41 protein-coding genes, 1 pseudogene and 2 riboswitches are annotated in these 49,911 nt (G+C 73.9%); of the genes and pseudogenes, 19 read left to right on the forward strand and 23 right to left on the reverse strand.

Annotated features, from left to right (window positions below; all coding sequences use genetic code 11):
- Positions 1–142: 142 nt before the first annotated feature.
- Genes meaB through ACZ4W5_RS30030 form a run of 3 tightly spaced genes read right to left on the reverse strand, consistent with a single transcriptional unit; the run spans position 143 to position 5,242 of the window.
- The gene (gene meaB, locus ACZ4W5_RS30020; protein ID WP_465658044.1) at positions 143–1,135 is read right to left on the reverse strand and encodes a methylmalonyl Co-A mutase-associated GTPase MeaB; all 993 of its coding nucleotides are present in this window, start codon (positions 1,133–1,135) and stop codon (positions 143–145) included.
- Positions 1,136–1,148: 13 nt separating this feature from the next.
- Positions 1,149–3,377, reverse strand: coding sequence for a methylmalonyl-CoA mutase (scpA, locus tag ACZ4W5_RS30025; protein WP_465658046.1), 2,229 nt, complete (start codon positions 3,375–3,377; stop codon positions 1,149–1,151).
- Positions 3,374–5,242 carry a methylmalonyl-CoA mutase family protein gene (locus tag ACZ4W5_RS30030; protein WP_465658048.1) on the reverse strand — a complete coding sequence of 623 codons (1,869 nt, stop codon included), beginning with the start codon at positions 5,240–5,242 and terminating at the stop codon, positions 3,374–3,376. The genes scpA and ACZ4W5_RS30030 overlap by 4 nt, the downstream gene beginning before the upstream one ends.
- A 458-nt stretch (positions 5,243–5,700) precedes the next feature.
- Here ACZ4W5_RS30030 and ACZ4W5_RS30035 point away from each other — a divergent pair, with 458 nt between their 5' ends.
- Positions 5,701–6,777, forward strand: coding sequence for a C40 family peptidase (locus ACZ4W5_RS30035; RefSeq protein ID WP_360238654.1), 1,077 nt, complete (start codon positions 5,701–5,703; stop codon positions 6,775–6,777).
- A gap of 74 nt (positions 6,778–6,851) precedes the next feature.
- On the opposite strand, the gene ACZ4W5_RS30040 is transcribed toward ACZ4W5_RS30035, so the two are convergent.
- The 4 genes from ACZ4W5_RS30040 to ACZ4W5_RS30055 form a co-directional block, all read right to left on the reverse strand.
- Entirely contained in the window at positions 6,852–7,760 is a 909-nt protein-coding gene (locus ACZ4W5_RS30040) for a M56 family metallopeptidase (RefSeq protein ID WP_465658050.1), read from the reverse strand.
- A complete protein-coding gene (locus tag ACZ4W5_RS30045; RefSeq protein ID WP_465658093.1) occupies positions 7,757–8,092 on the reverse strand; it encodes a BlaI/MecI/CopY family transcriptional regulator in 336 nt (111 codons plus the stop codon). The genes ACZ4W5_RS30040 and ACZ4W5_RS30045 overlap by 4 nt, the downstream gene beginning before the upstream one ends.
- A 162-nt stretch (positions 8,093–8,254) precedes the next feature.
- Positions 8,255–10,996 carry an FtsX-like permease family protein gene (locus ACZ4W5_RS30050; protein WP_465658052.1) on the reverse strand — a complete coding sequence of 914 codons (2,742 nt, stop codon included), beginning with the start codon at positions 10,994–10,996 and terminating at the stop codon, positions 8,255–8,257.
- Positions 10,993–11,772 carry an ABC transporter ATP-binding protein gene (locus ACZ4W5_RS30055; RefSeq protein ID WP_465658054.1) on the reverse strand — a complete coding sequence of 260 codons (780 nt, stop codon included), beginning with the start codon at positions 11,770–11,772 and terminating at the stop codon, positions 10,993–10,995. Before ACZ4W5_RS30055 ends, ACZ4W5_RS30050 begins: the two co-directional genes overlap by 4 nt.
- A 168-nt stretch (positions 11,773–11,940) precedes the next feature.
- Positions 11,941–12,117: riboswitch (M-box (ykoK) riboswitch) on the forward strand.
- A 366-nt stretch (positions 12,118–12,483) separates the two neighbouring features.
- Between ACZ4W5_RS30055 and ACZ4W5_RS30060 the strand changes: the two genes are divergently transcribed.
- The 3 genes from ACZ4W5_RS30060 to ACZ4W5_RS30070 all read left to right on the forward strand — a co-directional run bounded on the left by ACZ4W5_RS30060 (position 12,484) and on the right by ACZ4W5_RS30070 (position 15,832).
- A complete protein-coding gene (locus ACZ4W5_RS30060; RefSeq protein WP_465658056.1) occupies positions 12,484–14,172 on the forward strand; it encodes an NRAMP family divalent metal transporter in 1,689 nt (562 codons plus the stop codon).
- 190 nt (positions 14,173–14,362) lie between these two features.
- A complete protein-coding gene (locus tag ACZ4W5_RS30065) occupies positions 14,363–15,097 on the forward strand; it encodes an MgtC/SapB family protein (protein ID WP_360238666.1) in 735 nt (244 codons plus the stop codon).
- A 57-nt stretch (positions 15,098–15,154) separates the two neighbouring features.
- Complete coding sequence (locus ACZ4W5_RS30070) at positions 15,155–15,832, forward strand: YoaK family protein (protein ID WP_465658058.1); 678 nt, start codon at positions 15,155–15,157, stop codon at positions 15,830–15,832.
- Between the two features lie 60 nt (positions 15,833–15,892).
- Here ACZ4W5_RS30070 and ACZ4W5_RS30075 read toward each other — a convergent pair whose 3' ends face one another.
- Positions 15,893–16,549: an Rv1733c family protein gene (locus ACZ4W5_RS30075; protein ID WP_465658060.1), complete on the reverse strand. Its 657-nt coding sequence runs from the start codon at positions 16,547–16,549 to the stop codon at positions 15,893–15,895.
- A gap of 463 nt (positions 16,550–17,012) precedes the next feature.
- Between ACZ4W5_RS30075 and ACZ4W5_RS30080 the strand changes: the two genes are divergently transcribed.
- The 3 genes from ACZ4W5_RS30080 (at position 17,013) to ACZ4W5_RS30090 (ending at position 20,528) form a co-directional block, all read left to right on the forward strand.
- Positions 17,013–17,537, forward strand: coding sequence for a PadR family transcriptional regulator (locus tag ACZ4W5_RS30080; protein ID WP_465658061.1), 525 nt, complete (start codon positions 17,013–17,015; stop codon positions 17,535–17,537).
- Positions 17,538–17,610: 73 nt separating this feature from the next.
- Entirely contained in the window at positions 17,611–18,297 is a 687-nt protein-coding gene (locus ACZ4W5_RS30085; protein WP_360238674.1) for an ABC transporter ATP-binding protein, read from the forward strand.
- Complete coding sequence (locus tag ACZ4W5_RS30090) at positions 18,294–20,528, forward strand: ABC transporter permease (protein ID WP_465658063.1); 2,235 nt, start codon at positions 18,294–18,296, stop codon at positions 20,526–20,528. The genes ACZ4W5_RS30085 and ACZ4W5_RS30090 overlap by 4 nt, the downstream gene beginning before the upstream one ends.
- 237 nt (positions 20,529–20,765) lie before the next feature.
- Here the strand turns inward: ACZ4W5_RS30090 and ACZ4W5_RS30095 are convergent.
- Together ACZ4W5_RS30095 and ACZ4W5_RS30100 are read right to left on the reverse strand one after the other, a co-directional pair.
- Positions 20,766–21,116, reverse strand: a pseudogene (locus ACZ4W5_RS30095) (nucleotide triphosphate diphosphatase NUDT15); the annotation flags it as partial.
- A gap of 24 nt (positions 21,117–21,140) precedes the next feature.
- Entirely contained in the window at positions 21,141–22,625 is a 1,485-nt protein-coding gene (locus ACZ4W5_RS30100; protein WP_360238700.1) for an SDR family NAD(P)-dependent oxidoreductase, read from the reverse strand.
- A 303-nt stretch (positions 22,626–22,928) separates the two neighbouring features.
- Here ACZ4W5_RS30100 and ACZ4W5_RS30105 point away from each other — a divergent pair, with 303 nt between their 5' ends.
- A complete protein-coding gene (locus ACZ4W5_RS30105) occupies positions 22,929–24,368 on the forward strand; it encodes a GuaB1 family IMP dehydrogenase-related protein (protein WP_360238680.1) in 1,440 nt (479 codons plus the stop codon).
- A gap of 13 nt (positions 24,369–24,381) precedes the next feature.
- Here the strand turns inward: ACZ4W5_RS30105 and ACZ4W5_RS30110 are convergent, their stop codons facing one another.
- A complete protein-coding gene (locus tag ACZ4W5_RS30110; RefSeq protein ID WP_465658065.1) occupies positions 24,382–25,146 on the reverse strand; it encodes a DUF5995 family protein in 765 nt (254 codons plus the stop codon).
- A gap of 271 nt (positions 25,147–25,417) precedes the next feature.
- Here ACZ4W5_RS30110 and ACZ4W5_RS30115 point away from each other — a divergent pair, with 271 nt between their 5' ends.
- On the forward strand, positions 25,418–26,260 hold the full coding sequence (locus tag ACZ4W5_RS30115) for a poly-gamma-glutamate hydrolase family protein (RefSeq protein WP_465658066.1): 843 nt from the start codon (positions 25,418–25,420) through the stop codon (positions 26,258–26,260).
- A gap of 137 nt (positions 26,261–26,397) precedes the next feature.
- Here the strand turns inward: ACZ4W5_RS30115 and ACZ4W5_RS30120 are convergent, their stop codons facing one another.
- Both ACZ4W5_RS30120 and ACZ4W5_RS30125 read right to left on the reverse strand, forming a co-directional pair.
- On the reverse strand, positions 26,398–26,784 hold the full coding sequence (locus ACZ4W5_RS30120; protein ID WP_465658068.1) for a DUF3224 domain-containing protein: 387 nt from the start codon (positions 26,782–26,784) through the stop codon (positions 26,398–26,400).
- A gap of 158 nt (positions 26,785–26,942) precedes the next feature.
- Positions 26,943–28,031, reverse strand: coding sequence for a PP2C family protein-serine/threonine phosphatase (locus tag ACZ4W5_RS30125; protein ID WP_360238688.1), 1,089 nt, complete (start codon positions 28,029–28,031; stop codon positions 26,943–26,945).
- 177 nt (positions 28,032–28,208) lie between these two features.
- Between ACZ4W5_RS30125 and ACZ4W5_RS30130 the strand changes: the two genes are divergently transcribed.
- The 3 genes from ACZ4W5_RS30130 to ACZ4W5_RS30140 all read left to right on the forward strand — a co-directional run bounded on the left by ACZ4W5_RS30130 (position 28,209) and on the right by ACZ4W5_RS30140 (position 31,166).
- Positions 28,209–29,156, forward strand: a complete 948-nt coding sequence (locus tag ACZ4W5_RS30130; protein ID WP_465658070.1) for an RluA family pseudouridine synthase — start codon at positions 28,209–28,211, stop codon at positions 29,154–29,156.
- A 163-nt stretch (positions 29,157–29,319) separates the two neighbouring features.
- Positions 29,320–30,102 (forward strand): SDR family NAD(P)-dependent oxidoreductase, encoded by a 783-nt coding sequence (locus tag ACZ4W5_RS30135; protein WP_465658071.1) that lies wholly within the window; start codon positions 29,320–29,322, stop codon positions 30,100–30,102.
- The gene (locus ACZ4W5_RS30140; RefSeq protein WP_465658073.1) at positions 30,099–31,166 is read left to right on the forward strand and encodes an S-adenosylmethionine:tRNA ribosyltransferase-isomerase; all 1,068 of its coding nucleotides are present in this window, start codon (positions 30,099–30,101) and stop codon (positions 31,164–31,166) included. The genes ACZ4W5_RS30135 and ACZ4W5_RS30140 overlap by 4 nt, the downstream gene beginning before the upstream one ends.
- A gap of 93 nt (positions 31,167–31,259) precedes the next feature.
- Here ACZ4W5_RS30140 and ACZ4W5_RS30145 read toward each other — a convergent pair whose 3' ends face one another.
- The 3 genes from ACZ4W5_RS30145 to ACZ4W5_RS30155 form a co-directional block, all read right to left on the reverse strand.
- The gene (locus ACZ4W5_RS30145) at positions 31,260–31,664 is read right to left on the reverse strand and encodes a nuclear transport factor 2 family protein (protein ID WP_360238696.1); all 405 of its coding nucleotides are present in this window, start codon (positions 31,662–31,664) and stop codon (positions 31,260–31,262) included.
- Positions 31,665–31,787: 123 nt separating this feature from the next.
- Positions 31,788–35,471: a SpoIIE family protein phosphatase gene (locus tag ACZ4W5_RS30150; protein ID WP_465658074.1), complete on the reverse strand. Its 3,684-nt coding sequence runs from the start codon at positions 35,469–35,471 to the stop codon at positions 31,788–31,790.
- 1,002 nt (positions 35,472–36,473) lie between these two features.
- Positions 36,474–37,973 (reverse strand): MFS transporter, encoded by a 1,500-nt coding sequence (locus ACZ4W5_RS30155; protein WP_465658075.1) that lies wholly within the window; start codon positions 37,971–37,973, stop codon positions 36,474–36,476.
- Positions 37,974–38,094: 121 nt separating this feature from the next.
- On the opposite strand from ACZ4W5_RS30155, the gene ACZ4W5_RS30160 reads away from it, so the two are divergent.
- Positions 38,095–38,640 (forward strand): winged helix-turn-helix transcriptional regulator, encoded by a 546-nt coding sequence (locus ACZ4W5_RS30160; protein ID WP_360239901.1) that lies wholly within the window; start codon positions 38,095–38,097, stop codon positions 38,638–38,640.
- Between the two features lie 77 nt (positions 38,641–38,717).
- On the opposite strand, the gene ACZ4W5_RS30165 is transcribed toward ACZ4W5_RS30160, so the two are convergent.
- The 5 genes from ACZ4W5_RS30165 to ACZ4W5_RS30185 all read right to left on the reverse strand — a co-directional run bounded on the left by ACZ4W5_RS30165 (position 38,718) and on the right by ACZ4W5_RS30185 (position 43,922).
- Entirely contained in the window at positions 38,718–39,944 is a 1,227-nt protein-coding gene (locus tag ACZ4W5_RS30165; protein WP_465658077.1) for an alpha/beta hydrolase family protein, read from the reverse strand.
- Between the two features lie 106 nt (positions 39,945–40,050).
- Complete coding sequence (locus tag ACZ4W5_RS30170; protein ID WP_465658079.1) at positions 40,051–41,235, reverse strand: thiolase family protein; 1,185 nt, start codon at positions 41,233–41,235, stop codon at positions 40,051–40,053.
- A 76-nt stretch (positions 41,236–41,311) separates the two neighbouring features.
- Positions 41,312–42,109, reverse strand: a complete 798-nt coding sequence (locus ACZ4W5_RS30175; RefSeq protein ID WP_465658081.1) for a hypothetical protein — start codon at positions 42,107–42,109, stop codon at positions 41,312–41,314.
- Positions 42,110–42,345: 236 nt separating this feature from the next.
- The gene (locus ACZ4W5_RS30180) at positions 42,346–43,401 is read right to left on the reverse strand and encodes a serine hydrolase domain-containing protein (RefSeq protein WP_465658083.1); all 1,056 of its coding nucleotides are present in this window, start codon (positions 43,399–43,401) and stop codon (positions 42,346–42,348) included.
- A gap of 104 nt (positions 43,402–43,505) precedes the next feature.
- Positions 43,506–43,922, reverse strand: coding sequence for an HIT family protein (locus ACZ4W5_RS30185; RefSeq protein ID WP_465658085.1), 417 nt, complete (start codon positions 43,920–43,922; stop codon positions 43,506–43,508).
- Between the two features lie 178 nt (positions 43,923–44,100).
- Here ACZ4W5_RS30185 and ACZ4W5_RS30190 point away from each other — a divergent pair, with 178 nt between their 5' ends.
- Positions 44,101–44,289, forward strand: coding sequence for a YegP family protein (locus tag ACZ4W5_RS30190; RefSeq protein ID WP_360239883.1), 189 nt, complete (start codon positions 44,101–44,103; stop codon positions 44,287–44,289).
- Between the two features lie 169 nt (positions 44,290–44,458).
- On the opposite strand, the gene ACZ4W5_RS30195 is transcribed toward ACZ4W5_RS30190, so the two are convergent.
- Positions 44,459–45,154 carry an MSMEG_1061 family FMN-dependent PPOX-type flavoprotein gene (locus ACZ4W5_RS30195; RefSeq protein ID WP_465658087.1) on the reverse strand — a complete coding sequence of 232 codons (696 nt, stop codon included), beginning with the start codon at positions 45,152–45,154 and terminating at the stop codon, positions 44,459–44,461.
- 145 nt (positions 45,155–45,299) lie between these two features.
- On the opposite strand from ACZ4W5_RS30195, the gene ACZ4W5_RS30200 reads away from it, so the two are divergent.
- Positions 45,300–45,614, forward strand: coding sequence for an antibiotic biosynthesis monooxygenase family protein (locus ACZ4W5_RS30200; protein WP_360239877.1), 315 nt, complete (start codon positions 45,300–45,302; stop codon positions 45,612–45,614).
- 84 nt (positions 45,615–45,698) lie between these two features.
- Here the strand turns inward: ACZ4W5_RS30200 and ACZ4W5_RS30205 are convergent, their stop codons facing one another.
- Positions 45,699–45,944 (reverse strand): SCO4226 family nickel-binding protein, encoded by a 246-nt coding sequence (locus ACZ4W5_RS30205; protein WP_465658089.1) that lies wholly within the window; start codon positions 45,942–45,944, stop codon positions 45,699–45,701.
- 284 nt (positions 45,945–46,228) lie between these two features.
- A riboswitch (FMN riboswitch) is annotated at positions 46,229–46,356 on the forward strand.
- Positions 46,357–46,573: 217 nt separating this feature from the next.
- On the opposite strand from ACZ4W5_RS30205, the gene ACZ4W5_RS30210 reads away from it, so the two are divergent.
- Genes ACZ4W5_RS30210 through ribH form a run of 4 tightly spaced genes read left to right on the forward strand, consistent with a single transcriptional unit; the run spans position 46,574 to position 49,797 of the window.
- Positions 46,574–47,287, forward strand: a complete 714-nt coding sequence (locus ACZ4W5_RS30210) for a riboflavin synthase (RefSeq protein ID WP_402486369.1) — start codon at positions 46,574–46,576, stop codon at positions 47,285–47,287.
- The gene (locus tag ACZ4W5_RS30215; protein WP_360239868.1) at positions 47,284–47,931 is read left to right on the forward strand and encodes a nicotinamide mononucleotide transporter family protein; all 648 of its coding nucleotides are present in this window, start codon (positions 47,284–47,286) and stop codon (positions 47,929–47,931) included. Before ACZ4W5_RS30210 ends, ACZ4W5_RS30215 begins: the two co-directional genes overlap by 4 nt.
- Positions 47,928–49,283, forward strand: coding sequence for a bifunctional 3,4-dihydroxy-2-butanone-4-phosphate synthase/GTP cyclohydrolase II (locus ACZ4W5_RS30220; RefSeq protein WP_465658091.1), 1,356 nt, complete (start codon positions 47,928–47,930; stop codon positions 49,281–49,283). The genes ACZ4W5_RS30215 and ACZ4W5_RS30220 overlap by 4 nt, the downstream gene beginning before the upstream one ends.
- A 40-nt stretch (positions 49,284–49,323) precedes the next feature.
- Positions 49,324–49,797, forward strand: coding sequence for a 6,7-dimethyl-8-ribityllumazine synthase (gene ribH, locus ACZ4W5_RS30225; RefSeq protein WP_360239862.1), 474 nt, complete (start codon positions 49,324–49,326; stop codon positions 49,795–49,797).
- Positions 49,798–49,911: the final 114 nt, after the last annotated feature.

A 49,911-nucleotide genomic window follows, 5' to 3' on the forward strand; every position in this document is an offset into this window, starting at 1 on the left:
GGGGTGTGGTGGGAGCACTTGGCAAGCACAAAAGCCCTGTCCCCCCCCCGTGGGTGGGCCACGGCGCTCGAACTTCACGCTGCCGGGGTGGTGTGACTGTCAGGCGGCTTCCAGGGTCTCCTTCATGACCGCGATGAATCCCTCAGGCGGTACCGAAGAAGCTGTCCAGGATCCGTTGCGCGGCCAGCCCCGCCGGCAGCGTACCGGCCCGCACCTGGGCCTCCAGTTCCGGGGTGAGCCGCCGTACCTCCGGGTGTTCGTGCAGCCGGGCGTACAGCTGGTCGTGGACCATCGACCACGTCCACTCGACCTGCTGCTCCCGCCGCTTGGCCGCCAGCCCGCCCGTGGCGTCCAGCACCTTCCGGTGCTGCTGCAACCGCTCCCACAGCACGTCGAGCCCGGCCCCGTCGAGCCCGCTGCAGGTCAGCACCGGCGGCGTCCATGCCGCGTCCGGGGGCTGCAACAGCCGCAGGGCGCCCGCGAGTTCACGGGCGGCGGCGCGGGCATCGCGCTCGTGCGGGCCGTCCGCCTTGTTGACGGCGATGACGTCCGCCAGCTCCAGCACGCCCTTCTTGATGCCCTGGAGCTGGTCGCCGGTACGGGCCAGGCTGAGCAGCAGGAAGGTGTCCACCATCCCGGCGACGGTCGTCTCGGACTGGCCAACGCCGACGGTCTCGATCAGGACGACGTCGTAGCCCGCCGCCTCCATCACCACCATCGACTCCCGGGTGGCCTTGGCGACGCCCCCCAGCGTCCCCGAGGTCGGGGACGGCCGGACGAAGGCGTTCGGGTCGACGGCCAGCCGCTCCATCCGGGTCTTGTCGCCCAGGATGGAGCCGCCGGTCCGCGTGGAGGTCGGGTCGACGGCGAGCACCGCGACCCGGTGGCCCAGGCCCGTGAGCATCGTCCCGAAGGAGTCGATGAAGGTCGACTTGCCGACACCGGGCACCCCGGTGATGCCCACCCGCACCGCCCCGCCCGCGTGCGGCAGCAGCCGCTGGAGCAGCTGCTGCGCGAGCGCGCGGTGGTCGGGCCGGGTGGACTCGACGAGGGTGACGGCGCGCGCGATCCAGGCGCGCGAGCCGTCCAGGACGCCCGTCACGTAGCTGTCGAGGTCGATCGTCCTCGGTGGCATGACGATCAGACCGTCACAGCTCGTGGCCGAGCTCGGCGGCCAGGGCGGTCAGCAGGTCGAAGGCCGCGTCCGGGATCACCGTGCCGGGGCCGAACACGGCCGCCGCGCCCGCCTGGTACAGGGCCTCGAAGTCCTGCGGCGGGATGACGCCGCCGACCACGATGGTGATGTCCTCCCGCCCGGCCGCGGCGAGTTCGGCGCGCAGCGCGGGCACCAGGGTGAGGTGTCCGGCGGCCAGCGACGAGACGCCGACGATGTGGACGTCCGCCTCGACGGCCTGGCGGGCGACCTCGGCCGGGGTCTGGAACAGCGGGCCCACGTCGACGGTGAAGCCGAGGTCGGCGAAGGCGGTGGCGATCACCTTCTGGCCGCGGTCGTGGCCGTCCTGGCCCATCTTGGCGACCAGGATGCGCGGGCGACGGCCCTCGGCCTGCTCGAACCGCTCGACCAGGTCGCGGGTGCGCTGGAGGGAGGCCGACGGGCCCGCTTCGTCTCGGTACACACCGGAAATGGTACGGATCTGGCCGGAGTGGCGGCCGTACACCTTCTCCAGGGCGTCGGAGATCTCGCCGACCGTGGCCTTCGCCCGGGCCGCGTTGACGGCCAGGTGCAGCAGGTTGCCGTCCAGTGACCCGCCGCGCTGCGGACCGGCCTCGGCGGCCGCCGTCAGGGCGCGCAGCGCGTCCTGGCAGACCGCCTCGTCGCGCTCCTCGCGCAGCCGGCGCAGCTTCTCGATCTGCCGGGCCCGCACCGCCGAGTTGTCGACCTTGAGCACGTCGATCTGCTCGTCGTTCTCGACCCGGTACTTGTTGACGCCGATCACCGGCTGGCGGCCGGAGTCGATCCGCGCCTGGGTGCGGGCGGCGGCCTCCTCGACGCGCATCTTGGGGATGCCCGCGTCGATGGCCTTGGCCATGCCGCCGGCCGCCTCGACCTCCTGGATGTGCTGCCAGGCCCGGGCGGCGAGGTCCTGGGTCAGCTTCTCGACGTATGCGGAGCCGCCCCACGGGTCGATGACCCGGCAGGTGCCCGACTCCTGCTGGAGCAGCAGCTGGGTGTTGCGGGCGATCCGGGCGGAGAAGTCCGTCGGGAGCGCGAGCGCCTCGTCGAGGGCGTTGGTGTGCAGCGACTGGGTGTGGCCCTGGGTGGCGGCCATCGCCTCGACGCAGGTGCGCGTCACGTTGTTGAACACGTCCTGGGCGGTCAGCGACCAGCCCGAGGTCTGCGAATGGGTGCGCAGCGAAAGGGACTTGGGATTCTTCGGGTCGAACTGCTTGACCAGCTTGGCCCACAGCAGCCGGGCCGCGCGCAGCTTGGCGACCTCCATGAAGAAGTTCATGCCGATCGCCCAGAAGAACGACAGCCGCGGCGCGAAGGCGTCCACGTCCAGGCCCACGTCCAGGCCCGCGCGCAGGTACTCGACCCCGTCGGCCAGGGTGTAGGCGAGTTCCAGGTCGGCGGTGGCCCCGGCCTCCTGGATGTGGTAGCCGGAGATGGAGATCGAGTTGTACCGGGGCATCTTCTGCGAGGTGTACGCGAAGATGTCCGAGATGATCCGCATCGACGGCTGCGGCGGGTAGATGTAGGTGTTGCGGACCATGAACTCCTTGAGGATGTCGTTCTGGATGGTCCCCGCGAGCTTCTCGGGCGGCACCCCCTGCTCCTCGGCCGCGACGATGTACAGCGCGAGCACCGGGAGCACCGCGCCGTTCATGGTCATCGACACCGACATCTTGTCGAGCGGGATGCCGTCGAACAGCTGGCGCATGTCGTAGATCGAGTCGATGGCGACGCCCGCCATGCCGACGTCGCCGGTGACGCGCGGGTGGTCGCTGTCGTAGCCGCGGTGGGTCGGCAGGTCGAAGGCGACCGAGAGGCCCTTCTGGCCGGCCGCGAGGTTGCGGCGGTAGAAGGCGTTGGACTCCTCGGCGGTGGAGAAGCCCGCGTACTGGCGGACCGTCCACGGCTGGTTGACGTACATGGTCGGGTACGGCCCGCGCAGGTACGGGGCGATGCCGGGGTACGTCTCCAGGAAGTCCAGGCCCTCGAGGTCGGCCGCGGTGTACAGCGGCTTGACGCCGATGCCCTCCGGGGTGTCCCAGACCAGCTCGTCGACGTCCTTGCCGGTGGACCGGCGCCAGGCGGCCTGCCACTGGGCGTCGGTGACGTCTCCGGCGGAGGGCCCGGTGGAGGGCCCGGCGGAGGAGTCGTCCAGCCCGATTCCGGTGAAGTCGGGGATCATCGCGCCACTCCAATGAGGTCCAGCAGGGAGGTGAGGACGGCGATCGCGTCCCCGCCCGCGTAGATGAACTCGTCCACTCCGGCGGGTACTTCGGCCGGGCGGCCGGCCAGCAGCACGCGCTGGGCGCCCGCCTCCTTCAAGGCTACGGCGACGGCCGCGGCGTGCTCGCCGTACAGGGCGTCGCTGGAGCACAGGCAGGCGACGGTCGCACCGGACGCCCGGAAGGCCGCGGCGAACGCGGCCGGGTCGACGCCCTCGGTGGCGGTGGTCGCGATGCCGCCGGCCTGGAACAGGTTGGCGGCGAAGGTGGTGCGCCCGGTGTGCGCGGCGGCCGTGCCGATCGAGGCCAGGAAGAGGGCCGGACGGGCGCCGGTGGCCGCCAGGTGGGCGTCCGAGCGGTCCCGCAGCGCCTCGTACGCCTCGGCGCGGCGCACCCGCGGCAGGCCGCCGGTGTGCCCGGCCGGGGCGGGCTCGCGGACCAGCGGCTGCTCGTCCAGGTGCGGGAACTCGCTGACGCCGGTGACCGGTTCGCGCCGCTTGGCGAGCTTCGCGGACCGCTCCGCCCAGGTCGCGGCGATCCGGTCGCCGACCAACCCGGACGCCAGCGCGGCCTGCTGGCCGCCGGCCCGCTCGATCTCCTGGAACCAGGCCCAGGCGGCCCGGGCGAGCTCCTCGCCGAGCTGCTCGACGTACCAGGAGCCGCCGGCCGGGTCGATCACCCGGGACAGGTGGGACTCCTCCAGCAGGATCGACTGGGTGTTGCGGGCGATCCGGCGGGCGAAGGCGTCGGGGAGGCCGAGGGCGCTGTCGAAGGGCAGCACGGTGACGGCGTCGGCGCCGCCGACCCCGGCGGCCAGGCAGGCCACGGTGGTGCGCAGCATGTTCACCCACGGGTCGCGGGCGGTCATCATCACCCGGGACGTGACGGCGTGCTGGCGCTGCGCCGAGGCCTCGGCGGAGCCGCCGGACACCTCGGCGACGCGGGCCCAGAGGCGGCGCGCGGCGCGGAACTTGGCGATGGTCAGGAACTGGTCGGCGTCGGCGGCGTAGCGGAACTCCAGCTGGCCGAGCGCGGCGTCGACGGACAGGCCGGCGGCGGTCAGCGCGCGCAGGTAGGCGACGCCGGTGGCGAGCGCGCAGCCCAGCTCCTGGGCGGGGGAGGCGCCGGCCTCGTGGTACGGCAGGGCGTCCACGGTCAGGGCCCGGACGTTCGGGTAGCCCTCGGCGCAGCGGGCGGCGAGCGCGGCGGCCTCCGCGAGCAGGGCCTCGGTGCGGTCGGCGGAGCCGGTGCGGGCCTGGAGGCCGAGCGGGTCGGCGCCGAGGTTGCCGGCGGCGGAGGCGGGGGAGACCTCGCGCTCGTCGTACAGCGCGAACAGCCGCTCGGCGGCCTCGGTGAAGTCCGGTCCCGCGTCGAGGGCGACGGCGGCGAGGTCCAGGTACACCCCGTCGAGCGCCTCGGGCAGGGCGGCGACGGGCAGGCCCGCGTCGCCGAGCTCCAGCCAGAGCGAGCCGACGCCGTGCTCCAGGTCGGCCAGTACGGCCTCGTTGGCGCGCCGGCGGTCCGGGTCGGCGTGCCGCTGGCGTACGTCCCACCCGGCGACGGCGGAGCCCTGCGGCCGGCCGCCCCGGATGAACGGGGGGAAGCCGGGGTAGCCGGGCTCGACCGAGGTGTCCTCGGCGGTGTACAGCGGGCGGGCGCGCAGCCCGTCCTGGAGCGCGGTGGTGAGCGCCTGCTCGGCGGCGGCGCCGTCCTCCGGCTGGGCACCGGACTTGCGCAGCACGCCCTCGACGAGCTGCTGCCACTGCTCACGGTGCGCGGCCGGGAACTCGGCGGCGAGGGGGAGCCTTTCGGGCGGGACCTTCATGTCCGCAGGTTAGCGCCCGTCAGCGGAGCGGAAGGAGGGTCGTTAAGTGTGACCTTGTTCTCGATTTGGCGCGCTTTCGGCCCGTGGCCAGCACTCCGTCCGGCGGGGAGTGTCACGAGGCGGGGGTCGGGGCCCGGCGGAGGGTCGGTCGGCCGCCCGGAAGTGCCCTGGATCAGGGGGATTGCGGAACCCCGCCCCTCATCTACTAAGTTACTTCGAAGAAGGCGGGTGGGGACGGCATCCCCCGTACGGCCCCGCCCGTCCTTCGCCGTCCCCTGTGCGTCTGCGCACCCCTACCCGGGCGTGCCGCCGGGGCCTCGGTCGAATTCCCGGATGGTCGGATGAACGTGCGAATGCCCCTCGGACGTTCCTCCAGTGTCACCGCATGTCACCGCACCTGCCCGCACCTCCCCGCACCTCCCCCCCCCCCGCCCGTCCCCCGAAGGAGTGCCATCTCGATGGGAAAGCGCCGTAAGCCCAGCCCCCCGAGCCGGGCCCGCATGGCGGTCCTCACCACGGCGATGGCCGGTGGTGCGGTGCTCGCCGCCGGCACCGCCCACGCCGAGCCGGCCCCGAACCTGGCCTCCGTCAAGGAGCAGGTGGACAAGCTCAACGAGGAGGCCGAGCAGTCCGTCGAGCAGTACAACGGCTTCCAGGAGAAGCAGCAGAAGCTCCAGGGCGAGGCCAACCGGATCCAGGAGAAGGTCGCCCGTGGCCAGGAGGCGATGAACGAGCTGCGCACCCGGCTCGGCGCGGTCGCCGCCGACCAGTACCGCAACGGCGGCATCGACCCCTCCGTCCAGCTGATGTTCGACTCCGACCCGGCCGGCTACCTGGAGCGCGCCTCGGCGCAGAACCAGGCGGCCGGCACCCAGACGGCCCTGCTCAAGCAGGCCCAGGGCGAGCAGCGCAAGCTCGACCAGGACCGCGCCGAGGCCACCGCCACCCTCGCCCAGCTCGACTCGGTCGGCACCGAGCTGGCCGCGAAGAAGCAGCAGATCCAGACCAAGCTCGCCCAGGCCCAGGCCACCCTCAACAAGCTGAGCGCCGAGGACCGCGCCAAGGTCAACGCCCAGCAGGCTGCCGACAAGGCCAAGGCCGAGGCCCAGCAGGCGGCCGCCGCCGACCGGGCCTCCCGCTCGGACGCGCGCCCGGACCTGAACACGCCGGCCCCGCCGGCGGCCGCCAGCGGCCGGGCCGCGGCGATCGTCCAGTTCGCCTACGCCCAGCTCGGCAAGCCGTACCAGTGGAGCGCCACCGGCCCCAACAGCTTCGACTGCTCCGGCCTCACCGGCGCCGCCTACCGCGCGGCGAACGTCAAGCTCTCCCGGATGTCCCAGGACCAGTGGAACGACGGCCCGCGGGTCGCCCGCTCCGACCTCCAGCCCGGTGACCTGGTCTTCTTCTACCCGGACATCCACCACGTCGGGATCTACATCGGCGACGGCAAGATGATCCACTCCCCGCGCACCGGCAAGAACGTCGAGGTCCTGCCGATCTCCGCGATGCCCTACATGGGCGCCGTCCGGCCGTAGTCACGGGGCCCGTAGTCACGGAGCCCAGAGCCCAGAGCCCAGATCCTGAGCCCGGCGGCTGCGCGCCGCCCGTCCTACGGGTGCGGTGCGCAGGCCAGCAGGTACGGCAGCGCCGGAAGCGCCAACACCCCGAGCCGCCAGGCCAGTTGGCGCCGCCGGCCGCTGCCCGGCCGGGCCAGGCGGCGGACCCTGGCCAGCACTCCGGTGGAGGCGACTCCCAGAGCGGTGCCGGGAGTTGTCCCGGGGGTTGTCCCGGAGGCCGCCAACGCGCAGAGCGCCGAGGCCAGTTCGCTCCGGGACACCTCGGCCAGCGCCGCGTCGTCGGCCGCCATCTCCAGCAGCAGTGCCACCTCCGAGCGTCCCAGCCGGGCCAGCGGCAGGGGGCCCAGCAGCAGCGCGAAGGTGTCGACGGGCAGGCGGAGGAGGTGGTGGCGGCCGCGGATGTGCCCGTGCTCGTGGGCGACGGCCGCGGCCAGCTGCCGCTCGTCCAGCAGCCGCAGCGCCCCGCGGGACAGCACCACCCGGGAGCGCCGGCCGGGCAGGCAGTAGACCGTCGGGTGGGCGTGCTCCAGCACCAGGGCGCCCCAGCGCCGGTCCCGTACGGCGACCACGTCCAGCACGGCCCGGTGCCGCCGCCGGGCCCGCCCGGTCCGGACGCCGACGGCGGCCGCCGGCCCGGTCAGCAGGGCCCCGGTGGCGGCGAGCAGCCACCAGTCGTGGGTGTGCGGCAGGACCGGCCCGGCCGGTTCGAGGTGCGGGAACAGGCCGATCAGCCCGGCCGGCTCGTGCGTGGCGGGCTCGAACGTGTGGTGCACCGCGAGCACCAGGGCGACGGTGAAGGAGGCCATCAGCGCCAGCCACAGCGCGACGCCGAGCAGCGGGCGGGTCTGGAGCCGGGCCTGGAGCCGGGCCGAGCCGGCCAGTCGACGGGGGAGCAGCACGCCGGTCGCGGCCAGGTAGAGGCCGAGCAGGGCGAGCGTCACTCGGCGTCCCGGGCCTTCACCTGTTCGAGGGCGGCGAGCAGTGCGGACGCCTCGTCCCCGCTGATCCGGTCGACGAACTGCAGCAGGGCGCCGGCCCGGTCCGTGGTGGTCTCCAGCGCCTGGTGCATCAGCTGGGCGGTGTACGCCTCCCGGGTGCAGGTCGGCTCGTACACCCAGGCGCGGCCGACCTTGTCCCGGCTCAGCCAGCCCTTGGTGTGCAGGATGTCGGCGACGGTGGTCACGGTGGTGTACGCGACCGGGCGCTGCTGCTGGAGGTCGTCGACCACCTCGCGCACCGTGGCCGGACGGCCCCAGGCCCACAACCGGTCCATGATCTCGGCCTCGAGATCGCCGAAACCCCGTAGCACCGCCCTCGTCTCCCTCGCCGCACCGACCGCCGGCGCCCTTCGCCCGCTGGAACGCGGCCCATGCTACGTAACGCACCGGGCGCCCGCCCCCGGGTGAGGGGAGCGGGCGCCCACGGACTGGACGGCTCAGGACAGCCGCCGCCCCAGCGGCACCCTGGAGCGGGTGAACAGCGCCGCGAGTAGCCCGGCCACCACCGGCAGCACCAGGACCACCAGCAGCAGTTCCCCCCAGGGCGCGGTGAGCAGCATCGGCTTCGAACCGAACCCGCTGGCCCGGGACTTCAACAGCCCCACCGCCGGGACGAAGCCGTTCGCCGCCCCGAGCAGCGCCCCGAGCAGCGCGATCAGTGCGCACTGCAGGCCCGCCATGGTCCGGCGGATCCGCGGCGGTGCGCCGACCGCGGCCAGGGTGGCCTGGTCCTGCCGGGAGTCGGCGGCCGCGAGCCCGGTGGCGATCCCGGCCGCGCCGAGTACGACCAGTCCGGCGAAGCCGCTGAGCGCGAGGGTGAGCGCGTCGCTCTTGGGCTGGTAGCCGCGCTCGACGTCCAGCTCGGCGTAGTGGTCCAGCCGGGCGGCGGCGGCCGCGGCCCGCTGCTGGGCCTTGCGGTCGGGCGGGGTGGCCGGTCGCCAGACGGCGCCCTGGGGTGCCGAGGCGAGGCCGAGCCTGCTCAGCGCCGTGGTCGGCAGCAGGCCCTGGGCGTAGCGGGCGGCGTCCGGGTCGTCGACCAGCACCGCGTCCACCGGGACTTCCTGGAGGTCGGGCTTGGGGACCTGCCCGGGCTGCAGTGGGGCGCCGCCGCCCCCGCGCAGCAGCAGCACGGCCTTGCCGTCGGCGCCGATCAGCGACCGGTCGAAGACCAGCAGCTTCCCGGCGGCCAGCGCCTGCTCGGCCGCCTGGTCCCGGACGTCGAACAGGTTGTGCAGCACGGTGGCGTCCCCGGTGGCGAGGTGCGGGATCGCCGCGAGCCGGCGCAGCTCCACCGGGCCCTTGAGGGTGACGGTGCTGGAGCAGTTGTCGCAGAACTTGTAGAGGGCCTGGCCGACTTCGGCGCGCGGGCCGAGCCCGGAGAGCTGCTTCTCCACCTCGGCCAGCAGCTGGGCGGACTCCGGGCCCTCCCGGTGGCTGATCAGCTGGACGGCGCCGTACGGGGCCTCCGGCCGGTAGTCGCGCCGGTTCTCGGCGTCCGTGCTCGTGCTGTACACCCCGATGGCGACGGCTCCGGCCACGGCGGCCATCACCGCGGCGACGGCCGGTGCGGTGCGCGAGCGGTTGCGGGCGGAGTCGCGCAGCGCCAGCCGGGGGCCGAGCGGCAGCCGCCCCGCGAGCCGGCCGAACAGGGCGACCAGGACGGGTGTGCAGGCGAGCAGCCCGAGTTCGGCGCAGACCGAGCCGACCAGCACGGTGAGGGTGCGGGCGTCGTAGGTGCTGACCACGGGCGAGCCGTGCTGGACGGCGCCCGCGCCGTACATCGCGATCGCGCCGCCGCCGAGGAGCAGCGCCACGCCGAGCACGGTGACCAGGCGGTTGGGTGACCGGACGGTGTCCCGTCCGGTGAGGCCGGCGGTGACGCTGCGCCGGGCGGCCTGCCAGGCCGGCAGTGCGGCCGCGAGCAGGGCGGTGACCACGCCGATCCCGGCGATGGCCAGCAGGTCCACCGGGGGGAGGGCGAAGTGGCCGAAGCGGGCGCCGCCGACCTCCTCGATCACCGACCGCAGCGCGGCGACCAGTCCGGTGCCGACCGCCACACCGAGGGCCGCCCCGGCCAGGCCGAGCACCAGGCCGCCGCCGAGCACCACCGCGCCGATGTGGGTGCGCCGGCCGCCCGCGGCGCCGAGCAGCGCGAGCTGGCGGCGGGAGCGGCGGGCGCCGACCGCGAAGGCGGGGCCGGCGAGCAGGGCGACCTCCAGCAGCCCCATGCCGGTGACGGTGGCGACCACGACCTTGGTGCTGTTGCCGCCGGCGGGGTCGCGGTAGACGGTGGAGTCCCGGTAGTAGGGGACGGCGCCGTGCGGCGGTGGGTCGAGCGCGACGGCGCGTGCGGTGAGGGTGTAGCCGTGGGCGTTGAACGACTGGACGGTGGCCCAGTCCAGGGTCGCCCCGCCCGGAAGGTGCACCAGCCAGGAGCTGTGGTTGGTGCGGCCCTGCCCGGGGGCGGGCTGTCCGGGTTCCGCCGCGGCGGCCAGCTGGTCGAGCAACTCGCCGGGCCGGGCGATGAGTTCGACCCGGTTGAGGTCGTCCGGGTACTCCACCAGGCCGGTGATGCGGAAGGTGGTCCGCTCCAGTCCCTGGACGGTGGTGTCGCTGCCGAGCCGGAGCCCGGAGTGGTCCAGGAAGGCCTGGGTGACGGCGAGTTCGTGCGGTGCGCCGGGTGCGCGGCCCTTGACCAGGTCGACCCGGCCGCGCCAGACCGGGTCGCCCAGGTCGGCCTCGGCGGTGAGGGTGCGGACCAGGCCCTCGGGTGAGCTCGCGCCGGTCTCCGGGCCGGTCCGGACCGGGGTGAGCGCGCTGCCGGGCGGCAGCAGCGAGCCGACCAGGGCGGTCGGGTCGGTGCTCGCGCCCTTGAGCTGCTCGGGCGTGGGCTGTTGCCCGGGCCGCGGCTGGACGGCGAACGCGCCGTCCTCGGCGATCGGGGCCTGTTCGACGGTCTGGCCCGGGCTGACCGCGGTGACCAGCGCGTCGGCGCCGCCCACCACCCGCTCGACCCGCTCGGCGGGGGACAGTTGGCCGCTGCGGTGGACCACGTCGGCGCCGGTGACGCCGAGCACGGGCAGCGCGATCATGGCCACGATCAGGGCGCTGCGCCCCTTGGCCCGCAGGGCGTCGCGCCGGGCGATCCGCAGCGCGAGCTTCCACGCTCCGAACCTCATCGGGCCACCTCGCCGAAGGAGTCGAAGGAGTGGGAGCGGTGGACGGCGGCCTGGCAGCTGCCGGAGCGGCGTCCGACGCTCTCCGAGGCGACCGCACCGTCCCGCAGGTGGACCACCCGGTCGGCCCAACTGGCGTGCGAGGCCTCGTGGGTGACCATCATGGCGGCCGCCCCGGCGTCGCAGCGGGCGCGCAGCACGGCGAGCACGGCGTCGCCGGTGGCGGAGTCGAGCGCCCCCGTGGGTTCGTCGGCGAGGACGAGGCGGCGTTCGCCGATCAGGGCGCGGGCGATGGCGACGCGCTGCTGCTGACCGCCGGACATGTCGTCGGGGAAGCGGTCGGCCAGCTCGCCGATGCCCAGTTCCTCCAGGGCGGCGAGGGCCTCCCGGCGGGCGGTGCGTCCGGAGACGCCGTCGAGTTCGCGCGGCAGCGCGATGTTCTCGGCGGCGGTGAGCGCCGGGATCAGGTTGTAGTCCTGGAAGACGTAGCCGACGGAGCGCCGCCGCAGGTCGGCGAGCTTGCCCCGGCTGAGGCCGCCGAGGGTCACGCCCTCGACCAGCACCTCGCCGCCGCTGGGCAGGTCCAGCCCGCCGGCCAGGGTGAGCAGGGTCGACTTGCCTGAGCCGGAGGGCCCCATCACGGCGACGAACTCGCCGGCGTGGACGGTCAGGTCGACCTCGCGCAGGGCGTGCACCTCGGCGGCGCCGCGACCGTGCACCCGGGAGACCCCGGCCAGCTGCAGGACGGGCGCGGGTCGGCTCGGATCGATGTGGGACATGGTTCCCCCTCGTGAGCTGTTCAGCTGCATATGTCGGTGAACTATATATGCCGGTGGGGGATGAGCAAGTCGCCACGGGTTTGGTCAAGGTTCTACAAAGCTGTCGAAGATCAGCCGAAAAGGTGACTCGGGGTCGCCGTGCCGGGTCTATGCTTTGGGAGGTTTGAAAAGGCACCTCGTTCGGTGAGGCGTCTTCACGGACACAGGCCACTGACCCGACGACGTCGAGAGACGCCCAGGTTCAGGACAGGTCTTCCCGAGTTAAGGGTTGACCCCAAGTGGCTTCCGGCCGATCCGGCTGGACACGCCGTGGAGTGCCAAAGCTCTGACGAGTTGGGGTGTACCGGTCGTCGAAGACCGGTGTGCTCCTTGCCGTGTCGTGATGCGGCGCACAGACGGTGCGCCCCCGACCGGGAGGAGGCGAGAGACATGGACTGCGATAGTCCGGGCCACAGTAGCCCCTACCTCCGCATGCTCTCGAACACCTCCGGCACGCGGTAACAACCTTCCCTGCGCGTTCACCCGACGCTTCGTCCTGCGCTCAACCGTGCCCGGACGCAGGTCGACTGACGCATCGTCAGCATCATCGTGCCCGCACGGCCGCCGCCGCTCAGCGTCGCCGTACGGCCGTGGATGCCGTGCGCCCGCAGGGAGGCTTGCCGCTGCGTGCCCCCTGACGCCCCCTCAAGGTAGGGGGAGGGAGGCCCCGCCATGACCAACGTGATGCTGGACCCGAAGGTCCCCACCGCCGCCACAGTCCCCACCGCCCCCGCAGCGCCCGTCGCGCCCGCCAAGTCCGCCGTGCTGGACGACGCCCACGTCGGCGACATCAAGGGCGCGCTCGGCACCATCCGGCTCGACGACACCACCCCCCGCCACGGACTCTCCGCCCGGCTCAAGACCCTGCTGGCGATCGTCGGCCCCGGCCTGATCGTGATGGTCGGCGACAACGACGCCGGCGCCTTCTCCACCTACGGCCAGGCCGGCCAGAACTACGGCACCCAGCTGCTGTGGACGCTGCTCCTGCTCGTCCCGGTGCTGTACGTCAACCAGGAGATGGTGCTGCGCCTGGGCGCGGTCACCGGCGTCGGCCACGCCCGGCTGATCCTGGAGCGGTTCGGCAGGTTCTGGGGCGCGTTCAGCGTCATCGACCTCTTCCTGCTCAACGCCCTCACCCTGGTCACCGAGTTCATCGGCGTCACCATGGCGGCCGGGTACCTGGGCCTGCCCAAGGTCCTCTCCGTCGTCCTGGCGGCGGCGATCATCATCGCCTCGGCCTTCACCGGCTCCTTCCGGCGCTTCGAGCGGGTCGCCATCACGCTCTGCGTCGGCTCGCTGCTGCTGGTCCCGATCTACTTCATGGTCCACCCGAAGACCTCGCAGATGGCCCACGACTTCGTGACGCCGCAGATGCCCGGCGGCGCCGGCCAGCTCGCGGCCGTCATGATGGTCATCATCTCGATCGTCGGCACCACCGTCGCCCCCTGGCAGCTGTTCTTCCAGCAGTCGTACGTCATCGACAAGCGGATCACCCCGCGTTTCATGAAGTACGAGAAGGTCGACCTGTGGATCGGCATCGCGATCGTGATCATCGGCGCCGCCGCACTGATCGGCCTCACGGCGGCGGCCTTCGCCGGCACCGACGGCTTCGGCCAGTTCTCCGACACGGCCGCCGTCGCCAAGGGCATCGAGGACAAGGCCGGCCACCTGGCGGGCGTGCTGTTCGCGATCGCCCTGCTGGACGCCTCGATCATCGGCGCCTTCGCCGTCTCGCTCTCCACCGCCTACGCCATCGGCGACGTCTTCGGCATCAAGCACTCCCTGCACCGCGGGGTCAAGGGCGCCAAGGGTTTCTACGCCGTCTACGCCGGACTGGTGGCCGTCGCCGCGACGATCACCCTGCTGTCCAACGGCTACACCCAGGGCCTGATCACCCAGTTCGTCCAGGTGCTGGCCGGGGTGCTGCTGCCCTCCGCCACCGTCTTCCTGCTGCTGCTCTGCAACGACCGGGCCGTGCTCGGCCCCTGGGCCAACGGGCCCCGGACCAACGCCTTCACCTCCACGGTGGTCGGCGTCCTGGTGATGCTCTCGTTGATCCTGACCGCCTCGGTGGTCTGGCCGGGCATCAGCTCGGACGCGATCCTGTGGATCATGGGCAGCTGCGGCATGGTCGGGGTCCTGGTCGCGGGCTACTTCTTCACCGCCGGCCGTACCGGCACCAAGGAGGACCCCGTCGACCGCACCGGCCGCGAGGACTGGCGGATGCCCCCGCTGGAGACGCTGAGCCAGCCGGTGATGTCCACCGCCCGCAAGGTCGGCATGGGCGCCCTGCGCGCCTACCTGCTGATCGCGATGGTCATGGTCATCATCAAGGTCGTCCAGACCGCGCTCAACCACTGAGCCGCCGAGCGGAGCCCGTACGGACGGGTGGCGGGCAGCGGCTCGCCACCCGTCCGTACCTTCTGGCTCCGTTCCCCCGGCCCGGGGTCCCCGTGATCCCCGTGCTTCCCGTGATCCCCACGATCCCTGTGGTCCCCTTGCTTCCCCTGCTGTCCGTGTTCCCCGTGAATCCCTTGGAGGAGGTGCCGTCGTGCACACCCTGACCACCGTCGAGTTCCTGGTCCGGCTCGCCACCGGCGTCGCCTGCGGCGCGCTGATCGGCATCGAGCGCCAGTGGCGGGCCCGGATGGCCGGCCTGCGGACCAACGCCCTGGTCGCCGCCGGCGCCACCCTGTTCGTCCTGTACAGCGAGGCGGTCGGCGACACCGGCAGCCCCACCCGGGTCGCCTCCTACGTGGTCTCCGGCATCGGCTTCCTCGGCGGTGGCGTGATCCTGCGCGATGGGGCCGGCGTACGCGGCCTCAACACCGCTGCCACGCTGTGGTGTTCGGCCGCGGTCGGGGTGCTGGCCGCCTCCGGCAAGCTGGAGCTCGCCGCCCTCGGCACCTTCGCGGTGCTCGCCGTCCACCTGGTGCTGCGCCCGGCCGGCCGGCTGCTCGACCGCTCCCCGCAGTCCGGCAGCGACCCGGACTCCACCGTCCGGGCCACCGTCCACGTGGAGTGCGACCGCAAGTCCGAGACCCACATCCGCGCCCTGCTGCTCCAGGCCCTGACCGCCTCGGGCCTCGCCCCGACCGGCCTGCGTGCCCGCCGCACCGAGGAGGGCGACGCCACCAGCCTGCGGGCCACCGTGGCGATCGGCGGGCAGGTGGCCCCCGCGCTGGAGCAGGTCGTCAGCCGGCTCTCGCTGGAGCCCGGCGTCCGGGACCTGCACTGGCACCTGGACGACGAGTCGGACGACCCGGGCAGCCCTGCGCTCGCCTGAGCACGCCGAGGTAGTAGAACGGACGGACCGTCACGCGTACCCCCCGGAGGCCGTCCGATGCTGAAAGCCGACCCCGAGCACGGGCCGTTGGTGCCGATGCTGCTGGTGCTGACGCTGGTCACCGGGGTGGTGGACGCGGTCAGCTACCTGGAGCTCGGACACGTCTTCGTCGCCAACATGACCGGCAACGTGGTCTTCCTCGGCTTCGCCCTGGCCGGTGCCCCCGGCCTGTCCGCCACCGCCTCGCTGGCCGCCCTGGCCGCCTTCGTGCTCGGCGCCCTGGCCGGCGGCCACCTGGCCCGGCACCTGCCCGGCCACCGGGGGCACCTGCTGACCGCCGCCGTCGCCGCCCAGGCGATGCTCGTCGCCGCGAGCACCGCCCTCGCGGCCGTGCTCGGCCACGGCTCCGACCCCGCCCGCTACACCCTGATCGGGCTGCTCGCCCTCGCCATGGGCGGCCAGAACGCGGTGGTCCGCGCGCTCAAGGTCCCCGACCTCACCACCACCGTGCTCACCATGACCATCACCGCCCTCGCCGCGGACCGCACCGGACTGCGGCGGCTCGCCTCGACGGTGTGGATGTTCGCCGGGGCCCTCCTCGGTGCCGTACTGGTCCTGCACGCCGCCGTCCCGGTCGCCCTGGGCCTGGCGCTCGCCCTTCTGGTCGCGGTCGCCGTCCTCACCCACCACGCCGCCAAGCCCGTCCCGGCCCCGGCCTGGACGGCGCGCCGCTGACGGCTCCGGACCTTGCTCGGCCCCCCTGAACGGACGGTGACGTGAGCGGACCGGCCCCGTTCACTCCTCCTGGCGGTGCCCGGCGCGGCCGCTCCAGAGCGGCTCCAGCCGGGCCCACTCGGCGGTCCAGCCGGCCTCGGCCCGGCGGTTGAGCGCGCTCAGGCGCAGCCGCAGCGCGAAGGCGATCAGGGCGGACAGCGCGAGCAGCGCGCCGGCGCCGGTGCAGGCCGCCGAGACGGCGAGGGCGGCGCGGTCGAGCGGGGGGTTGGCGGGGTTGCCGGCCGGGTCGACCCAGACCTGGACGACGCCGCCGACGGTGGGTGAGCCGGAGGCCTCGACGGTGCCGGTGTGCGGGGTGCTCCCGGGGTAGGTCCAGGCGGCCTCGACCTCGACCTGGTTGCCGTAGCCGCCGGAGAACCGGCTGGTGGGGGCCGAACCGCGGTTGGGTCCGGCGGTCACCACGGCGTCGATCCGGTGCAGCCGGGTCCGGTTGGTGTCGGCCTGCGGGGCGGTGGCGCGGAAGAGCAGCAGCGCGCCGCCGACGGAGAGGGCGGCGGCCAGCAGCCCGCCGACGACGGTGAGCAGCCAGGCGCGGGCGCGGGACCGGTCGAGCGGGCGGGCCAACGGTTCGTGCCGGGCACCGAAGGCCCGCCGCAGCTGACGGCCGGTTCGCCGCGGGAGCGACGCCGATCGGGCCGGGCGGGGTGTGCTGGACACGCTGAGGTCTCCTCAAGGACGCGGGCGCGTACGGGGTTTCGTTACCCAATCTCCACCCGACCGCCCCCCTCGCACAAGACCGGGGTGTGCGCGCGGTGCCGGTCCACCCGGTTCGACCCGATTCGCCCTGGCCGAGCCCTGGCCGAGCCCGCGCGAAGCCCTGGCCAAGCCTGGGTCAAGCCCCGGACCACCAGGCCCGCCGGGCCCGGTCCACCCGGGACGTTCGGCCCTCGGCAGCGGCCGCCGGGCCGGGCAGGCTGGACTCCGGCCGCGCCCTCCGTGCCTGGGTGCGGCCCGGGTCCGGCGACCGTGGGGGTACCGGGCCGTGCCGCGGCGGAGCAGGGGGCGGCCGTGGGGGCCGCCTTCTGCCCGCCCCTGTCGAGGAGTTGACGTTCCACCAGGTCAGCGGCTTGTTCTCGGCGGATATACACTCGGTGTATATCCCTGGTGTATGGTCCTCCGCATGAGTGTTCCTTTGACCCTCCTCGGGCTGCTGGAGCGGGAGCCGAGCCACGGCTACGACCTCAAGCGCGACTACGACTCCCTCTTCGGCCGGGGCAAGCCCCTCCCGTACGGCCAGGTCTACGCGACCCTCGGCCGACTGGCCCGCGACGGCAAGGTGATGGCCGGTGAGGCCGAGCCGGGCGACGGGCCCGAGCGCAAGCGCTACGTCATCACCGAGACCGGGGCGACCGAGTTCGAAACCTGGCTCCAGGAGCCGGTCGCCCCCGAACCCACCCTGCAGTCCGTGCTGTTCACCAAGGTGGTGCTGGCCCTGCTGCTCGGCCGTGACGCCGAGCTGTACCTGGACACCCAGCGCGCCGCCCACCTGCGCCGGATGCGCGAACTCACCGACCTGCGCCGCACCGGCGCCCTGGTGGACGCCCTCCTCGCCGACCACGGCCTGTTCCACCTGGAGGCCGACCTGCGCTGGATCGACCTCACCGCCGCCCGGCTGGACGCGCTCGCCGCGGAGGTGCGCGCATGAGTGAACGGAGTGAGCGAATCGTCAAGAGGTGCGAGTTGCGCGAAGCGCCCGCCGAGCGAAGCGAGGCGGGCGCATGAGTGCCGTCATCGAGGCCCGCGACCTCGCCCTCGCCTTCGGCGAGACGCCCGCCCTGCGCGGGGCGAGCCTGTCCGTCCGGGCCGGCGAGGTGCTCGCCGTCATGGGCCCCAGCGGCTCGGGCAAGTCGACGTTACTCCACTGCCTGGCCGGCATCCTGGTGCCCGACGCCGGCGAGGTGCTGTTCGACGGGCAGCGCCTGGACCGGATGAGCGAGGCCCAGCGCAGCGCCCTGCGCCGCGACAAGTTCGGCTTCGTCTTCCAGTTCGGCCAGCTGGTACCGGAGTTGACGGCCGAGGAGAACGTGGCCCTGCCGCTGCTGCTGAACGGCGTCCGCCGGGGCTCCGCGCTGGCCCAGGCCCGCCCCTGGTTCGCCCGGCTCGGCCTGGACGGCCTGGAGCAGCGCCGCTCCGGCGAGCTCTCCGGCGGCCAGGCCCAACGCGTCGCGCTGGCAAGGGGGTTGGTGGCCCGGCCACGGGTGCTGTTCGCCGACGAGCCGACCGGCGCGCTGGACTCGCTGACCGGCGAGCAGGTGATGGAGCTGATGGTCGCCTCGGCCCGCGAGCAGGGCACCACCGTCATCCTGGTCACCCACGAACCGCGGGTCGCCGCCTACGCCGACCGCGAGGCGATCGTCCGCGACGGCCAGGCCCGTACGCTCTCCACCGGATCGGTGGCCCCGTGATCCGCTTCTCGCTCCGCCTGGCCGTCAGCGGCGGCCGGGAGGCCGTGGCCCGGTTGCTGATGATCGCTGCGGCGGTGGCGATCGGGGTCGGGCTGCTGCTGTCGGTGCTCTCCAGCATCAACGCGATCGACCGCAGCAACGCCCGGCAGACCTGGATGAACACGGGTGCCAAGGGCGCGACCGCGGTAGCCCCGGCGGACCCGCTCTGGTGGCACGCTCGGATGGACTACTACCAGGGGAACAGCGTCTTCCAGGCCGAACTCGCCCCGACCGGTCCCCACCCGCCGGTGGTGCCCGGCCTGAGCCGGCTTCCCGCGCCAGGCGAGTACTACGCCTCCCCGGCGCTCGCGAAGCTGCTGCGCGAGACCCCGGCCGTCGAACTGGGCGACCGCTTCCCGGGCCGCCAGGTCGGCACCCTCGGTGAGGAAGCGCTGCCCTCCCCGGACACCCTCGCGGTGGTCATCGGCCGCACCGCCGACGAGGTCCGGGCGCTGCCCCGGGCCACCACCGTCACCAGCATCGCCACCACGCTGCCCACCGACTGCGAGTACGACTGCTACGGCGCCGGCGTGCACGGGGACGCGCTCGTCCTGGTGCTCACCGTGGTGGCCGCCGCGCTGATCTTCCCGGTGCTGATCTTCATCGGCACCGCCACCCGGCTGTCCGCCGCCACCCGCGAGCAGCGCTACGCCGCGATGCGGCTGGTGGGGGCCACACCGGGCCAGGTGTCGGTGATCTCGGCGGTGGAGTCCGCGGTCGCGGCGGTGGCCGGTACGGTCCTCGGCTTCGGCCTGTACTTCGCGTTGAGGCCGCTGGCGGCCGACGTGCCGTTCACCGGTGACCGGTTCTTCGCCACCGATCTCTCGCTGAGCCTGCCGCAGGCCGTCGGTGCGGCGCTGGGCGTGCCGCTGGCGGCCGCGCTCGCCGCCCGGTTCGCGCTGCGCCGGGTCACCGTCTCGCCGCTCGGGGTCTCCCGCCGGGTCACCCCGAAGCCGCCGAGCCCCTGGCGGCTGGCGCCGCTGGTGGCCGGTCTCGCCGAGCTCGGCTACTTCGTCGGCGACCACCCGAGGACCACCGACGGGCAGTCCTTGGCGTACCTGACCGGCTTCGTCCTGGTGATGCTCGGTCTGGTGATCGCCGGTCCCTGGCTCACCATGGCCACCGCCCGGGCGGTGGCCCGACGGACCAGTCGGCCGGCCTCGCTGATCGCGATGCGCCGTCTGTCGGACGATCCACGGGCGGGCTTCCGCTCGGTCGCCGGCCTGGTGCTCGCCCTGTTCGTGACCACCGCGACCCTGGGCATCATGACCACCATCAACCTGAACCGGGGCTCGCTCGACGGCGCCCCCGAGGTCCGCAAAGCGGTCGTGGCCACCCCGCTGCTCGGCCCGGAGCGGTCCGCCGTGCTCCCCTCGGTGCCCGACGGGGTGATCGCGCGGGCCCGAGCCGTCCCCGGCTTCGAGGGGATGGCGCTGCTGCACGACAACCCGGCCGGGATCGGTGCGTCGCGGTACGGCCGGGAACGGACCGTGCCCGTCCTGGTCCGCTGCTCGGAACTGGCGCAGATCCCCGCCGTCGGCCACTGCGCCCCCGGGGCCGAGGTCGCGGCCGTCGACCGGAACGGTGTCCTGGACCTCCAGGCGCACCCGGAGAAGGAGTGGCCGGCGGCGCCGCTCTCCGCCGAGGAGGCCGCCGCCCTCCCGGTGTTCATCGTCTACGCGACCACCGACGGCCCCCAGGCGGCCAAGGAGCAGTTGCGGACCCTGTTCACCGAGGCGTTCCCGGCGTACGTGACCAGGATGGCCGACGACTACTCCTCCGAGGGGCAGCGGAAGCTCCAGGGCTGGCGGCAGCTGGCCAACGTGGTGCTGCTGACCACCCTGCCGGTCGCCGGGTGCAGCCTCGCGGTGAGCGTCGTCGCCGGACTGTCCGACCGCAGAAGGCCGTTCGCGATGCTCCGGCTGACCGGTGCGCCGCTGCGGCTGCTGCGCCGGGTGGTCGGACTGGAGAGCGCGCTGCCGCTGCTGGTGGTCTCGGCGCTCGCGATCGGGACGGGCTTCGCCGCGGCGGCGATGTTCCTCAAGTCCCAGATGGACTACGCCCTGGCCTCGCCGGGCCTGACGTACTACGGACTGACCGGCTTCGGCCTGGTCGCCTCGCTGGGCATCATCGCCTCGACCCTGCCGCTGCTGCGGCGGATCACCGGGCCGGAGGCGGCCCGCAACGGCTGAGCGCGGTAGTCGAGTTGACCGCCCGCGCCCGGTGCCTCGTCGGGTGGCCCGTCGCTTGCCTTCTCGCTTGCCCGGCCGGGTGCCTCGTCGCTTGACTCCGCCGGTTGCCCCCGTCGCTTGCCCCGTCGCCCGCGCTCCGCGGGCGACGGGGTAGCCGTGCGTCGCGGGCCGTACCGCCGGGGCATACTGCGACAGCCAGCTGCCGAGCACCAGCGCGGACGGGTAGAACATCGGCTCCGGGAGCGCGTCCACCGGGAAGCGCTCCCAGCCGGCGCACGCGTGCGGCTCGGTGACCACGGCCTCGGCCAGACTCGGCGGCGCCAGCACGGCGGCCGTCAGCCGGGGCCGGCCGAGCTCGTGGTCCAGGTGCACGGCGAGCACCCGCATCCGCTCGGCCGGCAGCACGATCCCGGTCTCCTCGGCCAGTTCGCGGGCCGCGGTCCGCTCGAAGGACTCACCCGGGTCGACCTTGCCGCCGGGCAGGCTCCAGGTCGGCGGTTCGCCGGCCGTGGTGCGGCGGCCGACCAGCACCCGGCCGTCCCCGGTGGGCACGATGATCCCGGCGCCCAGCACCGGTGCGGTCGTCACTTCGCCGTCAGCTCCTTCGGGTGGTCACCAGTTGCCGCGCTCGTAGTCCTTGAGGAAGCAGCCGTACAGGTCCTCGCCGGCCTCGCCGCGCACGATCGGGTCGTACACCCGGGCCGCGCCGTCGACCAGGTCGAGCGGGGCGTGGAAGCCCTCGTCGGCGAGGCGCATCTTGTCCGGGTGCGGCCGCTCGTCGGTGATCCAGCCGGTGTCGACGGCGGTCATCAGGATGCCGTCGGACTCGAACATCTCCTGGGCGCTGGTGCGGGTCAGCATGTTCAGCGCGGCCTTGGCCATGTTGGTGTGCGGGTGGCCGGCGCCCTTGTAGCCGCGCTGGAACACGCCCTCCATGGCGGAGACGTTGACCACGTACTTGCGGCGGGACGCCGAGGCGGCCATCGCCGGGCGCAGTCGGCTGATCAGGATGAACGGCGCGGTGGAGTTGCAGAGCTGGACCTCCAGCAGCTCGACCGGGCCCACCTCGCTCACGGTCTGCACCCAGCTGTTGGTGGGCGCGAGGTCGGGTACCAGGCCGCCGGCGTCGATCGCCGTCCCGGCCTCGATCCGGGCCGGGGTGGCGGAGCCGGTGACCAGTGCGAGCGAGGTGACGTCCTCGGCGGCCAGCCGCTGCTCGCCGCCGCCCGCCTGCTGGGGGAGGGCGGGCAGGTCGACGCTGCCGCTGTTGAAGCGGCCGATCGTGGTGGCCTGCGGCAGCTCGCCGGCGGGCAGCGGGGCGGACTCGGCGTTGACCAGCTCGCGGTAGGACTCCGGCGGGCGGCGCACGGTCTGCGCCGCGTTGTTGATCAGGATGTCCAGCGGGCCGTCGGCGGCGACCTCGTCGGCCAGGGCCATCACCTGGGCGGGGTCGCGCAGGTCGATGCCGATGATCTTGAGTCGGTGGATCCAGTCGGCGCTGTCCGGCATCGCCGTGAAGCGGCGGATCGCGTCGTTGGGGAAGCGGGTGGTGATGGTGGTGTGGGCGCCGTCGCGCAGCAGCATCAGCGCGATGTACATCCCGATCTTGGCCCGGCCGCCGGTGAGCAGCGCGCGCTTGCCGGTGAGGTCGGTCCGGGCGTCCCGGCGGGACCGGTTCAGCACGGCGCACTTCTGGCACAGGTTGTGGTAGAAGGCGTCGACCTCGACGTACCGGGTCTTGCAGGTGTAGCAGGAGCGCGGGCGCTCCAGGATGCCGGCGATCTCGGTGGTGGTGACGGTGGTCAGGCCGAAGGCGCCGGCCGTCTCGTCGTCGATCCGGGTCGGGGCGCCGGTGGCGGTGCGGGCGGTGACCTCGCGGTCGTTCGCGGTCTTGCGGGCCCGGGTCTCCTGGCGGCGGCGCTGCTTGAGCGTCCGGAATATGCCGCCGACGGCCTGGCGCACGGTGATCGCGTCCGGGTGGTCGACGTGCAGCGTGTCGAGTTCGGCGAGCACCTCCAGGCAGAGCTTCAGCCGCTCGGGGTCGAGGCCCGGACCGTAGTCGATCTCCTCCTCGCCTTGACCCTGCTCGATGTCCATCTGCTCGATGCTCACGCCCGCTGCTTTCCCGATCGCCCCGCCGTTACCGCCTGAATGCTACGGGAGCGGCCCAGGCCGGGGCGAAAGCCGGAGCTGGGAGCCGGGCCTTGGAGGATCGCACATGTCTACGCGCGGAGCATTGATCATGCTTTGTGTGCACACCCAGCAATGCTGCTCGAACTGGCATTTGCCCCCACCCTCACGGACAATCGAATGCTGGGTGCCGGGCGCCCGAGTGCGCCCCGGCGGCATCGCCGCAACCGCACCCGAGGTGTACCTTCCCCCAGCCGGAGAGCCCCCTTCATGCGCTTCCTGAACGACCTCAAGCCCTCGTACGACCTGACGTACGACGACGTCTTCATGGTCCCCAGCCGTTCCTCCGTGGGCTCCCGGCAGGCCGTCGACCTCTCCTCGAACGACGGCACCGGTACCACCATCCCGCTGGTCGTCGCCAACATGACCGCCATCGCCGGCCGCCGGATGGCCGAGACCGTCGCCCGCCGCGGCGGCCTGGTCGCCATCCCCCAGGACATCCCCACCGAGGTCATCGCCGAGGTCATCTCCTGGGTCAAGCAGCGCCACCTGGTGGTCGACACCGCGATCACCCTCGCCCCCGGCGCCACCGTCGCCGAGGCCCTCTCGCTGCTGCCCAAGCGCGCCCACGGCGCCCTCGTGGTGGTCGAGGACGACAAGCCCGTCGGCGTGGTCACCGAGTCCGACTGCCAGGGCGTCGACCGCTTCACGAGCCTCGCCGACGTGATGTCCCGCGACCTGCTGCTGCTCGACGAGGGCCTCGACCCGCGCACCGCTTTCGACAAGCTCACCGAGGCGCACCGCAAGCTCGCCCCCGTCGTCGACGGCGAGGGCAAGCTGGTCGGCCTGCTGACCCGCAGGAACGCGCTGCGCGCCACCCTGTACACCCCGGCCGTGGACGCGAACGGCAAGCTGCGGATCGCCGCCACCGTCGGCATCAACGGCGACGTCGCGGGCAAGGCCAAGGCGCTCATCGACGCCGGCGCCGACGTGCTCGTCGTCGACACCGCGCACGGCCACCAGGAGAGCATGATCAGCGCGCTGCGCGCCGTGCGCGGCCTGGACCCGCAGATCCCGATCGTGGCCGGCAACGTGGTCTCCGCCGCCGGTGTCCGCGACCTGGTCGAGGCGGGCGCGGACATCCTCAAGGTCGGTGTCGGCCCCGGCGCGATGTGCACCACCCGGATGATGACCGGCGTCGGCCGGCCGCAGTTCTCCGCCGTCCTGGAGTGCGCCGCCGAGGCCCGCCGGCTCGGCAAGCACGTCTGGGCCGACGGCGGCGTGCGCCACCCGCGCGACGTCGCCATGGCGCTGGCCGCCGGCGCCTCCAACGTGATGATCGGCTCCTGGTTCGCCGGGACCTACGAGTCCCCGGGCGACCTCCAGACCGCCGCCGACGGCCGTCAGTACAAGGAGAGCTTCGGCATGGCCTCGGCCCGTGCCGTCAGCAACCGCACCGCCCAGGACTCCTCCTACGACCGGGCCCGCAAGGCGCTGTTCGAGGAGGGCATCTCGCACTCCCGGATGTTCCTCGACCCGGCCCGCCCGGGCGTCGAGGACCTGATCGACTCGATCGTGGCCGGCGTGCGCAGCTCCTGCACCTACGCGGGCGCCAACACCCTGGAGGAGTTCCACGAGAAGGCGATCGTGGGCGTCCAGAGCGCGGCCGGCTACGCCGAGGGCAAGCCGCTGCACTCCAGCTGGGCCTGATCGGGCCGGTGGGCTAGCCGAGCCGGTCGAGCCCGCCCGCGGCCGTTCCGGGGCCCGGCCCGCCCTCGCCGTGCCGGTCGTCGTGTTCGGTACGGCCGTCGGGGTCGGTACGGTCGTCGTGCTCGGTGCGGCCGTCGGGGTCGTCGTACGGCACCAGTGGGAGCAGCAACGCGTGGCCGAGCAGCCCGACGGAGCCGTCCAGCATCGTGGCGAAGGCCCGGGCGGCGGCCGGGAGCCCGCGCAGCTCCCAGAGCGCCTGGACGGCGGACCAGGCCCCCTCCCGGGCGGCCTCGACCGACCAGGCGCCGAGCAGGTGGGTGAGCGGCTCGGCGCACCCGGGCAGCAGCTGCTCCCGGACCACCGACTCCACCTCGGCCAGCACCCCGTTGATCCGGTGGTAGTCCTGCTCGACCCCGGCCGGTGCGCAGCCCCGGCGGTGGCACAGCTCCACCACCGCGAGCGGCAGGTCGTGCTGGATGTGGGCGTTCATTCCAGCCAGCGCGAACTGCAGCGGGTGCACGCCCGGGTGGGCGCGCAGCGCGAACAGCGGCCGCCAGCAGGCGGGCGGGTCCTGACCGGCCGCGTCGGCGGCCACGGCCAGCAGGTACCGCCCGGCGAACAGTGCGTCCAGCTCGGCCAACGCCGGCGGATCGGTGAAGTACCCGTCCGCCAGCCGGTCGCGGACCGCCTCCGTGACGGTGAGGTAGAGGCGGTTGAACACCGCCACCCCGTCCGCCAGGGGCAGGGCCGCCGCGATCTCCCGCAGCCGTCCGACCACCTCCTCGACCGACGCCGGCGTGCGGGCCGCAAGCGTGGCGGCCGTTGCTGCAGGGGCTGTTGCGGCAGGGCCTGTCGCTGTGCTGGGCATGTGCCACCCTCCGATGCGGATCGTGCACTGATCGCATCATCGTGGCAGCGTGGTGACAGGCCCGGCGGTCGCGGCGCGCGTCCGCGGAGCCGGTGTCACACGTTCAGGCCGCCCCCACCGAAGCGGGGTGCAGACTTGGTCGTTGCTTTGTGCTGACTTTACCTATGCCCCACCTCCTGTCATGATCCCGAACGTGATCAACCGTCGTACCCTGATCGCCGCGCTCGCCGCGGCCCCGGCCCTCAGCACCCTCGGCGCCGTCGTGGGCAGCACCCCCGCGAGCGCCGCCGACCAGTACGCCTCCAACACCGCGCTGTACTCCGACCCGAGCCTCGTCGAGGGCGTCGACTACGGCCGCCGCTACCGCCGGCACCTGATCGACGACCAGAGCCCGCAGGGCCGTCCGGCGTTCATCCGGACCACCGTCATCGCCCCGCACGGCGGCGGCATCGAGGCCGGCACCTCCGAGCTGTGCCTGGCCGTCGCCGGATACCACCCCGCCGACCTCGCCCCGACCCCGGCCGCCGGGCCGGTGCACGACTTCTGGATGTTCGAGGGCCTGCGCCCCTCCAACAACAGCGCGCTACACGTCACCTCGACCCACTGCGACGACACCGTGGTCCGGGCGATGTGCTCCGGCAGCCTCAACGTGCTCTCGCTGCACGGCTGCACCACCGGCCAGGCCGGTCTGGAGGCGGGCGCCCGGGCGGTGCTGGTCGGCGGACTGAACTCCACCCTCCGCCAGTACCTGATGGAGGAGTTCGGCGCAGCGGGCATCCGCGCCGTCACCGCCACGGCGGACGAGGAGATCGCCGGCGTCTCTCCGGAGAACATCTGCAACCGCAGCATGCTCGGCGCAGGTGCCCAGCTGGAGCTGACCACCGAGCTGCGGGCCGCGATGTTCGCCCCCGGGAAGAACACCCGGGCCGAGCGCGCCGCCAACACGCTGCCCCTGTTCTGGAGCTTCGCGACGGCCGTCCGGACCGCGATCCAGCGCCTGGAGGCGACCCAGCCCATCCTCTGAGCAGCGGACACGGTGCGGGTCGTGTCGCGGCCGGGCCCGGCCCGGCCCGCCACCGGCCCGCCCCGCACCGCACCGGCCCGCCCCGCACCGCACCGGCCCGTTCCGGACCGGCTCGGCTCGCACCAGCCCGCCGGCCGTCAGCCCAGCTCGTACGCCAGCACGTAGGTGTGGGCGCCGGACGCGTCGACGGACAGCCGGAACTCGCCGGTGATCCCGGCCAGCTCACCCGCCCCCGTGCCCGGCACCACGCGTATCGTCACACCCGTGGTGTCCCAGGCCGCGTGCTGCAGCACGAACGAGCCCTTGCGCCCGTCCAGTTCGCCCGTCACGTGCTCCACCGCCACGTACGAGGCCGGCCCGCCCGAAGCGTCGCCGACGGACAGCATCCGCACCTCGCCGCGACCGCTCAGCCCACCGGTGAAGGTCTTGGCGATCCGCACCCGGCCGAACGCCGCGCCCTCGCGCTGCTCCGTCTCCACCGGCTCGAACGCCGTCACCTCGAACGACCCGCTCGCCTCGGCCATGACACGCTCCCCTCGTCCGTTCTCAGGCACCGTCGACACGCGCCGCCCGGCACGCACTCCGACCCCTACGGTCGACTCCGGCGACCGTGCGTGAAGCGTTGCACACGCCACTGACAATCGCGTCCGCGGCCGCCTCCCGCACTCCCGGCGCCCCCGCCTCAGTGGTCCCAGCGCAGGGCCAGCAGGGCCGCGTCGTCCGCCAGCCCGGCGTCCCCGACCCAGCCCCGGACGTCCGCCAGCACGGCGTCCAGCAGGTCGGCGGGGCTGCTGCCGTGCAGCCCGGGCAGCCGCTCCGCCAGCGGGTAGAACCGGCCCTCGGCGTCCCGGGCCTCGGACACCCCGTCGGTGTGCAGCAGCAACAGGTCGCCCGGGCCCGGATCGAAGCGGCTGGTCGAGTAGTCCTCCCCGGTCAGCTCGCGCAGGCCCAGGGGCGGCGCGGGGACGGCCGGCGCCAGTTCCTCGACCCGGCCCGCCCGGCGCAGCAGCGGCGGCGGGTGGCCGCAGTTCACCACCCGCACCGGCTCCCGGCCGGCCGGTACGTCCAGCAGCAGCGCGGTGGCGAACCGGCCGTCGCCCGGCCGCGCGGTGAGCGCCGCGTCCAGCCGCTCGGCGAGCCGCCCGGGGTCGGGCTCGGTGCGGGCCGCCTCCCGGAACACCCCCAGCACGTCCGCGGCCGTCTCCACCGCCGGGAGCCCGTGGCCCTGCACGTCGCCCAGCAGGATCCGCACCCCGAAGCGGGTCTCCACCACGGCGTACAGGTCCCCGCCGATCCGGGCCTCCGCAGTCGCCGCGACGTACCGCACGGCCAGCCGCAGCGGCCCGATCCGTTCGGCGGGCGGCCGCAGCAGGGCCCGCTGGGCCGCCTCGGCCACCGTCCGGACCTGGTACAGCTGCCGCTCCCGGGCCGCCACCAGCACCACACTGGCGGCACTGGCCAGGGTCGCCGCCAGCACCGTGACCGGCACGCTGATCCGCACCGACAGCGGCAGCTGGGTGTTGTCGGACTCCAGCGCGCCGACCGCCAGCAGCGCCGCCGCCCCGACCAGCAGCGGCACCCGGGCCTTGCGGGTGGTGGCCCCGGCGAGCACCGGGGCCACCGCGAGCAACGGGGACAGGGTCGCTCCGGGGCCGATCGCCAGGGCGGCCACCACGGCGGCGACCAGCAGGACGAGGGCGCCGTACAGCAGCAGCCGGGTCCGCCGTGGCAGGTGCAGCGGCGGAAGCCCGTCCGGGCCGTCGGCGCTCACGCGTTCTCCTCCAGTGGTCGGGAAGCTCCAGGGCCCGAAGGCCTTCGAACCACTTTCCCCGCCCCGCCCCGGGTCAGCACCTCGGCGCGGGGGCGCACCGGCGGCGTGCCGGTGCTCGGACCCTCCCGGCACCTCGCCCCGGGGGCGGCCGGGGCGCGCACTAGGCTGGGCCGGGAGATGAGACGCAAGAACCGCCGCCCGGCCTCCCCCCTCCCGCAGCGCCTCGGCGTGGACCCGGTGCACCTGCGGCTGCCCCTGGAAGGCGACTGGCCGACCGTCCGGGAGTACCTGGTCGAGCGGCTGCCCGCAGTGGCGGCGGCGCGGATCGACGTTGCGCTGCGCGCGGGCGAGATCGTCGGCGAGCAGGGCCCGGTCGCCCCCGAGGAACCGTTTTGCCCGGGCGCGCACCTGTGGTTCTACCGGGACCTCCCGGCGGAGGTGCCCGTCCCCTTCGAACTGGTGGTGCTGCACCGCGACGAGCACCTGGTGGTGGTCGACAAGCCGCACTTCCTGGCCACCACCCCGCGCGGCCGGCACGTCATCGAGACGGCGCTCTCCCGCTTGCGGCACGCCCTCGACCTGCCCGCGCTCAGCCCCGCCCACCGGATCGACCGGCTCACCGCGGGCCTGGCCATGTTCGTGGTCCGCCCCGAGGACCGCGGCGCCTACCAGACGCTCTTCCGCGACCGGCAGGTGCGCAAGGAGTACCGGGCGGTCGCCCCGTACGACCCGGACCTGGCACTGCCGCGCACGGTGCGCAGCCACATCGTCAAGGAGCGCGGGGTGATCGCCGCCCGGGAGCTCGACGCGCCGCCGAACAGCGAGAGCCGGATCGAGCTGCTGGAGCGGCGCGACGGCCTCGGCCACTACCGGCTGCGGCCGCTCAGCGGGCGCACCCACCAGCTGCGGCTGCACATGAGCGGCCTCGGCGTGCCGATCCTCGGTGACCCGGTCTACCCGGTGGTGCTGCCCGAACCGGCCCCGGACGACTTCCGCCGACCGCTGCAACTGCTGGCCTCGACGGTCGAGTTCACCGATCCGCTGACGGGCCGGGAGCGGCGCTTCGAGAGCCGCCGCACGCTCGCCGCGTGGGACGACCCGTCCGGCTGGGCAGCCGGGGGCTGACCTCCCGCCGGGGGTGCGGGCCGTCCGGGCCGACCGGCTGACGGGGGTGCGGGCGACCAGGGTCCCGGTCCTAGGTCCGGCTGGCGGTCTAGGACGAACGGAGGGCCGGGTCCCGGTCCCGGGGGCCGATCCGCGGCCCGCCCGGTGGCGCGATGGTTGGGCCATGAACGCAGCGCAGCACACCGATTCCGCTCCCGTCGCCCTGGTCACCGGTGCCTCCCGCGGCCTCGGACTGGCCCTCGCCCGTGCCCTCGCCGCCGAGGGCTGGCGGCTGGTGATCACCGCCCGGGGCGCGACCGCACTCGCCGGGGCCGCGGCCGAACTGTCCGCCCTGACCGAGGTCGTCGCCCTGCCGGGTTCGATCGTCGACGACGACCACCGGGCCCACCTCGCCACGGCCGCCGACCGCCTCGGCGGCGCGAGCCTTCTGATCAACAACGCCGGTTCACTCAACGGCGCCGCCGCGCCCGGCGGCGAACCGCTGCCCCGACTGGCCGACTTCCCGCTGCCGGACCTGCTGGAGCTCTTCGAGGTCAACGCGCTCGCCCCGATCGCCCTCACCCAGCTCGTCCTGCCGCAACTGCGCGACCACGCCGGGGCCCTGCTGAACATCAGCTCGGACGCCGCCGTGGAGCCCTACCTCGGCTGGGGCGGCTACGGCGCCAGCAAGGCCGCGCTCGACCAGGCCACCGCCGTACTCGCCCGGGAGGAGCCGGAGTTGCGGGTCTGGGCGGTCGACCCGGGCAGCATGCGCACCGAGATGCTGCAGGAGGCGAGCCCCGGGGAGGACATCTCCGGCGAGCCGCTGCCCGAACAGGTCGCCCCGCTGCTGCTCGACCTGCTGCACCACCGCACGCCGTCCGGCCGCTACCGCGCCGAGGACCTGGCGGCCCTTCCCGCCCCCGGACCTGCCCCCGCCCCTGCCCTCGGTCGGGGCGGGCGATGACCGGCCTGGCCGCGCTGGGCCTCGACGTGACCGTCCCGCCCGAACTCTCCGCCCGCGCACCGGCGGAGGCCCGCGGCACGGCCCGGGACGGTGTGCGGATGCTGGTCGGCCGGGGCGACACCGGCGGCGTCGAGCACCGCCTCTTCACCGAGCTGCCCGAGGTGCTGCGCCCGGGCGACCTCCTGGTGGTGAACAACTCGGCCACCGTCCCGGCCGCCCTGCCGGGCCGACTGCCCGACGGCAGCCCGGTGGCGCTGCACCTGTCCTCCGCCCAGCCCGACCGACAGGGCTCCCACCTGGTCGAGTTGCGCCGGTCGGTGCCGGGCGCGGCCGCGGCCTACTACCCGCCGGAGGAGTCCCCGGCCCGCCCCGGCCTGCGGGTCGCCCTGCCGGCGGGCGGCGCGGCGGTACTGGTGCAGCCCTTCACCGCCCGCCTCTGGTACGCCGAACTGTCCCTGCCCGCCCCCCTGTTGCCGTACCTGGACCAGCACGGCCGGGCGATCCGGTACGGCTACGTGGACCGTGACTGGCCGATCGAGGCCTACCGGACGGTCTTCGCGACCGTCCCCGGCAGCAGCGAAATGCCCAGCGCCGCCCGTCCGTTCACGCCGGAGACGGTGGCGCGGCTGGCCGGTCGGGGCGTGCTGGTGGCGCCGGTCACCCTGCACACCGGGGTGGCCTCGCCGGAGGCGCACGAGGCTCCGTACGCGGAGCGCTTCCACGTTCCGGCGGCCACCGCCCGGCTGGTCGGCCACGTCCGGGCCGAGGGCGGCCGGGTGATCGCCGTCGGCACCACCGTGGTCCGCGCGCTGGAGTCGGCGGTCGCGCCGGACGGCACGCTCCAGGAGGCGGACGGCTGGACGGAGTTGGTGATCACCCCGGAGCGCGGGGTGCGCGCGGTCGACGGCCTGCTCACCGGCTGGCACGAACCGCTCGCCTCGCACCTGCTGATGCTGGCGGCTGTCGCGGGCCGCCCGCTGCTGGCGGCCTGCTACCGCGAGGCCGTGCAACAGCGGTACCTGTGGCACGAGTTCGGGGACGTCAACCTGCTGCTGCCGAACTGAGGCCGTGCTGCTGCCGGGCTGAGCCGGTGCCGCGGCCGACTGCCGGTCGGTCGGCCGGGGTTCAGGCCGGCCGGGGTTCAGGCCGGCAGCGGTTCAGGCCAGCAGGGTCCGCGCCACGTGGTCGGTGTCCAGGTACTCGCGGACGGCGGTGATCAGCCCGTTCTCGACGGTGAACACGCCCAGGCAGTGGTTCTCGTACCGGGCGCCGTTGGCGGCCGTCCCGACGGCGGTCCACTCGGCCACCGCCTGGGGGCCGTCGGCGAGGACGCCGGTGAGGGTGAGGCTCGGCAGGCCGTCGGAGGCGAAGAGGGTGCCGACCTGGCCGAGGAAGTCGCCGAAGATCTCCTGCTTGCCTCGCCAGGTGCGGGAGAGCGCCAGGTTGCCCGGGTAGGTCCAGGTGGCGTCCTCGGCGAACAGGGCCACGGCGGCGTCGAGTTCGCCTGCGGCGAGCCGGGTGACGTACTCGGTGACGACGGTGCGGGCATCGTTCTGCGGCATGCTGGGCTCCTGGGGCTCGTCGTGGTCCGTCCGGTCGGGGCTCCCCGGCCGTGGCACCAGCAAAGCCCCGCGGCCACCCCGGCGGCCAACAACCCCCGGCCCGGGCCGACAACCCGCGGTTGTTCACGCAGGCGGGGGGAAGTCCGGCGGCAGTTCCAGCTCGAACCAGACCACCTTGCCGTCCCCGGTCCGGCGACTGCCCCAGCGGTACGCCAGCTCGTTGACCAGGTGGATGCCGCGGCCGCCCTCGTCCTCGTTGTGGGCGCGCCGGATCCGGGGTGTCTCGCTCTCCCGGTCGGCGACCTCGACGGTGAGCACCCGGTCGCAGAACATCCGGAGCTGGACGGGCGATCCGGCGTGCACCAGGGCGTTGGTGATCAGCTCGCTGGTGAGCAGCTCGGCCCAGTCGGCGAGGGAGGCCAGGCCCCACGCGGTGAGCGTCTCGCGGGTGAAGCGCCGGGAGTGGGCGACCATCGCGTGGTCGCCGGTCAGCGGCAGGGCGGCGATCCGGTCGGCGCCGGCCGGGCGGACCTGCGCCATGATGACGGCGATGTCGTCCTCCGGGGTGCTGCCGGTGAGCCGGGTCAGGACGACGTCGCAGGTCTGCTCCAGCGAGCGGCGCCGGTCGGCGACCGTGCGGCAGAGCAACTCGAGCCCCTCGTCCAGGTCGTGACCCCGGCGCTCGACCAGTCCGTCGGTGTAGAGGGTCAGGATGGCCTGCTCGGGGAGGGTGAACTCGACGCTCTCGAACGGGACTCCACCCACGCCCAGCGGTGCACCCGGCGGCAGTTCGAGCAGGTGGGCGTTGCCCTCGGTGTCGGCGACGACGGGCGGCAGGTGACCGGCGCAGGCGGCGGTGCAACTGCGGTCCGCCGGGTCGTAGATCACGCAGACGCAGGTCGCGAACTGTCCTTCGCCGAGCGCCGCGGTGGCCTCGTCCAGCCGGTGCAGGACCCGCACCGGGTTGAGCTCCAGGGTGATCAACGTCCTTGCCACCGTCCGTAGTTGGCCCATGGTGGCGGCGGCCCTGATGCCGTGGCCCATCACGTCGCCGACGATCAGGGCGACCCGGCCGGAGGACAGCGGCACCACGTCGAACCAGTCGCCGCCGACCTCGCTGACCACACTGCTCGGCAGGTAGCGGTAGGCCAGTTCCAGGCCGAGGGTGCGGTGGATCTCCTGCGGCAGCAGGCTGCGCTGGAGGGTCAGTGCGGTGTCCCGCTCCCGCCGGTAGAGCCGGCCGTTGTCGATCGCCAGCGCGGTACGGGCGGCCAGCTCCTCGGCCAGCGAACGGTCCGCCGGGCCGAACGGCGCCGGATTGTGGGTGCGGACGAACTCCGCGCCGCCCAGCACCAGTCCGCGCGCCACCAACGGCACCATCAGGTACGAGTGCACCCCGGCGGCCAGCCCCGGCTCCACCCGGTCGGGGGAGGCGACGATCCGCCGCAGTTCCTGCTCCGTCACCTCGGAGACCAGGATCGAGCGCCGGGAGCGCAGGCTCTGCGCGTACACCTCGGCCGACTGCGAGGTCGCGCCGACCTGGTCCGCGGCCGCCGTCATGCTGCCGTCCGGCGCCGACTCGCCGACCGCCACCGCCCGCATCAGCACCGGCCCGTCCCTCGGCACCGGCCCGGGCTCCTCGCCGCCGAGCACCGCGTCGCGCAGGTCCACCGTCACGAAGTCGGCGAAGCGCGGGATCACCACCTCCACCAACTCCCTTGCGGTGCGGTGCAGATCGAGCGTGGTGCCGATCCGGTTGCTGGCCTCGTTCAGCAGGCCCAGCCGCTGCTGGGCGGCCCAGGCCTCGTCCAGCGCCCGCTGCCGGGCGGCGGCCGCGTCCCGTTCCCGGGTGAACAGCAGCGCGTTGTCGATCGACACCGCCGCGCGTACGGCCAACTCCCCGGCCAGCGCCAGGTCCTCGTCCTCGTACGGGCGCTCCACCAGGGTCCGGTAGAAGCCCGCCACACCGACCGGATTACCGCGCGCGATCAGCGGGACGACCATGAACGAGCGCACGTTCTGCTCCCGCACCGCGGCCGTGCGCACCGGATCGTCGGCGAACCAGGCCAGCCCCTCCTCGTCCATCCGCGGCACCAGCACCGGCCTGCGGTGCGCCAGGCTCCACGCGTACGGCGAACCGGGCAGGAACCGGTGCACCCCGCCCAGCCGGGCGATCGGCGCCAGGGTGGAACCGCTCACCGAGTGGAACGCCATCCGCCGCAGCAGCGCCGAACCGTCCGCCGGGGCGCGCGGCTCCCGTTCGCCCCGCACCAGCTCCTCCAACACCTCCACCACCACCGTGTCCGCCAGCCGGGGCGTCGCCACCTCGGCCAACTCGTGGGCGGTGCGGTCGAGATCGAGGGTGGTGCCGATCCGGGCGGAGGCCGTGTTCACCAGCGCCAGCCGCTCCTGCGCGGCCTTCGCCTCGCGCAGCGCCTGCTGCCGGGCCAGTACCGTCTGGTGCTGGCGCAGGTACAGCCGGGCGTTGTCGATCGCGACGGCCGCGCGCGACGCCAGCTCGTCGCCGAGCGTGATGTCCGCCTCCGCGAAGGACTCCCGCTCGCCGCGCCGCGAGTAGACCACCATGCCGAGCGTCGTGCCCCGGGCCACCAGCGGGGTGATCCGCACCGAGCGCGGGCGGTCGCCCAGGAACGCCCGGCGACGGCTCTCGCTGAGCGCGTCGGCCAGCGGCGACAGCTCCCAGGACGGCACCACCACCGTCCGCCCGGTGATCAGCGCCCGGGCGTACGGGGAGTCCGCGGGCAGCTCGTACACCGAGTCCACCGGCAGCGCGTCGGCCGGGTACAGCGGATCGGTGGTGGCCAGCGCCAGCCGGCGCACCAGCTGGGCCTCGTCCGGAGCCGGCGGCTCGACGTTGCGCCCGGCGATCAGCGCCTCCAGCGCGAACACCCCGCTGATGTCGGCGACCCGGGGCACCATCGCGTCCGCCAGCTCCCGGGCGGTCTGCCGCAGGTCCAGCGTGGTGCCGATCGAGGCGGTCGCGTCGACCAGCAGCGACAGCCGCTCCTGCGCCTTCGCCGCCCGGGCATCGGCCCGGTAGCGCTCGGTGACGTCGATGACGGTCGCGCTCACCCCGAGCACCCGCCCGCTCCGGTCCGCCAGCCGGAAGTACGAGGCCGACCAGGCCCGGTCCCGCTGCGGATCCCCGGGCGTACGGCCATGGGTGCGGAAGTCCACCACCGGCCGGCCGGTCGCCAGCACCTGCCGCATCACCGCCTCGGACTCGTCGCCGTTGATCCCGGGCAGCACCTCGGTGAGCCGGCGGCCCAGATGCTCGGGCACGGCCAGGCCGTTCGACACCGCCAGGGCCTCGTTCAGCCGGACGTAGCGCAAGGCGGTGTCGAACACCGCCATGCCGACCGGGGACTGGGTGAAGAACCCGTCCAGCACGGCCAGGTCCGCCTGGATCCGGCGCAGCGTCGTCACCTCCGACGCCACCGCCAGCACCAGCGGCTCACCGCCGGGCCCCCGGACCGGATGCGTCCGGAACTCCAGGTTCACCAGGTGCCCGTCCCGGTGCCGCACCGGGAACACCCCGGACCACTCGCGGCCCGCCAGGATCTCCCGGAACAGCTCCAGCACCTCCGGCCGGTGCTCGTCCGAGGTCAGCAGCCGGGCGGCCTTCGCCCCCACCGCCTCGTCCGCACGGTAACCGAGCAGTGCCTCCGCGTCGCCGCTCCAGTGCAGGATCCGCCCGTCGGCCTCGATCAGCGCCGTGGCGATCGGCACCATCAGCAGGGCGCCCTGCTGCGGCTCCCCCCGGCGTTGCGCGTCATCGTCCACCATGGCCAGAGAACCGCCCGGAGCTCGTTCCCACCAGCCCTGCCATCCTCGCACGCAGCCCCCGCGCCCCGCCCCTCGTGGCCCCGCACCCGGCCGGGCCGGGCGCGCGAGTGGGTTGAACCCGCTCCGGCACCGGACATCCCCCCCGGCCCCGCCCGGGTCAGCTACGCGACGCCCCGTCGCCCACGCACGCCCCAACCACCCGTAGACCCTCCATGCCCGACGATTCACCAACCCCACCGACGCGGCCCCCCACTCGCGGGCCGGGCCCTGCACAGAAAGTCGGCGGCCCCGACTTCCTGCATCGTCGGCTCGACTTCGCGGCAAGGACCGTCGGCCGGACCGACGTCCTGTGCGGTCTGCGTCCCTGCCGAGCGGGCAGTAGCCGCGCGCACGGGTTGCCCGGCGTGTATTCGGTGGCTGTGAGTGGGAAGTCGACGGGTTCGACTTCTTGTGTTGGTTGCGGCGGGGCCAAGTGGCCTTTCCAGCGCCAGGTGGCCGGTTGGCCTGCGTAAGAAGTCGGCGGGTTCGACTTCCTGTGTCGGCCTCGGGGCGGGACCGGGTGGTCCTTGTGGCCCAGGGAGGTCGGTTGGTTCGTGTTGGGGTGTCGGCGTGCATGGAAGTCGGCTGGGTCGACGTTCTGTGTGCCCTGCGCCCGTGCCGAGCGGCAGTAGACGCGAGCATGGGTTGCCTGGCGCTGTGCGTGGGGGAGTGGGCGGGTCCGACTGTCTGCGTTGTTGGCTCGGGTTGGGGCGAGGCTGCCGTTCGCGCGGGTGGCTGGTGGGTTCGTGTTCGGGTGTGGGCGTGCGTGGGAAGTCGGCCGGGTTGACGTTCCGTGTGGCCGTATCGGGGGGCCGGTGCGTATTCGGTGGCTGTGTGTGGGAAGTCGACGGGTTCGACTTCTTGTGGTGGTTGGGGTGGGGGCCAAGCGGCCTTTTCTACTCCAGGTGGCCGGTTGGCCTGCGTAAGAAGTCGGGTGGGGCGGTTTCTTGGGCGCGTGCCCGGTCAGCGGGGCGTGGGGTGGGTGCGGCGTTCGGCGTGGCGGGCGGTGAGGGCGAGGGCTGCGCCGAGGAGGCAGAGGGTGGCGGCGAGCAGGACCGCGCGGTCGGTGCCGGTGGCGAGGGCGTGGGCGGCGGCCTCGGGGCCGGGGGTGCGGGGGTGGGCGGAGGAGGCGAGGGCGACCGTCGCGGCGACGCCGAGGGCGGAACCGAGGTAGCGGGAGGTGTTGTTGGCGCCCGAGCCCATGGCCGCGCGGTGGGCGGGGACGCTGCTCACCGCCAGCCGGGCGAGGGCCGCGTTGAGGACGCCGCTGCCGAGGCCGGCCACGGCCAGGCCGGGGGCCAGCCGCAGCCACGAGGAGTCGGGGCCGAGGCCGTACAGTCCGGCCTCGCCGACGCCGCAGACGAGCAGGCCGAGGGCGACCTGGGTGGTGGCCGACAGGTGGGCGGCCAGTCGGCGGGCCTGGAGGGCGGCGACCACGGACAGTCCGGACCACAGTGCGAGGACGCCGCCCGCTGCCAGGCCCGAGAGGCCGAGCACGCCATGGAGCAGGGTGGGCAGGTAGCTCATGAAGCCGACCAGTGAGAGCCCGGTGAACAGGGCGCCGCCGGTCGCGGCGAGGAAGCCGGGGCTGCGGAACAGGGCCGGGTCGAGCATCGGCTCGCGGACCTTCGTCTCGACCACCGCGAAGGCGGCGAGCAGCAGCACCCCGCCGACCAGCAGCGTCACCACCGAGGCTCGCCCCCAGCCGTCACGGCCCTCGGCGAGTCCGGCGATGAGCAGGGTGGTTCCGGCGGCGAGGGTGAGCACGCCGTACGGGTCCAGGGCGCGGGGCCGTTCGGCCCGGGACTCGGTGAGGAGGACGGCGGCGCAGACGGCGACGGCGGCCGAGACGACGGCCAGTCCGCCGCCGACCGCCCGCCAGCCCGCCCACTGCTGGACGAGCGCGCCGTAGACCGGTCCGACCGCGATGCCGAGGCCGACGGCCGCGCCCCAGACGCCGAGCGCCCGGATCCGTTGCGGCCCGGCCGGGTGGGCGTGGCTGATCAGGCCGAGTGCGGGCGCGAGGACGGCGGCGGAGGCGGCGCCGAGCAGGATCCGGGCAGCCAGGTAGACGCTGCCGTCGGGGGCGAGTGCGGCCAGGGCCTCGGCGGCGGCGAACAGCAGCACGCCGGAGGTGAAGACCCGTTTGCGGCCGTGGTCGTCGGCGGCGCTGCCGGCCGTGAGTAGGAGGGCCGAGATGCCGACGAGGGTGCCGGTGAGGATCCAGGTTCGGCCGGTGGCGCCGAGGTGAGCGGCCTGGGCGGTGGCGGCGAGCGAGGCGGTGGGGGCGGTGTACGCGACGGTGCCCAGGGCGGTGGCGGCCGCCGTGACGGCCAGGGTGGCACCAGGCCGAACAGGCCGGGCGGGTCGAACGGGCTGCTCGGGCCGGAGCGGCCGTACGGACCGGCGGGCCCGGACGAGCAGGCCGGGCAGTGCGGACGCGGCAGGTGGTGCGGGGGACATGGGTGTTCCCTCCGGAGGGCGGGCCGATGGGTCTGGTGAATGAACCTTCGTCTCGAGTGGGACGCTACCACCGAAAGTCTGTTCATTGAACCCATGTCGCCCGTGGACTACGCTGGCCCGCATGGCGCTGGGAACGGACTACGAACTGCAGGACTGCGCACTGGCCCGCGCCCTGGAGGTGGTCGGCGAACGCTGGAGCCTGCTGATCGTCCGCGACGCGTTCTACGGCGTACAGCGCTTCAACGACTTCCTCGTCCACCTGGGCATCCCGCGAGCCGTCCTGACCGCGCGCCTCAACGCCCTGGTCGCGGCGGGGGTGCTGCGCAAGGAGCCGTACCAGCAGGCGCCACTCCGCCACGGCTACCTGCTCACCGACACCGGCCTCGAACTCTGGGGCCCGCTCTACCAGTTGAGCCGCTGGGGCGGTCGGCACGCGACCCCGGGCGGCCCGCACCACCTGTTCGCGCACCGCGCCTGCGGCACCGACCTCGACCTCATCGGAGCCTGCCCCAGCTGCGGCGGCGGGCCCGTCCCCCCGGCCGAGGTCACCATGCGCCCCAACCCGGCCCACGCCGGCGGCCACCGCGAGGACCCGGTCTCCCGCGCCCTGGTCCGCCCGCACCCGCTGCTCGAACCGATCGCCTCGGCCGCTGCCTCCGCCGCGTAGCTGAGCGCCGCCGGGCGGCGTGCTCAAGGCCGACGGGGCCGCCGGCAGTGCGCCGACGGCCCCGCGGGTGCAGCTGGTCAGGAGTGGAAGTGGACCTCCGGGTCGGCGGCGGTCGGCCCGTCGAGCAGCGGCTGGTCGATGCCCTTCAAGTGGAGGTCGAAGAACGCCCCGACGTACCGGCGGGTGAGCTCGACGGCACGCTGCCCCGTGATGGTGGTCTCCGGGGGTTGGGGCGCGCCGAGCGCCTTGAGGAAGAGCGGGTAGTCGGTGAAGCTGCCGTGGTCGGTGCCGTCGACGGTCAGCCACCGCTTCCAGCCGTCGAGCCGGGGCCAGCTGTCGGTCCAGCTGGGGTCCTCGGCGCCGGGCAGCGGGTGGCCGATCATCAGGTACGGCTTGCCGCCGATCCCGGACTCGGGCACCTCGTAGTCCATGCTGCCGTCCAGGTCCACCCCCGCCCGGATCCGGTCGTCCGTCACCAGCGCCGGGACGCTGGCCGCGCCGCCGGCGGAGTGCCCGGCCATGCCGATCCGGTCGCGGTCGATCATGCGGGCGTAGCGCCAGGCCGGGTGGGGGAGGTCGGTCAGCTGGTCGATGACGAAGGAGGCGTCCTTCGCCCGGCTCTCGTCCAGGCCCTTCCAGGCCTCGCGGGTGGTGAGCTTGCCGCACTCCACGCAGGGCAGTGTCTGCCCGTCCGGGAAGGTGGTCCCGGTGTTCTCGTAGGTGTGGTCGACCAGTGCCACCACGTAGCCGCGGCTGCCCAGCTCCTCGGCGAGGCTGCTGAGCGAGGCGCGCGGCATGGTGAAGCCGGGGGAGAGGACCACCAGCGGGTAGTGGCCGCCCTGGGGGCGGGCGTCCGTCCTGGACCAGGTCCGGGTGCCGGTCACGGCCTCGGTCGGGACGCTGTTGCCCGGGAGCTTGCTGTCCAGCAGCAGCCGGGCGGCCGCGGCGGTCATGTACGGGGCCGGGCTGCCCGTCCCGGCGTGGGCGGGGTAGTACATCGTGACCATCAGCTGGCGCGGCCCGGCGGAGGGCACCCATGGGTCCGGGCGGTTCTCGTCGACCAGGTGCAGGACCTCCTGCCCGACCGTGAACGGCCCGGTCGGGCGCGGGAGTTCGAGGTGGACGGCGCTCGGCGTGCCGGTCGCAGCGGAGCTGCCGGCCGGACCGGCAGCGGCGGCGACCGGTGCGGCGGGTGCGGCGGGTGCGGCCAGGGCCGGTGCCGCCGCTGCGACGGAAAGGGGCACGGCGAGCAGCAGGGCTGCGAACGCGGTGGTGGTGCGAACTCGGCTCGTGTGTCGGCTCATACGGGCGACGGTAGGTCGCCGGCGGGTGGCCTGACGTCCACTCGGAGAGGTACTGATCCCTTGCGGGGCGGGCCCCCTGCGGCCCTTAGGGGGTGATCGGTCGGCCTCAGTCGACCGCCTCCAGGATCGTGGCGTTGGCCAGGCCGCCCGCCTCGCACATGGTCTGCAGGGCGAACCGCCCTCCACTGCGGCGCAGTTCGTGCACCAGCGTCGTCATCAGCCGGGCACCACTGGCGCCCAGCGGGTGGCCGAGGGCGATGGCGCCGCCGTTGACGTTCAGCCGGGCCGGGTCGGCGCCGGTCTCCTGCAGCCAGGCCAGGACGACGCTGGCGAAGGCCTCGTTGACCTCGAACAGGTCGATGTCGGCGAGCGAGAGCCCGGCGCGGTGCAACACCTTCTCGGTGGCGGGCAGCACGCCGGTGAGCATCAGCAGTGGGTCCGACCCGGTGACGGCGAAGGAGTGCAGCCGGGCCAGCGGGCGCAGCCCCAGTCGGGCGGCGGTCTCGCTGCTGGTGATCAGGACGGCTGAGGCACCGTCGTTGATCGGACTGCTGTTGCCCGCCGTGACCGACCAGTCGATCTGCGGGAACCGCTCGGCGTAGACCGGGTCGGCGAAGGCCGGACGGAGCCCCGCCAGGACCTCGGGCGTGGTGCCCGGGCGCACCGACTCGTCCGTCGTGACCAGGCCCTCGGGCGTCGGTACGGGGACCAGCTCGTCCGCGAACCGGCCCTCCGCGTGCGCCCTGGCGGCCTTGGCGTGCGACCCGGCCGCGAACTCGTCCATGGCCTCCCGGGTGAGCGACCACTTGGCGGCGATCAGCTCGGCGCCGACCCCCTGCGGAACCAGCCCGCCCGGGTAGCGGGCCGCGACGGCGGCGCCGAACGGATCCGCCCCCGGCGGCACGTTCGACCACATCGGCACCCGGCTCATCGACTCGATCCCGCAGGCCACCACCAGGTCGTACGCCCCGGAGATCACCCCCTGTGCCGCGAAGTGCACCGCCTGCTGGGAGGAGCCGCACTGCCGGTCCACGGTGGTCGCCGGAACGGACTCCGGGAACCCGGCCGCCAGCCAGGCGTAGCGGGTGGTGTTCATCGCCTGTTCCGCGACCTGGTCGACGCAGCCGCCGATCACGTCGTCGACCAGGGCCGGGTCGATGCCGCTGCGCCCGATCAGGGCCTGGAGGGTGTGGGCGAGCAGTTCGACCGGGTGGACGCCCGAGAGCGAGCCTCCCGGCTTGCCCTTCCCGACCGGGGTGCGGACGGCTTCGACGATCACGGCATCGCGCATGGCGGGCCGCCTCTCCTCTGCAGTGGATTGGAAAAGCAAACTCACTATAGGTCGGTGAGTTTGGGAATCCAACCCTCTAGGCGTTCGTCAAGGTGCCCGAGCCCCGGACGTCCTCCAGGAACTCCGCCGCCGCACGGGCGTTGGGCACCGGGAGGGTGAGCGGCAGCCCCGCCGACCGCGTCCGGAGCTCCAGCTCGCCGAGACCGGCCGCCCGGGCCGAGTGCACCTCCGTCCACCGGTACGCCGCCGCCGCGACCAGGGGGTGCGGCGGCCGGTGCACCAGCCCGCCGGCCGTCACCGTGAGCCGCCCCCGGGCGAACCGGACGCTCCCCTCGCTGCGCAGTGCCTCGTGCAGCGCGGCCCGGAGGCACGGGGACAGGCGCTCGTCCACCTCCCGCGCCAGCGCCTCCAACCCGTGCAGTCGGGCCAGCACCAGAGGCTCGTCCGCACCGGCGGGCCATATTCGGATCCGCTCGGGCTCCCGGCGCCGCCCGCCGGGGGAGTACTCGACGGCTTCGATGCCCGGCCACGGCAGCAGCCGCTCGTCGGCGCCCGTCCCGACCAGCGCCAGACCGCCCTCATGGACCCGTACGGAGCGCAGCCCGGGCGCGGGCCGTAGGGCGCCGTACCCGTTCGCGCCCACCACCGCCGCAGCCGCCACCATCGGGGCGGGCCACCACTGGCCGAACGCAAGGCAGACCACCAGCGCCAGGACCGCCGCTACGGTGTCCAGCCACGTCCGCGCCCGCCACGGGACCGTCCGGAACGCCCGGTGCACCTGCACCACCGGCCCGAGCGGACCGGCCGACCCGCGACGGGCCTGGCCGTTCTCCACGAACGACCACGCCCACCCGGGCGACCACAGCATCGCCACTTCGCCCTCCTTGCCTCGACGGTCTCCCCAACCGGAACTGCGACTGCCGGATGTCGGACCACCAGGATCGATCGCTCACCACCCTCCGGAACAGTGCCAATCGACACCCTTTGGACCGAAACAGCCGGAGTGTGTGCGGCAGCAGGGGGTGCCGTTCGGCAGGGGCTACCGACCGACCGACACGACCGAAACGACAGTCGGCGGGCGAGCCGAGGCGGGGGGACAGAGAGCGCCGGTCAGCGCCCGGCCGCGCCGAGCCCCACTTGCAGGCGCCGCAACAGCGCCGTGCCCGCCTCGTCCACCGACCGCCGGGAGTTGGCCAGCACCACCACCCCCACCTGCTGCTCCGGGTCGAACGCGAGGAAGGAGGAGGACCCGCCCGTCCCCCCGTTGTGCCACAACTGCAGGTGCCTGCCCTGCTGGGCGTGCAAGCGGTGGCCGAGCCAGCCGAGGTGCGCCCAGGCGAACGGGTTGACCCGGTGCCTGGTCTCCCGGGTGAGCAGCATCGCCCGCGCCAGCGGTGCGTCCGGCTCGCCCTCGGCCGCCAACTGCGCCCGCAGGAAGGCCGCGAGGTCGGCCGCGGTCGAGCGGAGCCCGCCCATGCCGGGGAGCGCCGCGAACTCCCAGGACGGCACCGGGCGCCCGCTCGGCGCATGGCCGGACGCCAGCCGGGCGGACTGGTCGGCGTCCGGCCGCAGGCAGGTGTCCGTCAGCCCCAGCGGTGCGCAGACCTCGCGGTCCACCAACTCCCCGTACGCGGTGCCGGACCGGTGGGCGAGGGCCAGCCCGAGCAGCCCGGCGCCGAGGTTGGAGTACCGGAAGTTGCGCCCGGGGGCGGAGTGCAGCCGCGTCCGCCCGAGCCCGGAGAGTATTCGCTCGGCGGAGCAACGGGCGTACGGGTCCGGTTGGTTGGGCCGCAGCAGCGCGCGCAGCAGCATGCCCCGGGGCAGCCGGGGGAGCCCCGACGTGTGGGTGGCGAGGTGCCGGAGCGTGATCGCCGCCCCGCCCCGGGCCGGGACCGCCGTCGAACGGGGCAGCACCTCCGCGAGCGGCTCGTCGAGGCGCACGGTGCCGTCGAGCGCCAGCCGCGCGAGCGCGAGCGAGGTGAACACCTTGGTGACGGAGCCGATGTCGAACAATGTTCGGGCCCCGGGCACTTCGCCCCCCGGACCCGTCCGCCCGGCACCGTGGATCTCCACGGCGCCACCGGCCACCCCGGCGACCACCACGCCGACGCACCGGCCCGCGAGCCGGTCGGAGGTCTGCTGCACGAGGCGCGCGAGTTCGTTCATGCCCCCGACCCTAGGGTCCGCGACCTGCGAAGTCGTCCGCCCGGAAAATGATTTCACCCCCGCCCGGATGCTCCCCCGGGCGTACGCCGAACCCCGCCCGGCCGCTACCCCTCCTCGAGCACCGCCCGCAGCCGCGCCGCCACCTCCGCCGCCCCCGCCTCGTCCGGGTACTTCCCCCGTGGCCAGAAGAACCCGCGCAGCCCGTCCTTGGGATTGCGCGGCACCACGTGAACGTGCAGGTGCGGCACCGACTGGCTGATCCGGTTGTTCGCCGCCACGAAGCTGCCCGCCGCGCCCAGCCCCCGCTCCACCGCCGCCGCCACCCGCTGCACCCGCAGGAAGAACGGCCCGATCTCCTCGGTCGGCAGGTCCGCCAGGGTCCGGTGGTGGGCGCGCGGCACGACCAGCACGTGGCCGGGGAACAACGGCCGGCGGTCCAGGAAGGCCACCGCCGCCGCGTCGTCCAGCACCCGGTGCGCCGGTTCCTCGCCCGCCACCACCGCACAGAACACGCAGTCCATCCGTCCATTCAAACCACCGGCGGCCTCCCCGGCACCCCCGCAAACCCCGATCCGCCCGGCGTCACCCATCCGGCGGCCGACCGCGTGCGCGGGACTCCGCGCCGGGCGCACGGTGACTGAGAGGGGGAGGGGGACGGATCGACGCGGCGCACCCGTGCCGCACGAGGAGGTGGCCCGGATGTCGGGCAAGTTCGAGGTCTACCAGGACGCCGGCGGCAAGTACCGGTTCCGGCTCAAGGCGGGCAACGGCGAGATCGTCGCGACCGGCCAGGGCTACGTCAGCAAGGACGCCGCCCACAAGGGCGTCGAGGCCGTCCAGCGGGCCGCCGACGGCGCGGCGGTGATCGACGTCCCGAAGGCCGCCTGACCCGGGCCGGGGCGAGCGAGGCCCCGCGGCCGGCCCACCCGGACCGGCGGCGGGGCCCACCGGCGCCGATCAACCGGCGCACCGGGCGCCCGCCGACGGCACACCGGCACACCGGCGCACCGGCCGACGGCGCACCGGCGCACCGGCCGACGGCGCACCGGCGCCGCGCCTACTCGTACCGGTACAGCAGCGCTTCCCGCTCCGTCTGCTCGATCATGTCGATGGTCAGCGAGTCGTCCCTCAGGTGCGACAGCGTGACCTCCGCCGACGTCGGCTGGGCGTCCGTCGCCAGCCAGTTCTCCGGCTTCCAGGCCGAGCCGCGCATGAGCGCCTTCGGGCAGTGGGCGTACACCTCCTCCACGGCCACCACGATCGCGCTGCGCGGGGGCTTGCCGACGGCCGTCAGCTGCCGCAGCAGCTCCGGGTCGGTGGAGACACAGGCCCGCCCGTTGACCCGCAGCGTGGTGTCCCGCCCCGGGACGACGAAGAGCAGCCCGACCCGGCCGTTCTCCAGGATGTTGTGCAGGGTGTCCAGACGCTTGTTGCCGGTGGCGTCCGGAATGGCCAGGGTGTACTCGTCGAGCACCGAGACGACCCCGGCCGGGCCGCCGCGCGGGGAGACGTCGCAGCGGCCGGCCGCGTCGGAGCTGGCCACGAAGACCAGCGAGGCGCAGGCGATGAGGCGCTGGGCGACCTCGTGGAGGTGGTCCACCTGCTTGCGGCGCGCGTGGTCGCCGGGCTGCTCGTAGACCTCACGCAACTGGGCCGGCTCGGTGAGGGCACGCGCGCTGAGGGCGGCGAACAGGCTGTTCGGCGCGTCCGGGGCGGGGGTTGACGGAGCGGGAGCTTCCGGTGTGAGGGTCATACCGGGAATCTAGCGGAGGGCCCTGCCTGCGTCCCTTCCCGCCGGCTTCCTCAACTCTCCGTGAAAGAGTCGCCTCACCCCTCCCCACCAGCGGTTTTCCGCTGATAATGGTGCCAGGGACTCCAGCCAGCCGGAGGTGGTGGCCGTGATCGTCAGAATCTGGGCCGGGCAGGTCACGGCCGATCGCATCGAGGAGTTCTGCGCGCATCTGGTCAGCCAGGTGATCCCGCAGTTGGGGCGGACGGACGGGTGCCTCGGCGGTGAACTGTTGCGCTCGGTGACCGAGGATGGACACCGGGTGCTCGTGGTCAGCCGCTGGCGTGACGAAGAGGCCCTGCGGGGGTACGCCGGGCCGATGTGGCGGATCCGGCCGGTCTGGTCGGAGGGCGAGTTGCACTACCTCGCGCACCCCCCGGAGGTCACCCACTTCACGCCGATCGCCGCACCCGCCACGCTCTGAGCCCGCTCTGAGCCCGGCCGAGGCCCAATGCCCCGGGACGACGGCACCGGGGACGGCCGCACCGGGAACGGTCGCGCCCGACCGTCACACCGAGAACGGCACCGAGTGGATCTCGGCCGCCGGGTGCCCGGTCCGTTCGTGGACCCGCTGCACCGCTTCCCTGGACGGCGCCTCGGACAGGCAGTACACCGTGCCGGTCTCGGGGTCCGCCCAGGCCTGCTCGAAGTGCACGCCCTCCTCGCCCTCGACCGCCAAGTCGGCCGCGTGGGCGGCCCTGAGCTGCTCCGGCGTGATCCCGACCATCCCGTGGTGGACGTCCATGAACTTCATCGCGCTCGCCTCCGTACCTTGCGAAACCTTGCGAATCCCGCGAACCTTCCGAACGCTGCGAGTCCCACGGGCCCTGCGCACCGTGTGAACCCCGCCGGCCGTCCGGCCCCACCACCAGGGTCACCCTGCGCGCACGGCGGCGCCACCGGCGCCGTGCCGGACGCACCGGTGCCGTACCGGACCCACCGCGCATTCCCCGTACGGCCGTGAAACAGGCCACAGCGGAACCCTCTCCCTCGGCTCGCACCCCGCGTGGCACAATGACGTCATCAGCAGTGACGTTCAGCGCACTCCGGGGTCGGTGAAAATCCGAACCGGCGGTTACAGTCCGCGACCCGTCCGCAGCCAGCGGCCGGTTGACCAGGTGAAATTCCTGGACCGACGGTTAAAGTCCGGATGGGAGGCGTGCGCGGGCGGACGAAGAGCAGTACCCGTGGTCCATCACGAACCGGACCGGACCACGGTCAGGTGAACGGCGGGAGAGGTGTCTCCCGGGTCGGGCGAGCGATCTCCCGGCGGTTGCGGCACCCCGGCGACGGGTCGTGTCGGCAGCCCTGTGCACCGGTGCCCGTCCGTGTCATCTCCCTCTGCCGCCCCGGAGTCCGCGCCCCAAGCGCGAGGAGACCCGGGTGTTCACCGGCATCATCGAAGAGCTCGGCGAGGTCGTGTCGATCGAGGAGATCGGCGACTCCTCGCGAATCCGCCTGCGCGGCCCGGTGGTTCGTGTCGGCGCGCGTCACGGCGACTCCATCGCGGTCAACGGCGTCTGTCTGACCGTGGTCGACAGTGCCGAGGAACTGGCCGCCGAGACGGGCGAGTTCAGCGCCGACGTGATGGCCGAGACGCTGCACCGTTCCAGCCTGGGCGAGTTGAAGCCCGGCTCCCCGGTCAACCTGGAGCGCGCGATGGCGCTCGGCGCCAGGCTCGGCGGGCACCTGGTTCAAGGTCATGTCGACGCCACCGGACGGCTGTTGAGCCGCGAGCCCGGCGAGCGCGACGCGGCCGGCAACCTGCGCTGGGAGGTGCTGCGCTTCTCGCTGCCGGAGTCCATCTCCCGCTACCTGGTGGAGAAGGGCTCGATCACGGTCGACGGCGTCAGCCTCACCGTGGTGGAGGCGGCCCGCGACAGCTTCACCGTCAGCCTCATCCCGGCCACCCTCGCGCTGACCACACTCGGCGCCAAGGCCCTCGGCGAGAGCGTCAACCTCGAGGTGGACGTGCTCGCCAAGTACGTGGAGCGGCTGCTCGAATCGCGCACCCTCCCGAACCTGCCGCACACCGCACAGGCCACGCACACCGCAGACACCGCACACATCACGCACAGCACGGGGGACAAGGAATGAGCTGGCTCAGCGGAGAGGCGTTCACCGTCCTCGGTGAACACGTGAAGTGGGCCGACATGATCGGCAACCTGTTCGGCTTCGGCGGCCTGGCGCTCGGCTGGCGCCGCTCGGTGTGGAGCTGGCCGGTCCAACTCCTGTCCGGCGTCGTGCTGATCGCGGCCTACTTCGGGGGCCACGTCCCCGGCCTGATCGGCAAGCAGCTGATCGTCATCGTCACCGCCGCCTGGGGTTGGGCGCAGTGGCGGCGCGGGCGCCGTGACGCCGGCACCATCTCGGTGCGGTTCGCCAGTTGGCCCGAGCGGGCCGCCCTGGTGGCCGGCACCGCAGCCGGCACGGTCGCTCTGGCGTTGCTGTTCACCGCCTACCCCGAGCTGTCCTGGAGTCCCTGGTCGGACGCCTACATCTTCGTCGGCACGCTCGCCGCGATGGTGGCCCAGGCGCGCGGCTGGCTCGAGTTCTGGTTCGCCTGGATCGCGGTCGACGCGGTCGGCGTCCCGTTCGCCTTCAACAGCGGCTACACCTTCTCGGGCCTCACCTACTCCGTCTACTTCGTCCTGGTGCTGCTCGGCCTGCGCTCCTGGTGGCTGAGCACCCGTGAGCCGCGAGCCACGTCCGCCAACGTCCCGCAGGGAGTCACGGCATGACCGAGAACCAGACCCAGCCCGGCGCCCGGCCCGGCAGCGAGTCCGGCACCCGACCCGGCGGCGAGCCCGGCGCCCGACCCGGCAGCGAGCCCGGCACCCGCCCCGGCAGCGACGGCGACGAGTTCGTCCTCGACCCGGTCGAGCGGGCGATCGCCGACATCGCGGTCGGCCGCGCGGTGATCGTGGTCGACGACGAGGACCGCGAGAACGAGGGCGACATCGTCTTCGCCGCCTCCGCCGCGACCCCCGAGCTGATGGCCTTCACCATCCGCTACAGCTCCGGCGTGATCTGCGCCCCGATGACCGGTGAGGAGCTGGACCGCCTCAAGCTCCCGCCGATGACCCAGGTCAACGAGGACCGCAAGGGCACCGCCTACACCGTCTCGGTGGACGCCCGCGAGGGCGTGGACACCGGCATCTCCGCCGCCGACCGCGCCCGGACGGTACGGCTGCTCTCCTCGCCCGGCACCGAGCCCGGGGACCTCACCCGGCCGGGGCACGTCTTCCCGCTGCGCGCCGTCGAGGGCGGGGTGCTGGTCCGCCCCGGGCACACCGAGGCCGCCGTCGACCTGGCCCGGCTGGCCGGGCTGGCACCGGCCGGGGCGATCGCCGAGGTGGTCAACGACGACGGCACCATGGCCCGGCTGCCCGAGCTGGTCGCCTTCGCCCGTGAGCACGGCCTGGCGATCATCTCCATCGAGGACCTGATCGCCTACCGCCGCCGCACCGAGCTGCACGTCGACCGGGCCGCCACCACCGCCCTGCCCACCGTGCACGGCGAGTTCACCGCGGTCGGCTACCGGGGCACCATCGACGGCGTCGAGCACATCGCGCTGGTGGCCGGCGGCCTCGGCGCGGACGGCCGGCTGCCGGACGGCGAGGACGTGCTGGTGCGGGTGCACTCCGAGTGCCTGACCGGCGACGTCCTCGGCTCGCTGCGCTGCGACTGCGGTCCGCAGCTGGAGGCCTCGCTCCGGCGGGTCGCCGAGTCCGGCCGCGGCGTGGTGCTCTACCTGCGCGGCCACGAGGGCCGGGGGATCGGTCTGGCCCACAAGCTGCGTGCGTACGAGCTGCAGGAGCAGGGGCGCGACACCGTCGACGCCAACCTGGACCTGGGCCTGCCCGCGGACGCCCGCGACTACAGCATCGCGGCGCAGATGCTGGTGGACCTCGGGGTCCGCTCGCTCACCCTGCTGACCAACAACCCGCGGAAGCAGACAGCGCTCACCGACCACGGGCTCAAGGTCAAGGGGCGCGAGTCGGTCGAGATCGCGCCCAGCGAGCACAACCTGCGCTACCTGCGCACCAAGCGCGACCGGATGGGCCACGACCTGCCCGGCCTCGGCTCCTGACACCACCCGAACCTCCCACCCCAAGACAGGAAGTAGCGACATGAGCGGCCACGGAGCCCCCGAGCTGACCATCGACGGCGCCGCCGACCTCAAGGTCGCCGTCATCGCCGCCCAGTGGCACGACAAGGTGATGAACGGCCTCCTGGACGGCGCCCACAGGGCGCTCAAGGAGCTCGGCGTCGCCGAGCCGACCGTGCTGCGCGTCCCGGGCACCTTCGAGCTGCCGGTCGCCGCCAAGCGCCTCGCCGACCGCGGCTACGACGCCGTGATCGCCCTCGGCGTGGTGATCCGCGGCGGCACCCCGCACTTCGACTACGTCTGCCAGGCGGCCACCGCCGGCCTGACCCAGGTCAGCGTGGACACCGGCGTCCCGATCGGCTTCGGCGTGCTGACCTGCGACAACGAGGAGCAGGCGCTCGACCGGGCCGGTCTGCCGGGCTCGGCCGAGGACAAGGGCCACGAGGCCGTCACCGCCGCCGTCGCCACCGCCGCCGTCCTGCGCGACGCCCGCTGACGTCAGGCCGTACGGTCCCGGGGGGGGGGGGGGGGGGGGGGGGGGGGGGGGGGGGGGGGGGGGGGGGGGGGGGGGGGGGGGGGGGGGGGGGGGGGGGGGGGGGGGGGGGGAGGG

The organism is Kitasatospora sp. NPDC029367 (genome assembly GCF_055569135.1).

Bases quoted from the DNA above. Each gene is read 5' to 3' on its own strand.
- meaB (WP_465658044.1), bottom strand. From the start codon at position 1,135: ATGCCACCGAGGACGATCGACCTCGACAGCTACGTGACGGGCGTCCTG.
- scpA (WP_465658046.1), bottom strand. From the start codon at position 3,377: ATGATCCCCGACTTCACCGGAATCGGGCTGGACGACTCCTCCGCCGGG.
- ACZ4W5_RS30030 (WP_465658048.1), bottom strand. From the start codon at position 5,242: ATGAAGGTCCCGCCCGAAAGGCTCCCCCTCGCCGCCGAGTTCCCGGCC.
- ACZ4W5_RS30035 (WP_360238654.1), top strand. From the start codon at position 5,701: ATGGGAAAGCGCCGTAAGCCCAGCCCCCCGAGCCGGGCCCGCATGGCG.
- ACZ4W5_RS30045 (WP_465658093.1), bottom strand. From the start codon at position 8,092: ATGGACCGGTTGTGGGCCTGGGGCCGTCCGGCCACGGTGCGCGAGGTG.
- ACZ4W5_RS30050 (WP_465658052.1), bottom strand. From the start codon at position 10,996: ATGAGGTTCGGAGCGTGGAAGCTCGCGCTGCGGATCGCCCGGCGCGAC.
- ACZ4W5_RS30055 (WP_465658054.1), bottom strand. From the start codon at position 11,772: ATGTCCCACATCGATCCGAGCCGACCCGCGCCCGTCCTGCAGCTGGCC.
- ACZ4W5_RS30060 (WP_465658056.1), top strand. From the start codon at position 12,484: ATGACCAACGTGATGCTGGACCCGAAGGTCCCCACCGCCGCCACAGTC.
- ACZ4W5_RS30070 (WP_465658058.1), top strand. From the start codon at position 15,155: ATGCTGAAAGCCGACCCCGAGCACGGGCCGTTGGTGCCGATGCTGCTG.
- ACZ4W5_RS30080 (WP_465658061.1), top strand. From the start codon at position 17,013: ATGAGTGTTCCTTTGACCCTCCTCGGGCTGCTGGAGCGGGAGCCGAGC.
- ACZ4W5_RS30085 (WP_360238674.1), top strand. From the start codon at position 17,611: ATGAGTGCCGTCATCGAGGCCCGCGACCTCGCCCTCGCCTTCGGCGAG.
- ACZ4W5_RS30100 (WP_360238700.1), bottom strand. From the start codon at position 22,625: ATGGACATCGAGCAGGGTCAAGGCGAGGAGGAGATCGACTACGGTCCG.
- ACZ4W5_RS30105 (WP_360238680.1), top strand. From the start codon at position 22,929: ATGCGCTTCCTGAACGACCTCAAGCCCTCGTACGACCTGACGTACGAC.
- ACZ4W5_RS30115 (WP_465658066.1), top strand. From the start codon at position 25,418: ATGATCCCGAACGTGATCAACCGTCGTACCCTGATCGCCGCGCTCGCC.
- ACZ4W5_RS30120 (WP_465658068.1), bottom strand. From the start codon at position 26,784: ATGGCCGAGGCGAGCGGGTCGTTCGAGGTGACGGCGTTCGAGCCGGTG.
- ACZ4W5_RS30130 (WP_465658070.1), top strand. From the start codon at position 28,209: ATGAGACGCAAGAACCGCCGCCCGGCCTCCCCCCTCCCGCAGCGCCTC.
- ACZ4W5_RS30135 (WP_465658071.1), top strand. From the start codon at position 29,320: ATGAACGCAGCGCAGCACACCGATTCCGCTCCCGTCGCCCTGGTCACC.
- ACZ4W5_RS30140 (WP_465658073.1), top strand. From the start codon at position 30,099: ATGACCGGCCTGGCCGCGCTGGGCCTCGACGTGACCGTCCCGCCCGAA.
- ACZ4W5_RS30145 (WP_360238696.1), bottom strand. From the start codon at position 31,664: ATGCCGCAGAACGATGCCCGCACCGTCGTCACCGAGTACGTCACCCGG.
- ACZ4W5_RS30150 (WP_465658074.1), bottom strand. From the start codon at position 35,471: ATGGTGGACGATGACGCGCAACGCCGGGGGGAGCCGCAGCAGGGCGCC.
- ACZ4W5_RS30155 (WP_465658075.1), bottom strand. From the start codon at position 37,973: ATGTCCCCCGCACCACCTGCCGCGTCCGCACTGCCCGGCCTGCTCGTC.
- ACZ4W5_RS30160 (WP_360239901.1), top strand. From the start codon at position 38,095: ATGGCGCTGGGAACGGACTACGAACTGCAGGACTGCGCACTGGCCCGC.
- ACZ4W5_RS30165 (WP_465658077.1), bottom strand. From the start codon at position 39,944: ATGAGCCGACACACGAGCCGAGTTCGCACCACCACCGCGTTCGCAGCC.
- ACZ4W5_RS30170 (WP_465658079.1), bottom strand. From the start codon at position 41,235: ATGCGCGATGCCGTGATCGTCGAAGCCGTCCGCACCCCGGTCGGGAAG.
- ACZ4W5_RS30180 (WP_465658083.1), bottom strand. From the start codon at position 43,401: ATGAACGAACTCGCGCGCCTCGTGCAGCAGACCTCCGACCGGCTCGCG.
- ACZ4W5_RS30185 (WP_465658085.1), bottom strand. From the start codon at position 43,922: ATGGACTGCGTGTTCTGTGCGGTGGTGGCGGGCGAGGAACCGGCGCAC.
- ACZ4W5_RS30190 (WP_360239883.1), top strand. From the start codon at position 44,101: ATGTCGGGCAAGTTCGAGGTCTACCAGGACGCCGGCGGCAAGTACCGG.
- ACZ4W5_RS30195 (WP_465658087.1), bottom strand. From the start codon at position 45,154: ATGACCCTCACACCGGAAGCTCCCGCTCCGTCAACCCCCGCCCCGGAC.
- ACZ4W5_RS30205 (WP_465658089.1), bottom strand. From the start codon at position 45,944: ATGAAGTTCATGGACGTCCACCACGGGATGGTCGGGATCACGCCGGAG.
- ACZ4W5_RS30215 (WP_360239868.1), top strand. From the start codon at position 47,284: ATGAGCTGGCTCAGCGGAGAGGCGTTCACCGTCCTCGGTGAACACGTG.
- ACZ4W5_RS30220 (WP_465658091.1), top strand. From the start codon at position 47,928: ATGACCGAGAACCAGACCCAGCCCGGCGCCCGGCCCGGCAGCGAGTCC.
- ribH (WP_360239862.1), top strand. From the start codon at position 49,324: ATGAGCGGCCACGGAGCCCCCGAGCTGACCATCGACGGCGCCGCCGAC.